53 protein-coding genes (1 of these 53 running past the window's edge) are annotated in these 56,300 nt (G+C 74.0%); 34 read left to right on the top strand and 19 right to left on the bottom strand.

Features of this window, described 5'->3' with window-relative positions; genetic code table 11:
* Positions 1-154 precede the first annotated feature (154 nt).
* The 4 genes from IE271_RS17090 (at position 155) to IE271_RS17105 (ending at position 4,929) form a co-directional block, all read left to right on the top strand.
* Positions 155-1,972 (top strand): ABC transporter transmembrane domain-containing protein, encoded by a 1,818-nt coding sequence (locus tag IE271_RS17090; RefSeq protein WP_190191183.1) that lies wholly within the window; start codon positions 155-157, stop codon positions 1,970-1,972.
* Positions 1,969-3,795 carry an ABC transporter ATP-binding protein gene (locus tag IE271_RS17095; RefSeq protein WP_190191184.1) on the top strand — a complete coding sequence of 609 codons (1,827 nt, stop codon included), beginning with the start codon at positions 1,969-1,971 and terminating at the stop codon, positions 3,793-3,795. Before IE271_RS17090 ends, IE271_RS17095 begins: the two co-directional genes overlap by 4 nt.
* Positions 3,796-4,092: 297 nt before the next feature.
* On the top strand, positions 4,093-4,563 hold the full coding sequence (locus IE271_RS17100) for a DUF5709 domain-containing protein (RefSeq protein ID WP_190191185.1): 471 nt from the start codon (positions 4,093-4,095) through the stop codon (positions 4,561-4,563).
* An 81-nt stretch (positions 4,564-4,644) separates the two neighbouring features.
* The gene (locus tag IE271_RS17105; RefSeq protein WP_190191186.1) at positions 4,645-4,929 is read left to right on the top strand and encodes a type B 50S ribosomal protein L31; all 285 of its coding nucleotides are present in this window, start codon (positions 4,645-4,647) and stop codon (positions 4,927-4,929) included.
* A gap of 104 nt (positions 4,930-5,033) precedes the next feature.
* Here the strand turns inward: IE271_RS17105 and IE271_RS17110 are convergent, their stop codons facing one another.
* Positions 5,034-5,828: a metal-dependent hydrolase gene (locus tag IE271_RS17110; protein ID WP_190191187.1), complete on the bottom strand. Its 795-nt coding sequence runs from the start codon at positions 5,826-5,828 to the stop codon at positions 5,034-5,036.
* A 145-nt stretch (positions 5,829-5,973) separates the two neighbouring features.
* Between IE271_RS17110 and IE271_RS17115 the strand changes: the two genes are divergently transcribed.
* On the top strand, positions 5,974-8,487 hold the full coding sequence (locus tag IE271_RS17115) for a DEAD/DEAH box helicase (protein WP_190191188.1): 2,514 nt from the start codon (positions 5,974-5,976) through the stop codon (positions 8,485-8,487).
* Between the two features lie 19 nt (positions 8,488-8,506).
* Complete coding sequence (locus IE271_RS17120) at positions 8,507-9,379, top strand: acyl-CoA thioesterase (RefSeq protein ID WP_190191189.1); 873 nt, start codon at positions 8,507-8,509, stop codon at positions 9,377-9,379.
* Between the two features lie 85 nt (positions 9,380-9,464).
* Here the strand turns inward: IE271_RS17120 and IE271_RS17125 are convergent, their stop codons facing one another.
* On the bottom strand, positions 9,465-10,562 hold the full coding sequence (locus IE271_RS17125) for a DUF6397 family protein (RefSeq protein WP_190191190.1): 1,098 nt from the start codon (positions 10,560-10,562) through the stop codon (positions 9,465-9,467).
* 170 nt (positions 10,563-10,732) lie between these two features.
* Positions 10,733-11,146 carry a roadblock/LC7 domain-containing protein gene (locus IE271_RS17130; protein ID WP_190191191.1) on the bottom strand — a complete coding sequence of 138 codons (414 nt, stop codon included), beginning with the start codon at positions 11,144-11,146 and terminating at the stop codon, positions 10,733-10,735.
* Positions 11,147-11,242: 96 nt separating this feature from the next.
* Between IE271_RS17130 and IE271_RS17135 the strand changes: the two genes are divergently transcribed.
* The 4 genes from IE271_RS17135 (at position 11,243) to IE271_RS17150 (ending at position 14,844) form a co-directional block, all read left to right on the top strand.
* Positions 11,243-11,671: a PPOX class F420-dependent oxidoreductase gene (locus tag IE271_RS17135; protein WP_190191192.1), complete on the top strand. Its 429-nt coding sequence runs from the start codon at positions 11,243-11,245 to the stop codon at positions 11,669-11,671.
* A gap of 876 nt (positions 11,672-12,547) precedes the next feature.
* Complete coding sequence (locus tag IE271_RS17140; RefSeq protein ID WP_190191193.1) at positions 12,548-13,147, top strand: class I SAM-dependent methyltransferase; 600 nt, start codon at positions 12,548-12,550, stop codon at positions 13,145-13,147.
* Between the two features lie 418 nt (positions 13,148-13,565).
* The gene (locus IE271_RS17145) at positions 13,566-13,856 is read left to right on the top strand and encodes a hypothetical protein (protein ID WP_373308777.1); all 291 of its coding nucleotides are present in this window, start codon (positions 13,566-13,568) and stop codon (positions 13,854-13,856) included.
* A 145-nt stretch (positions 13,857-14,001) separates the two neighbouring features.
* Entirely contained in the window at positions 14,002-14,844 is an 843-nt protein-coding gene (locus tag IE271_RS17150; protein ID WP_190191195.1) for a hypothetical protein, read from the top strand.
* A gap of 340 nt (positions 14,845-15,184) precedes the next feature.
* On the opposite strand, the gene IE271_RS17155 is transcribed toward IE271_RS17150, so the two are convergent.
* The 3 genes from IE271_RS17155 to xylA all read right to left on the bottom strand — a co-directional run bounded on the left by IE271_RS17155 (position 15,185) and on the right by xylA (position 17,720).
* Positions 15,185-15,367: a tail-anchor membrane protein gene (locus tag IE271_RS17155; protein ID WP_190191196.1), complete on the bottom strand. Its 183-nt coding sequence runs from the start codon at positions 15,365-15,367 to the stop codon at positions 15,185-15,187.
* Between the two features lie 207 nt (positions 15,368-15,574).
* Positions 15,575-16,162, bottom strand: coding sequence for a hypothetical protein (locus IE271_RS17160; RefSeq protein WP_190191197.1), 588 nt, complete (start codon positions 16,160-16,162; stop codon positions 15,575-15,577).
* A 391-nt stretch (positions 16,163-16,553) separates the two neighbouring features.
* A complete protein-coding gene (gene xylA / locus IE271_RS17165) occupies positions 16,554-17,720 on the bottom strand; it encodes a xylose isomerase (protein ID WP_190191198.1) in 1,167 nt (388 codons plus the stop codon).
* Between the two features lie 167 nt (positions 17,721-17,887).
* Here xylA and xylB point away from each other — a divergent pair, with 167 nt between their 5' ends.
* The 7 genes from xylB (at position 17,888) to IE271_RS17200 (ending at position 27,355) form a co-directional block, all read left to right on the top strand.
* Entirely contained in the window at positions 17,888-19,327 is a 1,440-nt protein-coding gene (gene xylB / locus IE271_RS17170; RefSeq protein WP_190191199.1) for a xylulokinase, read from the top strand.
* Positions 19,328-19,413: 86 nt separating this feature from the next.
* Positions 19,414-20,655 carry an ROK family transcriptional regulator gene (locus tag IE271_RS17175; protein ID WP_190191200.1) on the top strand — a complete coding sequence of 414 codons (1,242 nt, stop codon included), beginning with the start codon at positions 19,414-19,416 and terminating at the stop codon, positions 20,653-20,655.
* A 716-nt stretch (positions 20,656-21,371) separates the two neighbouring features.
* Positions 21,372-21,971 carry an N-acetylmuramoyl-L-alanine amidase gene (locus IE271_RS17180; protein ID WP_190191201.1) on the top strand — a complete coding sequence of 200 codons (600 nt, stop codon included), beginning with the start codon at positions 21,372-21,374 and terminating at the stop codon, positions 21,969-21,971.
* Between the two features lie 286 nt (positions 21,972-22,257).
* Positions 22,258-23,535 (top strand): GAF domain-containing protein, encoded by a 1,278-nt coding sequence (locus IE271_RS17185; protein WP_190191202.1) that lies wholly within the window; start codon positions 22,258-22,260, stop codon positions 23,533-23,535.
* 336 nt (positions 23,536-23,871) lie between these two features.
* Entirely contained in the window at positions 23,872-25,395 is a 1,524-nt protein-coding gene (gene exaC / locus IE271_RS17190) for an acetaldehyde dehydrogenase ExaC (RefSeq protein ID WP_190191203.1), read from the top strand.
* A 46-nt stretch (positions 25,396-25,441) separates the two neighbouring features.
* Positions 25,442-25,879: a DUF779 domain-containing protein gene (locus IE271_RS17195; RefSeq protein WP_373308778.1), complete on the top strand. Its 438-nt coding sequence runs from the start codon at positions 25,442-25,444 to the stop codon at positions 25,877-25,879.
* A gap of 303 nt (positions 25,880-26,182) precedes the next feature.
* Positions 26,183-27,355 (top strand): phosphodiester glycosidase family protein, encoded by a 1,173-nt coding sequence (locus tag IE271_RS17200; protein WP_190191274.1) that lies wholly within the window; start codon positions 26,183-26,185, stop codon positions 27,353-27,355.
* Between the two features lie 21 nt (positions 27,356-27,376).
* Here IE271_RS17200 and IE271_RS17205 read toward each other — a convergent pair whose 3' ends face one another.
* The 6 genes from IE271_RS17205 to IE271_RS17230 all read right to left on the bottom strand — a co-directional run bounded on the left by IE271_RS17205 (position 27,377) and on the right by IE271_RS17230 (position 33,266).
* Positions 27,377-27,571, bottom strand: a complete 195-nt coding sequence (locus tag IE271_RS17205) for a hypothetical protein (RefSeq protein ID WP_190191204.1) — start codon at positions 27,569-27,571, stop codon at positions 27,377-27,379.
* Positions 27,572-27,837: 266 nt separating this feature from the next.
* Positions 27,838-28,698 carry a phosphatidylinositol-specific phospholipase C/glycerophosphodiester phosphodiesterase family protein gene (locus tag IE271_RS17210; RefSeq protein WP_190191205.1) on the bottom strand — a complete coding sequence of 287 codons (861 nt, stop codon included), beginning with the start codon at positions 28,696-28,698 and terminating at the stop codon, positions 27,838-27,840.
* Positions 28,699-29,037: 339 nt separating this feature from the next.
* Positions 29,038-30,207 (bottom strand): acyl-CoA dehydrogenase family protein, encoded by a 1,170-nt coding sequence (locus IE271_RS17215; protein WP_190191206.1) that lies wholly within the window; start codon positions 30,205-30,207, stop codon positions 29,038-29,040.
* Positions 30,204-31,385 (bottom strand): acyl-CoA dehydrogenase family protein, encoded by a 1,182-nt coding sequence (locus IE271_RS17220; protein ID WP_190191207.1) that lies wholly within the window; start codon positions 31,383-31,385, stop codon positions 30,204-30,206. The genes IE271_RS17215 and IE271_RS17220 overlap by 4 nt, the downstream gene beginning before the upstream one ends.
* Positions 31,382-32,386, bottom strand: coding sequence for an NADPH:quinone oxidoreductase family protein (locus IE271_RS17225; RefSeq protein ID WP_190191208.1), 1,005 nt, complete (start codon positions 32,384-32,386; stop codon positions 31,382-31,384). Before IE271_RS17225 ends, IE271_RS17220 begins: the two co-directional genes overlap by 4 nt.
* Before the next feature lie 301 nt (positions 32,387-32,687).
* The gene (locus tag IE271_RS17230; protein WP_190191275.1) at positions 32,688-33,266 is read right to left on the bottom strand and encodes a helix-turn-helix domain-containing protein; all 579 of its coding nucleotides are present in this window, start codon (positions 33,264-33,266) and stop codon (positions 32,688-32,690) included.
* Between the two features lie 184 nt (positions 33,267-33,450).
* On the opposite strand from IE271_RS17230, the gene IE271_RS17235 reads away from it, so the two are divergent.
* The 5 genes from IE271_RS17235 (at position 33,451) to IE271_RS17255 (ending at position 38,281) form a co-directional block, all read left to right on the top strand.
* Positions 33,451-34,407 carry an NAD(P)/FAD-dependent oxidoreductase gene (locus tag IE271_RS17235; RefSeq protein WP_229919384.1) on the top strand — a complete coding sequence of 319 codons (957 nt, stop codon included), beginning with the start codon at positions 33,451-33,453 and terminating at the stop codon, positions 34,405-34,407.
* 130 nt (positions 34,408-34,537) lie between these two features.
* Positions 34,538-36,085 (top strand): ATP-dependent DNA ligase, encoded by a 1,548-nt coding sequence (locus IE271_RS17240; protein ID WP_190191210.1) that lies wholly within the window; start codon positions 34,538-34,540, stop codon positions 36,083-36,085.
* Positions 36,082-36,546, top strand: coding sequence for an NUDIX hydrolase (locus tag IE271_RS17245; protein WP_190191211.1), 465 nt, complete (start codon positions 36,082-36,084; stop codon positions 36,544-36,546). The genes IE271_RS17240 and IE271_RS17245 overlap by 4 nt, the downstream gene beginning before the upstream one ends.
* A 75-nt stretch (positions 36,547-36,621) precedes the next feature.
* Complete coding sequence (locus IE271_RS17250; RefSeq protein WP_190191212.1) at positions 36,622-38,016, top strand: NADP-dependent succinic semialdehyde dehydrogenase; 1,395 nt, start codon at positions 36,622-36,624, stop codon at positions 38,014-38,016.
* 25 nt (positions 38,017-38,041) lie between these two features.
* Positions 38,042-38,281, top strand: coding sequence for a DUF6213 family protein (locus IE271_RS17255; protein WP_190191213.1), 240 nt, complete (start codon positions 38,042-38,044; stop codon positions 38,279-38,281).
* A gap of 352 nt (positions 38,282-38,633) precedes the next feature.
* On the opposite strand, the gene IE271_RS17260 is transcribed toward IE271_RS17255, so the two are convergent.
* Positions 38,634-39,326 (bottom strand): transcriptional regulator, encoded by a 693-nt coding sequence (locus IE271_RS17260; protein ID WP_190191214.1) that lies wholly within the window; start codon positions 39,324-39,326, stop codon positions 38,634-38,636.
* 202 nt (positions 39,327-39,528) lie between these two features.
* Here IE271_RS17260 and IE271_RS17265 point away from each other — a divergent pair, with 202 nt between their 5' ends.
* From IE271_RS17265 to IE271_RS17275, 3 genes are read left to right on the top strand one after another with little or no spacing between them, the layout of a single operon-like run.
* Positions 39,529-40,596, top strand: a complete 1,068-nt coding sequence (locus tag IE271_RS17265) for a type III polyketide synthase (protein WP_190191215.1) — start codon at positions 39,529-39,531, stop codon at positions 40,594-40,596.
* Positions 40,597-40,601: 5 nt separating this feature from the next.
* The gene (locus IE271_RS17270) at positions 40,602-41,816 is read left to right on the top strand and encodes a cytochrome P450 (protein WP_229919389.1); all 1,215 of its coding nucleotides are present in this window, start codon (positions 40,602-40,604) and stop codon (positions 41,814-41,816) included.
* Positions 41,817-41,823: 7 nt separating this feature from the next.
* A complete protein-coding gene (locus IE271_RS17275) occupies positions 41,824-42,369 on the top strand; it encodes a cupin domain-containing protein (protein ID WP_190191216.1) in 546 nt (181 codons plus the stop codon).
* Between the two features lie 24 nt (positions 42,370-42,393).
* Here the strand turns inward: IE271_RS17275 and IE271_RS17280 are convergent, their stop codons facing one another.
* Positions 42,394-43,620 (bottom strand): acyl-CoA dehydrogenase family protein, encoded by a 1,227-nt coding sequence (locus IE271_RS17280; protein WP_190191217.1) that lies wholly within the window; start codon positions 43,618-43,620, stop codon positions 42,394-42,396.
* Positions 43,621-43,788: 168 nt separating this feature from the next.
* Here IE271_RS17280 and IE271_RS17285 point away from each other — a divergent pair, with 168 nt between their 5' ends.
* Positions 43,789-44,433 carry a TetR/AcrR family transcriptional regulator gene (locus IE271_RS17285; protein ID WP_190191218.1) on the top strand — a complete coding sequence of 215 codons (645 nt, stop codon included), beginning with the start codon at positions 43,789-43,791 and terminating at the stop codon, positions 44,431-44,433.
* Between the two features lie 53 nt (positions 44,434-44,486).
* Here the strand turns inward: IE271_RS17285 and def are convergent, their stop codons facing one another.
* A complete protein-coding gene (def, locus tag IE271_RS17290) occupies positions 44,487-45,041 on the bottom strand; it encodes a peptide deformylase (protein WP_190191219.1) in 555 nt (184 codons plus the stop codon).
* A gap of 144 nt (positions 45,042-45,185) precedes the next feature.
* On the opposite strand from def, the gene IE271_RS17295 reads away from it, so the two are divergent.
* From IE271_RS17295 to IE271_RS17315, 5 genes are all read left to right on the top strand, one after another.
* Positions 45,186-46,424, top strand: a complete 1,239-nt coding sequence (locus IE271_RS17295) for a MurT ligase domain-containing protein (RefSeq protein ID WP_190191220.1) — start codon at positions 45,186-45,188, stop codon at positions 46,422-46,424.
* 18 nt (positions 46,425-46,442) lie between these two features.
* A complete protein-coding gene (locus IE271_RS17300) occupies positions 46,443-47,171 on the top strand; it encodes a type 1 glutamine amidotransferase (RefSeq protein ID WP_190191221.1) in 729 nt (242 codons plus the stop codon).
* 224 nt (positions 47,172-47,395) lie between these two features.
* Positions 47,396-48,421, top strand: a complete 1,026-nt coding sequence (locus IE271_RS17305; protein WP_190191222.1) for a 6-phosphofructokinase — start codon at positions 47,396-47,398, stop codon at positions 48,419-48,421.
* Positions 48,422-48,550: 129 nt separating this feature from the next.
* Positions 48,551-49,501, top strand: a complete 951-nt coding sequence (locus tag IE271_RS17310) for a cytochrome c oxidase assembly protein (protein WP_190191223.1) — start codon at positions 48,551-48,553, stop codon at positions 49,499-49,501.
* A gap of 147 nt (positions 49,502-49,648) precedes the next feature.
* A complete protein-coding gene (locus IE271_RS17315; RefSeq protein WP_190191224.1) occupies positions 49,649-49,807 on the top strand; it encodes a hypothetical protein in 159 nt (52 codons plus the stop codon).
* Positions 49,808-49,854: 47 nt separating this feature from the next.
* On the opposite strand, the gene IE271_RS17320 is transcribed toward IE271_RS17315, so the two are convergent.
* From IE271_RS17320 to IE271_RS17335, 4 genes are read right to left on the bottom strand one after another with little or no spacing between them, the layout of a single operon-like run.
* Positions 49,855-51,066 (bottom strand): sensor histidine kinase, encoded by a 1,212-nt coding sequence (locus tag IE271_RS17320; RefSeq protein ID WP_190191225.1) that lies wholly within the window; start codon positions 51,064-51,066, stop codon positions 49,855-49,857.
* A complete protein-coding gene (locus IE271_RS17325; RefSeq protein WP_190191226.1) occupies positions 51,063-52,790 on the bottom strand; it encodes a sodium/solute symporter in 1,728 nt (575 codons plus the stop codon). The genes IE271_RS17320 and IE271_RS17325 overlap by 4 nt, the downstream gene beginning before the upstream one ends.
* Before the next feature lie 5 nt (positions 52,791-52,795).
* The gene (locus IE271_RS17330) at positions 52,796-53,152 is read right to left on the bottom strand and encodes a hypothetical protein (RefSeq protein ID WP_190191227.1); all 357 of its coding nucleotides are present in this window, start codon (positions 53,150-53,152) and stop codon (positions 52,796-52,798) included.
* Positions 53,153-53,163: 11 nt separating this feature from the next.
* A complete protein-coding gene (locus IE271_RS17335) occupies positions 53,164-53,922 on the bottom strand; it encodes a LytR/AlgR family response regulator transcription factor (RefSeq protein ID WP_190191228.1) in 759 nt (252 codons plus the stop codon).
* A 77-nt stretch (positions 53,923-53,999) separates the two neighbouring features.
* On the opposite strand from IE271_RS17335, the gene IE271_RS17340 reads away from it, so the two are divergent.
* The 3 genes from IE271_RS17340 to rocD form a co-directional block, all read left to right on the top strand.
* Positions 54,000-54,494 carry an Lrp/AsnC family transcriptional regulator gene (locus IE271_RS17340; RefSeq protein WP_190191229.1) on the top strand — a complete coding sequence of 165 codons (495 nt, stop codon included), beginning with the start codon at positions 54,000-54,002 and terminating at the stop codon, positions 54,492-54,494.
* Positions 54,495-54,658: 164 nt separating this feature from the next.
* Positions 54,659-55,471 carry a dimethylargininase gene (ddaH, locus tag IE271_RS17345; protein ID WP_190191230.1) on the top strand — a complete coding sequence of 271 codons (813 nt, stop codon included), beginning with the start codon at positions 54,659-54,661 and terminating at the stop codon, positions 55,469-55,471.
* Positions 55,468-56,300, top strand: partial view of an ornithine--oxo-acid transaminase gene (gene rocD, locus IE271_RS17350; RefSeq protein WP_190191231.1) — the 5' portion only. The gene runs 403 nt beyond the window's last position; 833 of the gene's 1,236 nt are visible here — the first part of the coding sequence; it begins with the start codon at positions 55,468-55,470; the stop codon falls past the right edge of the window. The genes ddaH and rocD overlap by 4 nt, the downstream gene beginning before the upstream one ends.

The following is a 56,300-nucleotide window of genomic DNA, read 5'->3' on the forward strand; positions in this document are numbered from 1 at the left end:
GGATCGGGACGGTCCGGGCCGAATCTTTGCTCTTCGACGGAAAACCGTTTGCCTGCCGCCCGGCCGCGACGCGAACCTTTCACGGCTTGCTGCCCCTTCCCTCCCCGTTCAGCCCGCTGCCCCACCACCTCCGTTCACGAGCCGCTGGGACGTCATGCAGATACAAGACCTTCCGTACCCCGACCCGGGCACACCGGACGCGCGCTCGGGTCCCCGGTTCCTGCTGTGGCTCTTCCGCAACCAGCTCGGTGGACAGCTCAAGTCCCTCGCCTGGGGCCTGCTGCACTTCCTCGCCGTCTCCGGACTGCCCTTCTGCGTCGGCTTCGCCGTCCAGGCCGTCGTCGACCGCTCGGGCGCCCGGCTGGCGGCGGCGGGCGGCCTCATCGCGCTGTGCGGGGTCTGCCTGGCGCTCGGCGACACCATGCTGCACCGCACCGCGGTCACCAACTGGATCACCGCGGCCGCGCGCGTCCAGCAGCTGCTGGCCCGCAGGACCGCCCACCTCGGCTCCGCGCTCACCCGCCGGGTCGCGGCCGGTGAGGTCGTCGCGGTCTCCACCGGCGACGTGGAGAAGATCGGCTGGTTCGTCGAGGCCTGGTCGCGGTTCGCGGCCGCCGCGCTGACCGTCGTGATCGTCTGCGTCGGCCTGCTCGTGTACGAGCCCGCGCTGGGCGTCGTCGTCGCCGTCGGCGTGCCGGTGCTGGCGCTCGCGGTCCTGCCGCTGCTGCCCCGCGCGACCCGCCGGGCCGACGTGCAGCGCGAGAAGGCGGGCCGGGCGACCGAGCTGGCCTCGGACACCGTGGCGGGACTGCGCGTGCTGCGCGGCATCGGCGGCGAGGAGCTGTTCCTCGACCGCTACCGCCGCGCCTCCCAGGAGGTCCGCCGCGCGGCCGTGCACAACGCCCGTATGTGGTCGCTGATCGCGGCGCTGCAGGTGCTGCTGCCCGGACTGCTGCTGATCGGTGTCGTCTGGCGGGGCGTCCAGCTGGCCCGCGAGGGCCGGATCACGGTCGGCGAACTGGTCTCCGTGTACAGCACGGTCATGATCCTCACCTATCCTCTGCGGCACTTCGAGGAGATCGCCATGGCGTACTCCTTCTCGCGCCCGTCCGCGAAGCGCGCGGCCCGGGTGCTGTCGCTGGAGCGCGCCACGGACAGCGCGGGCTCGCTGGAGGCCGCCCTGCCCAAGGGCGATCTGTACGACCCCGCGACCGGGCTGCTGGCACCCGCCGGACGGCTCACCGCGGTGGTGTGCGGCGACCCGGACGCGGCCGGTGTGCTGGCCGAACGCCTCGGCGGGCACCCCTGCGGCGACGGCGGGGAGCGGCCGTCGGTGCTCCTGGGCGGCGTCCCGCTGGACGAGCTGCCGCTGGAGTCCGCCCGTACCGCAGTCCTGGTGCAGGACAAGGACCCGGTGCTGCTGTCCGGCAGCCTGCGCGACCTGCTCGACGTCCCCGCCTCCGGGAACGTGCCGGCCGGCGAGGCGCTCGCGGCCGCGCAGTGCGGCGACGTCCTGGAGGCCCTGGCCCAGGGTTCCCTGGACGCCGGGGCCCCGATGGACGCCCGTGTCACCGAACGCGGGCGGTCCCTGTCCGGTGGCCAGCGCCAGCGGCTCGCGCTCGCCCGGTCCCTGGTCACCGACCCCGAGGTGCTGGTCCTGGACGAGCCGACCTCCGCGGTCGACGCGCACACCGAGGCGCGGATCGCCGACGGCGTCCGGTCGCTGCGGGCGGGACGCACGACGGTGGTGTTCACCTCCTCGCCGCTGCTGCTGGACCGCGCCGACCGGGTCGTGCTCGTCCACGACGGCGAGGTCGCCGCGGTGGGCCTGCACCGCGATCTGGTGCGCGGCGAACCCCGGTACCGGGCCGTCGTCACCCGCGAGACCGACGAGGAGGCCGCCGGGGACCTGCTGCGCGGCGGCCTCCTGAAGCACGTCGACGCACTCGAAGAGATCGAGGAGACCGCATGATCGGCGTGGCGCCACCGGCGCACGACCCGGCGGCCCCGACCACGGCCAGTACGCTGCCCGTCGGCGCCGCCTCGACGGTCCGCGCCTACGCGGCTGAGCTGCTCCGCCGGCACCGCCGGGCCTTCCTGCTGCTCATCGCGGTCAACACCGTCGCCGTGGTCGCCTCCCTGGTGGGGCCCTGGCTGCTGGGCTCGCTCGTCGAGCGGCTCTCCGTCGGCGTCACGACGGTCCGTGAGCTGCGCCTGGAACGCACTGCGGCGCTGTTCGTCCTCGCCCTGGCCGTCCAGGCCCTCTTCATCCGCCAGGTGCGGCTGCGCGGCGCCACGCTCGGCGAGCGGATGCTGGCCGACCTGCGCGAGGACTTCCTCGTGCGGTCGGTGGGGCTGCCGCCGGGCGTGCTGGAGCGGGCCGGCACCGGCGATCTGCTGTCGCGCATCACCACGGACATCGACCGGCTCGCCAACGCCATGCGGGAGGCGGTGCCACAGCTCGCCATCGGCGTGGTGTGGATGGTGCTGCTGCTCGGCGGACTCGCCGTGACGGCTCCGCCGCTGGCCCTCGCGGTGCTGGTGGCCCTGCCCCTCCTCGTGGCCGGCTGCCGCTGGTACTTCAGGCGCGCCCCGTCCGCCTACCGGTCCGAGGCCGCCGGGTACGCCGCCGTGGCCGCCGCCCTCGCCGAGACCGTCGACGCCGGGCACACCGTGGAGGCGCACCGGCTGGGCCGGCGCCGGATCGAGCTGTCGGACCGGCGCGTGAAGGAGTGGACCTCCTGGGAGCGGTACACCCTGTGGCTGCGGTCGGTGCTCTTCCCCGTCATCAACCTCACGAACGTCGTGGTCCTCGGTTCGGTCCTGATGATCGGCGGGTTCTTCGTCCTGCGGGGCCGGCTCGACGTCGGGCAGCTGACGACGGGCGCGCTCATCGCGCAGATGCTCGTCGACCCGGTGGGGCTCATCCTGCGCTGGTACGACGAGCTGCAGGTCGCCCAGGTGTCGCTGGCCCGCCTGGTGGGCGTCCGCGAGGTCGAGCCGGACGCCGGTGACGAGGCGGTGGTGCCCGACGGCCGCGACATGCACGCGGACACGGTGCGCTTCGGCTACCGCCCGGGCGTCGACGTGCTGCGCGAGGTCTCGCTGCGGGTGCCGCCGGGCACCCGGCTCGCCCTGGTCGGCCCGTCCGGCGCCGGCAAGTCCACGCTGGGCCGGCTCCTCGCGGGGATCTACGCGCCCCGGGAGGGGCGGATCACCCTGGGCGGCGCCGAGCTGTCCCGGATGCCGGCCGAGCGGGTCCGCTCCCACGTGGCGCTGGTCAACCAGGAGCACCACGTCTTCGTGGGCTCCCTGCGCGACAACCTGCTCCTCGCCCTCCCCCGCTCCCGGTCCGGTCCGGACGAGGAGGCCTCCGCCGACGCCGTCGACGCCCGGCTGTGGGCAGCGCTCGGCGCGGTCGACGCCGACGGCTGGGCGCGGGCGCTGGACGACGGGCTGGACACAGAGGTGGGTTCGGGCGGGCTCGCCCTCACCCCCGCGCAGGCCCAGCAGATCGCCCTGGCCCGGCTCGTCCTGGCCGACCCGCACACGCTGGTCCTGGACGAGGCGACCTCGCTCCTCGACCCGCGCGCGGCCCGCCACCTGGAGCGCTCCCTGGCCCGCGTGCTGGACGGGCGCACCGTGGTCGCCATCGCCCACCGGCTGCACACCGCCCACGACGCGGACGTCATCGCCGTCGTCGAGAACGGCCGCATCAGCGAGCTCGGCAGCCACGACGACCTGGTCGCCGCCGACGGCGCGTACGCCGCGCTGTGGCGGTCCTGGCACGGCTGAGCCGACGAGGGTACGGACGGGAGGCGCGCCCCGGGGAGAGGTGGCCGCCGATGAGCGGCGGCCACCGGCGCGCTCCGCCGCCGTGCCGGTGCGTGCGGCCCCCGTGCCGGTGCGCGACGGCGCCGCCGGGGCATTGCGCCGCCGAGAGAGCGGGTGGAAGGCTGAGCCGCGGCACCGGCTCCCCCGCGCGCCCGTGGACCGCGCGGACTCCCGGGCGAGGGGCCCGGAGCCGACAGGCCGGTGTGCGGGCCCCGTACGCGACCGTGCGGGACCCGCCGTCACGAACTGGAGGTACCCGTGGACAGCGGCGGCGGCTGGGGAGACGACGTCTACCAGCCCGACGGATCCGAGGTGCAGGACGACGCGGGGGTTCTCGACGCCGAGGACACCCTGGAGTACGACGGCGTGGACGACCCGCTGGACCGGGGCTACTCGCCGCCGGAGCGCCCGTGGGCGGTGGAGCATCGGGGCGTGACCGCGACGGAGCAGCGGCGCGGCGAGACCCTGGACGAGCGCCTCGCCGAGGAGGTGCCGGACGTGTCGGCGCCGGAGGGCGACGGCATCGGTGACTGGCAGGACTCCGACGGGGAACTCCTGGACGACGAGGTGGGCGCCGTCCGGTCCGGACGTCTCGTGGCGCCCGACGAAGGAACGCACGAGGACACGGAGAGCGCGCTGGTCGCCGCGGACGTCGGCATCGACGGCGCGGCGGCCTCGGCCGAGGAGGCCGCCATGCACGTCGTCGACGGGGACGGCCTGCCCGGCTGACCTTCCGCGGCCGGCCGTCCGGACCGGCCGGCCGCGCTCCGGTCGCGCGCCCGCGCGTCCCCTGCCAGGTGAGGAGCAGCCATGCAGCAGGACAAGCACCCCGACTACCACCCCGTCGTCTTCCGCGACCGCGCGGCCGGCTACGCCTTCCTGACGCGGTCCACGGCCACGAGCGGCGAGACGATCGAGTGGGACGACGGCCGGACGTACCCCGTCGTGGACGTGGAGATCTCCTCCGAGAGCCACCCCTTCTACACCGGCAGGGCCCGGACCGTGGACTCGGAGGGCCGCATCGCCCAGTTCGAACGCAGGTACGGCGGGGCGGCGGGCGGCATCGCCGGGGACGGCGGGGGCGGAGCGGGCTGAGACGACCCGGGTCCGGACGTCCGAGGTCTTGGATGCCTCCGGGGATGTGGGGGCCTCCAAGGCCGTGGGGGCCTCCGGAGGCGCTGGGATCGCGGCCGGGCGGGTCAGATGAAGTTGAGCGCGGCCAGGCAGCCCATGCCGCCGAGCACCATGAACGCCGGCATCAGGACCTTCAGCTCGACCCAGCTGCCCGCCCGGAAGCGCATGCCCTTGGGCGGGCCCACCGGGTACCAGCGCTTGCGGCCCACCGGGATGGGCCACAGGATCGGGCAGCCGGACACGGTCAGCGCGTCCCCGATGTCGTGCACCAGCGCACCGAGCACGATCGGCAGGCCGACCCACAGGTAGTCCTGGCCCGGCTCGGTGAACAGCCAGTTCGATCCGTTGCCCGGTTCGTCCAGGACGCCCACGACGATCCAGGCCGTCGCCGCGGCCAGCAGCCACACGAGGACGTCGCTGCTGGAACCGCGCGTCGCCCGCCACAACAGCCCCTCGATGGCCAGCACCATGTGCACGAAGAGGACCGCCAGCACTCCCCAGCGGTCCGTGCCGACCGCCAGGGCCGAGCAGCCCGCGCCGAGCAGCACCGCCCACACCCAGGTGTGGGTCAGGGTGCGGTGTCCGCCCGAGCGGCGCGGGTCGCCCTGTTTCTTCGTCGCCTTGTAGACGGCGTACGAGAGCTTGTCCACGACCTCGCACACCCCCCGGGAGACGGGGCCGAAGGCCCGGGAGATGGTGGCGGCCTTGTGGTCGAGGTCCGGGGCGAGGGCGGCTCCCGCGCAGATCAGCGCCCCGGTCACGAGGACCGGCCAGGGCATGGGATGGTCCCAGGCGGCTGCCGCGGCTCCGACGCCCAGCCAGGCCGCGGCCCCCGACAGTGAGTGTGCTGGTCCCATCATGACCGTGCCCCGCCCCATTCTTCTTGTACGGGCACCCAGTTGAACCCGGGCGCCGCTGCTCCGCCGGCGCCTCAGCGTAGCGTTCGCGATCTTCGGCCCGGCAGTCGATTCCCTCCTCGCGCCGGATCACAGGCAAGATGGGGGCGTGAGCCTCATCGATCAGTTGCCGCAGACCGCCGACCCCGACGCCCTCTACGAAGCCTTCGAGTCGTGGGCCGGGGAACGCGGCCTCACGCTCTACCCGCACCAGGAGGAGGCACTGATCGAGGTGGTCTCCGGTGCGAACGTGATCGTGTCGACGCCCACGGGATCGGGCAAGAGCATGATCGCGGCGGCCGCGCACTTCGCCGCGCTCGCCCGCGACGAGGTCACCTTCTACACCGCGCCGATCAAGGCGCTGGTGTCGGAGAAGTTCTTCGAGCTGTGCAAGGTCTTCGGCACCGAGAACGTCGGCATGCTGACGGGCGACGCGTCCGTGAACGCGGACGCGCCCGTCATCTGCTGCACCGCCGAGGTCCTGGCCTCCATCGCGCTGCGCGACGGCAAGGACGCCGACGTCGGCCAGGTCGTCATGGACGAGTTCCACTTCTACGCGGAGCCCGACCGCGGCTGGGCCTGGCAGATCCCGCTCCTGGAACTGCCGCAGGCGCAGTTCGTCCTGATGTCCGCCACCCTCGGCGACGTCTCGATGTTCGAGAAGGACCTGACCCGCCGCACCGGCCGCCCCACGGCGGTGGTCCGCTCGGCGACCCGGCCCGTACCGCTGTCGTACGAGTACGTGTATACGCCACTGACGGAGACGCTCACCGAGCTGCTCGCCACCAAGCAGGCGCCGGTCTACATCGTGCACTTCACCCAGGCGCAGGCGGTGGAGCGGGCGCAGGCGCTCATGAGCATCAACATGTGCACGCGCGAGGAGAAGGACCGGATCGCCGAGCTGATCGGCAACTTCCGCTTCACCACCAAGTTCGGCCGCAACCTCTCGCGCTACGTGCGCCACGGCATCGGCGTGCACCACGCCGGCATGCTGCCCAAGTACCGGCGGCTGGTCGAGAAGCTCGCCCAGGCGGGCCTGCTGAAGGTCATCTGCGGCACGGACACCCTCGGCGTCGGAGTGAACGTGCCGATCCGCACCGTGCTGTTCACCGCCCTGACGAAGTACGACGGCAACCGGGTGCGGACCCTGCGGGCGCGCGAGTTCCACCAGATCGCCGGGCGTGCCGGGCGCGCGGGCTTCGACACCGCGGGCTTCGTCGTGGCGCAGGCGCCGGAGCACGTCATCGAGAACGAGAAGGCGCTGGCCAAGGCCGGCGACGACCCGAAGAAGCGCCGCAAGGTGGTCCGCAAGAAGGCGCCCGAGGGGTTCGTGGGCTGGACGGAGAACACCTTCGAGAAGCTGATCGCCTCCGAGCCCGAGCCGCTGACCTCCCGCTTCCGGGTCACGCACGCGATGCTGCTGTCCGTGATCGCCCGGCCGGGCAACGCCTTCGAGGCGATGCGGCACCTGCTGGAGGACAACCACGAGCCGCGCAAGCAGCAGCTGCGGCACATCCGCCGCGCGATCGCGATCTACCGCTCGCTGCTCGACGGCGGCATCGTGGAGAAGCTCGACGAGCCCGACGCCGAGGGCCGCATCGTGCGCCTCACGGTCGACCTCCAGCAGGACTTCGCCCTGAACCAGCCGCTGTCGACCTTCGCCCTGGCCGCCTTCGAGCTGCTGGATCCGGAATCCCCCTCGTACGCGCTGGACATGGTGTCCGTCGTGGAGTCCACGCTGGACGATCCTCGGCAGATCCTCGCCGCCCAGCAGAACAAGGCACGGGGCGAGGCCGTGGCCGCGATGAAGGCGGACGGCGTCGAGTACGAGGAGCGCATGGAGCGGCTGCAGGACGTCAGCTACCCCAAGCCCCTGGAGGAGCTGCTCTTCCACGCGTACAACACCTACCGCAAGAGCCACCCGTGGGTCGGCGACCACCCGCTGTCGCCGAAGTCCGTGATCCGCGACATGTACGAGCGGGCGCTGTCCTTCACCGAGTTCGTCTCCTTCTACGAGCTGGCCCGCACCGAGGGCATCGTGCTGCGCTACCTCGCCGGGGCCTACAAGGCGCTCGACCACACCGTCCCCGACGACCTGAAGTCCGAGGACCTGCAGGACCTGATCGCCTGGCTGGGGGAGATGGTGCGCCAGGTCGACTCCAGCCTCCTCGACGAGTGGGAGCAGCTCGCCAACCCCGAGGAGATGACGGCCGAGGAGGCCCAGGAGAAGGCCGACCAGGTCAAGCCCGTCACCGCGAACGCGCGCGCCTTCCGCGTCCTCGTCCGCAACGCCATGTTCCGCCGTGTCGAGCTCGCCGCGCTCGACCAGGTGGAGGAGTTGGGCGAGATGGACGCCGACGCCGGCTGGGACGCCGAGGCGTGGGGCGCCGTCATGGACGCGTACTGGGACGAGTACGACGACCTGGGCACCGGCCCCGACGCCCGCGGCCCGAAGCTGCTGATGATCGAGGAGGAGCCGGAGAACGGTCTGTGGCGCGTCCGCCAGACCTTCGCCGACCCCAACGGTGATCACGACTGGGGCATCAGCGCGGAGGTCGACCTGGCGGCCTCCGACGCCGAGGGCCGCGCCGTCGTGAAGGTCACCTCCGTCGGCCAGCTCTGAGCACAGAAGGACACACCCCATGACGAACCCGGCCGAGAGACTCGTCGACCTGCTCGACCTGGAGCAGATCGAGGTCAACATCTTCCGTGGCCGCAGCCCCGAGGAGTCCCTGCAGCGGGTCTTCGGCGGGCAGGTGGCGGGGCAGGCCCTCGTCGCCGCGGGCCGTACCACGGACGGCGAGCGCCCCGTGCACTCGCTGCACGCGTACTTCCTGCGGCCCGGGCGCCCGGGCGTGCCGATCGTGTACCAGGTGGAGCGGGTCCGCGACGGGCGTTCCTTCACCACGCGCCGCGTCACCGCCGTGCAGCAGGGCCGCACGATCTTCAACCTGACCGCCTCCTTCCACAGACCTGAAGCAGGGAGCTTCGAACACCAGCTGCCGCCGGCCCGCGAGGTGCCCGGTCCCGAGTCCCTGCCGACGGTGTCCCAGGAGATCAAGGAGCACCTGGGAGCGCTGCCCGAGACCCTGGAGCGGATGGCCCGGCGGCAGCCCTTCGACATCCGCTACGTGGACCGGCTGCGCTGGACCGTCGAGGAGGCCCGCGAGGCCGAGCCGCGCAGCGCGGTGTGGATGCGGGCCGTCGGACCGCTGGGCGACGATCCGCTCGTGCACACCTGCGCCCTCACCTACGCGAGCGACATGACCCTGCTGGACGCCGTCCGGCTACCGGTGGAACCGCTGTGGGGTCCCCGCGGATTCGACATGGCGTCCCTGGACCACGCCATGTGGTTCCACCGTCCGTTCCGCGCGGACGAGTGGTTCCTGTACGACCAGGAGTCGCCGATCGCGACGGGCGGCCGGGGTCTGGCCCGGGGACGCATCTACGACCGTGAGGGACGTCTTCTGGTCTCGGTCGTCCAGGAAGGCCTGTTCCGCAAGCTCGACGCCTGAGGTCCGGCGGCTCGGAGGCCGGGCCGGGGGATCAGGAGCCCGGTCGGAGGCCAGGGCCAGGGGGTCGGGGTCCCGGAACGGGGGATCAGCGGTCTCTGCGCCGCAGCCATCCCAGCAGGCGGCGGGGCGGTTCGGCCTCCGGTGCCGGCGGCCGGCAGGACGGCGCGGGCCGTTCACGGACCCGCGGAGCGCATCCGTCCGTCTGTCGCGTGCCGGTGGTCGCCGGCTCCGTGACCGCCACGGTCCTCCGCCGGTGCGCCCCGGCGCGTTCGCGGGCGCTCGGCCCGGTGGGGCCGACGGGGCCGGCGGGGCCGGTGGACTTCGGCCGTGCGGCGGTTCCGGGGCAGTGTCCCGCAGGAGCGGGCGCCGTGGGGTGCGGTGCCGGCCTGCTCGCGCGGGCTTCGGCGACCGCGCTCGTCAGTTCTGCGCGCAACCACTGGATCTCGTCCGGGTCCTGGGCCGTCGTGATGCGCGCGGCGAGATCGGCCGACGGCGACCCCGGCGTGCCGCGGGACGGCTTCCACCGCTGTCCGACGCGGTCGAGGTGGTCGCGTTCGTACGGGTCGGTGACGATCTCCGCCACGTGCACGGGATCGAGCAGCGCGGCCACGGCCGCGGCACGGGCCCAGTGGCCGTCGGCCTCGCGCAGCAGGAGACCCAGCCGGCGTCCGCGCCAGTTGCGTGCCCGCGCGTCCACGCCCGCGTCGAGCCGCTCGCGCAACCGCTCGGGCATACGGCCCGTCAGCAGGACCGCGTTGTGCTCCTCGGCGACGAACTGCCGCAGCTCCTCCGCCAGATAGAGCCAGACCACCGTGCGGTAGCGGTTGAAGTAGTGGCGCACGGGGACGACGAGGCCCAGCCGGGCGAGGCGGGTGAACCGGGCCGCGGTGATGCCCATGAGGGCGGCGCCCTCCGCGGTGCCGACGGCCCTGACGCGCTCACGGAGCACGTCAGGGAAGCCGTCCTCGCCGCTCACCCGGTCGATCTCCGCCCGGTCGACGCGGCGCCCTCCTCCCCCGCCCTCGTCGGGAACGGTCCTGATGTGGCCGAGCCGGACCGCGAGGTCGAACTCGCCGCGCTTCAGTCCCAGTTCCCGCGCGGCGCGGGCGGACGCGAGCGGCGGCCGGACCGCGGCCGGCGCGGTGGCGGGCGGAGCGGAAGGTGTGGTCGTGCTGTCGGACATGGCGGTTCTCCCCCGTGCTGCGAGCGGTTCTCGCGTACGCGACCCACTGCGTGCACCGCGTGCATCACGTACATCGCCGTGCGGATCGCCTCGTGGAAAAACCGTAGCCGTCCGGCCGCCTCTCGTGGGGAGCCTGTGGAAAACTTCGTTCGTGATGGCGTTTGAGCTGGTCAGAGCTCCGTAGCCGATGTGTTCTCGGACGGGCGGGCGTCGACGCCGAGGTGCTCGCCGACCCGGTTGACCATGCGGGTCATCTCGTAGGCGACCTGGCCGATGTCGGCCTCCGCCGCGCTGAGCACGCACAGGCTGCTGCCCACGCCGGCGGCCATGACGAAGAGCATCGCCCCGTCGAACTCGATCATCGTCTGCCGCACTTCACCCGCGCCGAAGTGCCGGCCCGACCCCTTGGCCAGGCTGTGCAGCCCCGACGACACGGCCGCGAGGTACTCCGCGTCCTCGGCCCGTAACCCCGTGCTGGCCGCGGTCACCAACCCGTCGTTGGACAGCACCAGCGCGTGCCGTATGGGTGCGACCCGTCCGGTCAGGTCGTCCAGCAGCCAGCCGAGTCCCCGTTCCTGCGCCATGTTCCCGTCTCCCCGAATCGATTCCGTCTCCCCGGCCGGAGGATCCGACGTGCCAGCCTTCCCCACGCTCCCCCCGTGGGCAAGGAGGATGGACGCATGGCACACAAGATGACGGACGCGGAATGGCGGGAGTTCGTCTCCCACGGCACGCGCACCGGCAAGCTGTCCACCGTCCGGGCAGACGGGAGCCCCCATGTGGCACCCGTCTGGTTCCTGCTGGACGGGGACGAACTCGTCTTCAACACCGGCCGGGACACCGTGAAGGGACGCAATCTGGTGCGAGACGCGCGAGTCGCCCTGTGCGTGGACGACGACCGGCCACCGTACTCCTTCGTGGTCCTGCAGGGACGGGCCCGGCTGTCGGAGGACCTCGACGAGGTACGGCTCTGGGCCACCCGGATCGGAGCGCGCTACATGGGCGAGGAGCGGGCGGAGGAGTTCGGCGCGCGCAACGGTGTGCCCGGCGAGCTTCTCGTCCGGGTGTCGGTCGAGAAGGTCCTCGCGCAGGCCGCCGTCGCGGACTGACGGGTCCGCCGCCAGGGCGGGCAACGTGGATCGACGGGTCCGTCACCGGGCCGGGGAACGTGGGCCGATGACTCCGTCACCGGTCCGGAAAACGTGGATCGACCGGTCCGTCGCCGGGTCAGGAACCGCGGACAGACGGGTCCGTCACCCGCTGACGGCCCGCGGGCCCGTCGACGGGCCCGCTCCCGGCCACGGAGCCGGGCCCCCGGGCGGTGCGCGACCGCCCGGCGGCCCGGCGCGGCGGCTCGGCGCCTCCGGGGAGACGGCGCGCGGGGGCCGACGGCGAGGGGGAAGACGCAGTGCATCGCCGTGGTCCCGGGCAGGGACGCTCCGAGGGGCCGGCCGTACGCTCACCGCGAGCCTGCCGGTGCCGGCGGGCATGCCGGTATCGATACCGATGCTGCCGCCGAGGCCGATTCCGGGGCGCGCCGTCCGCTTCGGGCGGAGCCGGGCGGGCCGTCGCGTACGACGACGGTCCGGCGGTCCCGTCCGGGGCGGCGCGGTCCGGGTGTCCCATGGCTCCAGGAGGCTAGACCCGGCGGAGGCGCGGGAGAGGCGCCTTGCCGAAACTGCCGCAATCTGGCGCACGGCTGCGCCGGAACGACCGCCCCGCGCACGGCCGTGCGCACCGTTCGGCCGGGTGCATCCCTCGACCGTGCGCGCACCCCGGCCGGGGTGCGCCCTCGGCCGAAGTGCGTCGAAGCCACACCCGGGCGCGCCCTGCGCGGTCTCGGCGCACGGCCGGCTCCCTCTCTCACCGTCGCCGCGCGGCCGGCTCTCTTCCACCTCGCCGCGCGGCCGGTCGCCTCCCCCGCCCCGCCATGCGGCCGACCGCCTCCCCCGCCTCGTCGTGCGCGAGTGCGGGATCATGCGCACATGAGCCACGACCACACTCGGGTGCAGGAGTTCTTCACGGCGCGCGCGGCCGGTTGGGACAGCCGCTTCCCGGACGACGGCCCGGCGTACGCGGCCGCGGTCGCCGACCTCGGACTGCGGCCGGGCGACCGCGTCCTCGACGCGGGTTGCGGGACGGGGCGTGCCCTGCCGGCGCTGAGGGACGCCGTGGGGCCCTCGGGGACGGTCCTGGGCGCGGATCTGACCCCGGCCATGCTGGAGGCCGCCGTGCGCGCGGGCCGGGGCCGGGTCGGCCGGCTGCTGCTGGCCGACGTGGTCCGGCTGCCGTTGCGCACGGGGTCGCTGGACGCGGTCTTCGCGGCGGGGCTGATCGCCCACCTGCCCGATCCGGCGGACAACCTCCGGGAACTGTTCCGCGTGGTGCGTCCCGCGGGGACGCTGGCGCTCTTCCACCCGATCGGCCGGGCCGCCCTCGCCGCGTGCCAGGGGCGCCGCGTCACACCGGACGATCTGCGCGCGGAGGGGAACCTCGGCCCGCTGCTGTCCCGGGCGGGCTGGCGGATGACGTCGTACGTCGACGAGGACGACCGCTTCCTCGCCCTGGCCGTACGCTCCTCCTGAGGCGCCTTGCCGGTCGGACCGGAACACTTCGACCGTCCGGCCGAGGTGCCTTGGCCGCCGGGACGAGGCGCTTTGGCTGTGGCGGCGAGGTGCTTTGACCATTGGGCCGAGGTGCTTCGGCCGGCGGGGCGCGTCGAGCGCCGCCGCCCGGACCGCACCGTCGTCTCGCCTTCCCCGGGGGACTCGCCGGTCCCTTCGCGAGACCTGCCGGTCCCGCGTCCACCGTGCGGCGGCCGTCCCGCGTCCGCCGCACGGTGGACGCGCCGAAACGGCCGGGTCCAGAAGCGGCGCGAAATCGTCGTAGACGCCGCTCCGGAGCGCCCCCTTATGGCACGGCTGCTGTAACTCTACGGTGGAGAAAGGCAGTTGAAAGCCCCGTCATGACACCGGACAGGGGAAGGTGGCTCGGATGTCCAGTATGTCGGCCAGACTGCGTGCGTTGTTTTCGCGTCCGGAACGCTCCGCACGCCAGGACGCCGCCCACGGGCGGCGCGGGCACAACCTGTTCGAAGCGGCCGCGGCCTATGTGTCGGCGTGCGCCGAGGACGATCAGGACAGCATCGACGAGGCGGCGGACTGGGTGTCGCCGGAGGCCTTGTCGTTCGGGGTCAACGAGCTGGCGTGCAGAGCCGTGATCGCCCTCGCGCGGGAACGCGACGAATCGCCGCGGGTGGTGGCGCGGGACCTCCTCGGGCTGCCCGCCGCCTGACACCGGCCGGGCCCGCCCCCTCCCCGTCCGTCGTTTCGTCCCGTCCGGCCCGGAAACTGCCCCTCCTCATTGCCTCTCCAAGCCGTGACAACGTCCTGGAGAGCGCATTAGGGTGCGCCGACAGACGCGGCGAGGGGAGGCCGGGATGGCCGGGACGGACGAGGAAGCCGTCACCACCGGGGACGACGACGCACTGTACGTGCTGACGGCGGTACTGCTGACGCCCGCCCAGTTCCCCAGCGTGCTGGGCGACGACTACCCGGAGGCCTGCGCGGCGCTCGGGCTGGATCCGGTCGCCGACGGCTACGGCCTGGTGCTCGGGCAGGACGGGGACGGGGCGCGCTGGACGGTCGTCGTCGACGACGTCTCGCTGGTCGCCGTCGCCATCGCCTCCTGGGACTGCGGCATGGAGTACGACCTGTCGCCCGACGAGCGCTCGATGGTGGCCGCCCTGCCGGGCTGGCCGCTCGCCGTCGCCGTGGCGGCCCCCGGGGTGCCCTCACCGCACGACCCGGCGCCCGAGGACGCCGGACAGGCGCCGCTCAGCCCGCCGGACACGACCACCTGGGGACCGGCGCAGCGGCGACTCGGCGCCGACGAGATCGCCCTGCGGTGGGCCTCCTGGCGGGAGCAGATCGACGACGGGGAGTTCGTCGCTCCGGGCGGCGCCGCGTCGGCCGGGGCGACCGCCGACGGCGGGGACCGCGAGGACGACGCGCCGCCCACGGGCGTCCGGCGGGTGCTCGCCGAGGTGCGCTCGTACGTCGACACGCCACCGCCCCTCGGCCGGGTCCGCTCCTCCTTCGCCCCCGGTGAGGCACGCACCCTGCGGGCCGACGGGCCTGGCTGGTCGATGGTCGCCAGGACCGACGACATCGCCTTCGTGCTGCTCGACGAGAAGCCGGGCGAGGTGCTGCCCGTCGGCCGGGGACCGGAACTCCCCGGCCTGCTCGACGCGCTCGACAAGATGGCGGTGCGCCCCAGCTGACCCGGGGCCGGGGCGCGCCCGCACCACCGGGCGAAGCCGTACCGCCCGGCAGAGCCCACCGCAGGACGGAGCCGCACCGTCCTGCGGACGAGCCGCCCCGGACGGTACGGCACCGGACGGGCCACTGCGAGCAGTGCGGCGACCGGACAAGCCGTTCGGACGGTACGGCCCGGACCCGGACGTGCGACCGACGAGCCGGCTTCTGCCGTGCCGCATGCGCTCCGCCGTACGCCCGGGCTGTGCCGAAGACTCCGTGCCGTACGCCCGGACTGTCCGGCGTCCCGGTCAGCTCCCGTGCCGCAGAGGGGAAGCGACCGGGCGGACGCGCCTCGGACACGCCTCAGCGGCCGAGTTCCTTGCGGGTGACGCGGCGCAGCCTGTGCCGCTGCGAGGGGTCCAGCATGAGGTAGGCGGCCGCGGGGACGCCCAGCACGATCAGGAGCGCGGCCCACCAGGGGAGCCATATCAGCAGGATGAACCCGGCCGCCGCACCTCCTGCGGCGATCTTCGCCTTCTTCGACATGTGCGTCGCCTCCTTCGCGGTCGTCGCCGCTCTCTTCTGTGGGAACGGGCGTGCGCTTCGCCCGGTTCCGCACCGCGGCCCTGATACGTCCCCGAGACGCCCCCTACGGGACGCTGAGAGCGGGCGGCCCTCCGGCGGGAAGCCGAAAAGTACGCGCCTTCGCGACGCAGGGAGCCGTCACGCGCGCGGGCGCCCGACGTCCGTCCCTCACTCCAGCGGTCGCGTGAGTGTGCGTCCGCCGTCCCCGATGTCGGCAGCCAGGCTGCACGCGACGGCGTCGATGCCCGCCTCGAAGCCTGCGGAGTCCGGATACTGCACCAGGGTGCCGCGCACGGTGCCCGCCGGCTGCCGGGCCGCCTTGCGCTCCAGGAGGCCCTCGCACAGCGCGGACGCCGCCTTCGCGATGGCGGCGTCGGTCGAGCGGGCGCCTTCGAGCTCGGTCACCTCCACGACTTCCGCGTCGTGGGGCGCACTGCACGGGCGCCTGGTGGCCCGGCCGGGTTCGTCCTCGCTCGTGTCGAAGCAGTCGCCGGCCCTCAGCAGGTAGTACGGCACATCGTCCCCGGCGGGCGACGGAGGCGGTGACTGCGTGGCGTAGGGGTCCGCGGGCGGGCCGGACGGCGCGGTGGGCACCTGGTCCGGAGGCGTCGGCGACGGTGCGGGCGCACGGTCCGCGGTCCGGGCGCTCCCGGCGGACGGCCTCTGCTCCACCGGGCCGTTCCCGGAGGTGGCCACGAGGACGACGGCGGCGATCGCGCCGACGGCCACGACGGCGGCGAGTACCAGGAGGAGCACGTTCCGTCCTCTTCCGGACCCACGCGGAGGACCGTCTTCCGGTCCGCCCGGAGAACCCGGCGATCGTCCCTGAGGAGGTTTTCCTCCGTCGCCTTCACAGGACGGACCGGATCCCCTGGGAGGCGGCCCGTATCCGCCTGCGGGCGGAGGGCCGAAAGCGCCCGGGAGCGGGCCGAAGGCGCCCGGCGACGGGCCGGGCCCGCCGCCCGAGGGCGGCGGACCGGTCGACGGCCGGGGAGGCCGAGGCGGTGGCGGTGGCGGTGTGGCCATACCACCAAGGGTCGCCTCGAAGCGACCGGCCGGCGCCCCCGTACGCGGCTCGGAACGGACCCGTGCCATGGATCGCACGGTTCCGGAACTCCCCGCGCGCAGGGGGCCGCCGGCCAGGGGACTAGCCGCGCGCGCCCAGCAGGTGGTCCATGGCCAGCTGGTCCAGCCGCTCGAAGGCCATGCCGCGCTCCGCGGCCGCGTCGACGTCGAACTCCTCGAAGGCCGTGCGGTCGGCGAGGAGCGCCTGCAGACCGTCCTCGGCGGTGGGCTGTGCGAGCTGGTCCAGGCGCGAGGCGCGCAGCGCCTCCTGGACCTCCGGGTCGGCGCGGAAGGCGGCCGCGCGCTCGCGCAGGATCAGGTAGTTGCGCATGCAGCCGGCGGCCGACGCCCACACACCGTCGAGGTCCTCGGTGCGCGGCGGCTTGAAGTCGAAGTGGCGCGGACCGGCGTACCCGGCGCTCTCCAGCAGGTCCACCAGCCAGAAGGCGGCGCGCAGGTCACCGGCGCCGAAGCGCAGGTCCTGGTCGTACTTGATGCCGTTCTGGCCGTTGAGGTCGATGTGGAACAGCTTGCCCGCCCACAGGGCCTGGGCGATGCCGTGCGGGAAGTTCAGGCCGGCCATCTGCTCGTGGCCCACCTCGGGGTTGACGCCGTACAGCTCCGGGCGCTCCAGGCGCTCGATGAACGCCAGCGCGTGACCGACGGTCGGCAGCAGGATGTCGCCGCGCGGCTCGTTCGGCTTGGGCTCGATGGCGAACTTCAGGTCGTAGCCCTGGGAGGTCACGTACTCGCCCAGGAGGTCGAACGCCTCCTTCATCCGCTCCAGCGCCTCGCGCACGTCCTTGGCACCGCCCGACTCCGCGCCCTCGCGGCCGCCCCAGGCCACATAGGTCTCGGCCCCCAGCTCGGCGGCCAGGTCGATGTTGCGGATCGTCTTGCGCAGGGCGTAACGGCGCACGTCACGGTCGTTGGCGGTGAAGCCGCCGTCCTTGAACACCGGGTGCGTGAACAGGTTCGTCGTCGCCATCGGCACCTTCATCCCGGTGGCGTCCAGCGCCTGCCGGAAACGCTTGATGTGCCCCTCGCGCTCGGCGTCGGTGGACCCGAACGGGATCAGGTCGTCGTCGTGGAAGGTGACTCCGTAGGCGCCCAGTTCCGACAGGCGCTGCACCGACTCGACCGGGTCCAGGGCGCGCCGGGTGGCGTCGCCGAACGGGTCCCGCCCCTGCCATCCGACGGTCCACAGACCGAAGGAGAACTTGTCCTCGGGGGTGGGCTGGTAGTTCATGCCGCGGCTCCTTGCTTGCTCCGACTATTTCGTCATGGCGGTTTACAAATTAGTATGCGGACGCGCCTCTGGGAAGAGACCCCCAGTGCGAAACCCCGGACCGAACCGGTCCGGGCATCCGGAACAGCAGGCCGCATCCCGCAGAGCCGCGGAAGAGGGAGAGCCCGATGTCAGCAGCCGAGGGTCCGCTCGTCGTCGGGGTGGACACGTCCACCCAGTCCACGAAGGCGCTGGTCGTCGACGTGGCGACCGGACAGGTGGTGGCGAGCGGCCAGGCGCCGCACACCGTCTCCTCCGGAGCCGGCCGTGAGAGCGACCCACGGCAGTGGTGGGACGCGCTGTGCGAGGCTCTGCGCCAGTGCGGGAGCGCGGCGCACGAGGCCGCCGCGGTGTCCGTGGGCGGCCAGCAGCACGGACTCGTCACGCTGGACGCGCACGGCGAGCCGGTGCGCCCGGCGCTGCTCTGGAACGACGTGCGCTCCGCTCCGCAGGCCCGCCGGCTGATCGAGGAGCTGGGCGGCCCGAAGGGCTGGGCCGAGCGCACCGGAAGCGTGCCCGCACCGTCGTTCACGGTCACCAAGTGGGCGTGGCTGGCCGAGCACGAGCCCGAGGCGCTCCGCGCGACCGCGGCCGTCCGGCTGCCGCACGACTACCTGACCGAGCGCCTCACCGGAGAGGGCACCACCGACCGCGGGGACGCCTCCGGTACCGGATGGTGGGCCTCCGCCACGGAGGCGTACGACGAGGAGACCCTCGCCCACGTGGGCCTCGACCCGGCGCTGCTCCCCCGGATGGTGCGCCCCGGGGAGGTCGCCGGAACCGTACGGGCCAGTGACGAGCTGCCCTTCTCCCCGGGCACGCTGGTCGCGGCGGGCACCGGCGACAACGCCGCCGCGGCGCTCGGGCTCGGGCTGCTCCCCGGCACCCCGGTCCTCAGCCTGGGCACCTCAGGCACGGTGTACGCCGTCTCGACGCGCCGCCCGGCCGACCCGACCGGCACGGTGGCCGGTTTCGCCGACGCGCGCGGCGACTGGCTGCCCCTGGCCTGCACCCTGAACTGCACGCTCGCCGTCGACCGGGTGGCCGCCCTCCTGGGCGTCGACCGTGAGGCCGTCGAGCCGGGCACGAGCGTGACCCTGCTGCCCTTCCTGGACGGCGAGCGCACCCCCGACCTGCCGCACGCGTCCGGCGTCCTGCACGGCCTGCGGCACGACACGACCCGCGGGCAGCTGCTCCAGGCCGCGTACGACGGAGCCGTCCACGCCCTGCTGGGCGCGCTGGACCTGGTGCTGGACGAGGACGCCGACCGCACCGCGCCGCTGCTGCTCATCGGCGGGGGTGCGCGCGGGACGGCCTGGCAGGAGACGGTGCGCCGGCTGTCGGGGCGGCCCGTGCAGGTGCCCGAGGCCAGGGAGCTGGTCGCGCTCGGTGCCGCGGCGCAGGCCGCGGGCCTGCTGACCGGCGAGGACCCGGCCGCGGTGGCCCGGCGCTGGGAGACGGCGCGCGGGCCGGTGCTGGACGCCGTGGAGCGGGACGAGGCGGCGCTCGCCAGGATCAGCGGGGTACTCTCCGACGCGGGCCCGCTGCTGGAGCGCGGCACGGACTGACGCACCGCCCCGAGGACGCGAGGCGCCGCCACGCACGGAACCAGGCCGGTCCCGGAGGGGCCGGCCGGACGAGGACTGACGGAGGCATGACCCCACCGCCGCACGAGGACCGGCCGCCGCTGGCGGGCTCGCTGGAGTGGGGCGACCCCCGCCGCGCGGGCCGCCGCCTGCCCGACACCCAGCAGGGGATGCGCCGCCGCAACCTGTCCCGGGTGATGCACGCGGTCCGCGAGGAGGGCCCGCTGTCACGGGCCGCGGTAGCCTCGCGCATCGGTCTCACGCGCGCGGCCGTGTCGACGCTGGTGGACGAACTGATCCGGTCGGGACTGCTGGAGGAGCTGGGTCCGGAGCGGCCGAGCCGGGTGGGCCGGCCCGGGTCGGCGCTCGCCGTCAGCGGGAGCGGGCCGTGCGGGATCGGCGCGGAGGTCGGGGTCGACCACCTCGCGGTGTGCGCCGTCGACCTGCGCGGCGAGGTGCGGGCGCGGGCGGTGCGGCACGGCACCAACCGCGGCCGCGCGTCCGGACCGGTACTGCGGGAACTCACCGCGCTGATACGGCAGGTCGCCGCCGAGTCGGAGCGGGAGGGGCTGTCGCCCGCCGGTCTGGCGGTCGCCGTGCCGGGTCTGGTCGCGCGCGACGCCCGGACCGTGGTGCGCGCCCCGAACCTCGGCTGGCACGACACGGACCTCGGCCCGCTGCTCCCCGACGACCTGCCGCTGACCGTGGACAACGAGGCCAACTTCGGCGGTCTGGCGGAGCTGTGGCTCAACGAGGCGGCGCCGCGCGACTTCGTGCACGTCTCGGCGGAGATCGGCATCGGCGGGGCCGTCGTCGTGGACGGGCGGCTGCTGCGGGGGACGCGCGGCTTCGCGGGCGAGCTGGGACACGTTCCGGTCCGGCCCGAGGGCCCGGCCTGCGTCTGCGGCGGACGGGGCTGCCTGGAGCAGTACGCGGGCGAGGAGGCCGTGCTGCGCGCGGCCGGCCTGGAACCGGTCGGGAACCGCGTCGGGCTGCTGGCCGAGCGGGCCGCGCAGGGCGACAAGGACGTGCGGCGCGCGCTGCGCGGAGCGGGCACGGCCCTCGGCGTCGCGCTGACCGGCGCGGTCAACCTGCTCGACCCGCAGGCGGTGGTGCTGGGCGGGGCGCTCTCCGACCTCGCGCCGTGGCTGCTGCCCGCGCTGGAGCGCGAGCTGGCACGGCGCTCGGCGGGACCCGTCTGCGCGGTGTCGGTCTCCCGGCTCGGGCCGCAGGGGCCGCTGCTGGGCGCGGCGCACTCGGTGGTGCGGGCGGTCCTGGACGATCCTGCGACGGTGGGCGGCGCAGCGTAGTCCCGCATAGTCCCGGCGCATAGGAACCCCGACCTTTCACGGCACCAATCCCCCGAAAGCGTGGCGCGGTTGTCCACAGTTGCGGGTGTGTCCACCAGCGCGGCCGGCGCCCTTTCAGCCCACGCGGCGAACACCTACCGTGAAACCACGCGAGGCACCGCCGGCAGGTGAGCGGCGGTGGCGCCCTCGGGACGGCACGCGGCGCTCCGGTGCCCATGCGCCGCTGCTTCCCCGTCCCGAGCGTCCGAGCGCGCGGCCGGAACGGCACGTGGCCGCACCGCTCCGCACCCGCCTCGCCACGACCTTCCCGGTACGCCCCTGTCCCACGACACCCGACGTCCGCCCGCCCCCACGACATCCGGCAGACCCGGAACATCCCTTCACGACATCCGGCAGACCCGGAACACCCGCTCCCGACATCCTCCGGACAGCCAGGACAACCCGGGCCGTCCGGACTGCACGGACCGTCCGGACCACCCGGACGCAGGTCGGCACGGTCGCGGAGCGGCGACGGCCGCCGTCCGGCGGGGCCGCATGTGCCCTTCCGGTCGCCCACCCGTCACAGCCACGCGCATCCGCCGTCGCACCCACACATCAGCACGGCCGCGCACCCGGGCAACCGCAACACCCGGGGCGGTCGTCACCGAACCGTACGGACGGCGCCCCGCTGACCGGAGGCGCCGTGGACCACTGTTCCCCAGCGAGAGGCAGGTCCCATGGACCGCGGCAGATCACTCCCCAGCCGGCGACGGGTGCTGCAGGGCGCCGCGCTCGCCGCCGTCCCCTACGCGTTGCTGCCCCATCCCCGGGCCGGCGCGCAGCCCCGGTCGGAGGACTACCCTCCGGCCGAGTGGACAGCGGCGAGCAGTTCCAACCGCACGTCGGCCAACCGTCCCACCAGCCATCCCATCAATCTAGTGATCATCCACGTGACTCAGGAGACGTACGCCAAGACCCTCGAGATCTTCCGGAACCCGGCGAAGAAGGTGTCCGCCCACTACGTGGTGCGGTCCGCCGACGGCCACGTCGCGCAGATGGTGCGGGACCGCGACATCGCGTGGCACGCGGGCAACTGGAACCACAACGCCCGCAGCATCGGCATCGAGCACGAAGGGTGGGTCGACCAGCCCGCGTACTTCACGGACGACATGTACGAGCAGTCAGCGAGACTCACCGCGGCGATCTGCGCCCGGTACCGCATACCCGTCGACCGGTCGCACATCATCGGCCACCACGAGGTGCCGGGCACCGACCACACCGACCCGGGCCGGCACTGGGACTGGAGACGCTACATGAAACTGATCAAAACCGTCTGACGGCGTGCCCCGGGCCCGTCTCCCACGGCGGACCCGGGCCCCTGTCCGACAGCACGCCGAGTCCGTCCGACAGCACGCCGAGTGTGTCCGACAGCACGCCGAGTGTGTCCGACGGTGTGCCTGGGCCCGTCCCACGGCGGGCGCGGGCCAGCCCGACGGCGGGCCCCGGCGCCGTACGGCCCGCTCCCGCTGTGACGGGGCCACGAGGACCACGGTCACGACGCTTGTCCACGCGCGCACGCTGCGTGACGATGTCCGCAGCTGCATCGCGCACCGGGAGGCCGAGTTGACCGATTCGTGGGTGGCCCTGGAACCGGGCACCGACCCCGTCGAGCGGGTGCGGGTACTGCGCCGGGCGCACGAGGCGTTCACCTCGGCGGGCACCGTGTCCCGGCCGGTGCGGTCCGTGGTGGCCGACTCGTGGCGGCGGTCGGCGCGGGCCGGTGTCGGTCCCGACGGCACCGCGCCCGTGGAACTCGCGGACGGCGACCTCGGCTCCTACCGCGCGGAGCATCCGCTGGCGCGGGTGATGCCGCTGTTCCGTGAACTCGTGGGCACCTTCGCGGCGGACGGCGAGCATCTGATGGCGGTGTGCGACGCGCACGGCAGACTGCTGTGGGTCGAAGGGCACGCGGGAGCGCGGCGGCGCGCGGACCGCATGAACTTCGTACCGGGTGCGCGCTGGGCGGAGTCGGCCGTCGGGACGAACGCGCCCGGTACGGCGGTCGCGCTCGACCGGCCGGTTCAGGTCTTCGCCGCGGAGCACTTCGCGCGGCGGGTCCAGCCCTGGACGTGCGCGGCGGCTCCGGTGCACGACCCGCGCACCGGGCGGCTGCTGGGCGCGGTCGACATCACCGGCGGCGACGGGCTGGCGCATCCGCACAGTCTGGCGTTCGTCCAGGCGGTGGCGCGGGCCGCCGAGTCGCAGCTGGCCCTGCTGGCGCCGGCCGCGGCTCCGTCCGGGGCGCTCGGACTGACCGTCCTCGGACGGGACGAGGCGCTGCTGCTGGTGGACGGCCGCCGGGTGCGGCTGAGCCGCCGGCACAGCGAGATCCTGGTGCTGCTGTCCCGGCACCCTGAGGGGCTGACCGGCGACGAGCTGCTGTGCGCGCTGTACGAGGACGAGTCGGTGACGCCGGTGACGCTGCGGGCCGAACTGGCGCGGCTGCGCCGTCTGCTCGGTCCCGGTGTGCTCGGTTCGCGGCCGTACCGGCTGACCGTACCGGTGGAGTCCGACCTGGCGGCCGTGGAGCGCAGGCTGGAGACCGGCGCCGTCACGGCGGCGGCGACCGCCTACGCCGGTCCCGTGCTCCCCGCCTCGCAGGCCCCGGCGGTGGCCAGACTGCGCCGGCGGCTCGCCGACGGGCTGCGGACGGCGCTGATCGCGCGCCGCGACCCGGACCTGCTGGCGGACTGGGCACGCGCGCCATGGGGCGAGGACGATCTCGACGTGTGGCGGGCGCTCGCGGCGCTGCGGCCGACGGCCGCCGTCCGGAGCCGGCTGGCGGAGCTGGAGGCCGAGTTCGCGGCACCGCCCGGCCGCCTGCCGGCACCACCCCGCTGAGCAACGCCCGCCGCTCCCCGAGCCGGGCCGGGCCGGGCCGCATCACCATCGGACACCGCCCTGGCCCGGTGCCACGTACCGCCCCGGACCGGTGTCGCGCACCACCCAAGACCGGTGTCGCGTACCGCCCCGGGCCGGTGTCGCGCACCACCGCGGGCCGGCGCGCGACACCGGTCGGTGGTTCCAGCTCGCTGCGGGGGTGGGTTTCCGGGACCGTCGTCCTGGGTCAGTGGCCCGCGTCACACTCTCGCAACGTGGTTGCAACGTACGCGTTCCTAGCCTCGCGTCGAGAGCTGCCCAACGGCGGGCGGCACGGCCCCGGGAGGACGAGCAAGCATGACCCGTTACGCAGCGCCGGGCACCGAGGGCGCGATCGTCTCCTACCAGTCGCGCTACGACCACTTCATCGGCGGCGAGTACGTGCCGCCGGCCCGCGGCCAGTACTTCGAGAACCCGAGCCCGGTGAACGGACAGCCGTTCACCGAGGTCGCGCGGGGCACGGCCGAGGACGTGGAGCGCGCGCTCGACGCGGCGCACGCGGCCGCGCCCGCCTGGGGCCGCACCTCAGCGTCCGCCCGCTCCGACGTCCTGCTGAGGATCGCCGACCGCATGGAGGCGAACCTCGAAAAGCTGGCGGTGGCCGAGAGCTGGGAGAACGGCAAGCCGGTCCGCGAGACCCTGGCCGCCGACATCCCCCTCGCGATCGACCACTTCCGCTACTTCGCGGGGGCGATCCGTTCGCAGGAGGGCTCGCTCAGCGAACTCGACGACGACACGGTCGCGTACCACTTCCACGAGCCGCTGGGCGTGGTCGCGCAGATCATCCCGTGGAACTTCCCGATCCTGATGGCGACGTGGAAGCTCGCCCCGGCCCTCGCGGCGGGCAACGCGGTCGTCATCAAGCCCGCCGAGCAGACCCCGGCGTCCATCCACTACTGGATGAGCCTGGTCTCCGACCTGCTGCCGCCGGGCGTCGTCAACATCGTCAACGGCTTCGGCGTCGAGGCGGGCAAGCCGCTCGCGTCCAGCCCGCGGGTGGCGAAGGTGGCGTTCACCGGCGAGACCACCACGGGCCGGCTGATCATGCAGTACGCCTCGGAGAACATCAAGCCGGTCACGCTGGAGCTGGGCGGCAAGTCGCCGAACATCTTCTTCGACGACGTGTGGGCGAAGGACGACGACTTCCGCGACAAGGCCCTCGAGGGCTTCACGATGTTCGCCCTCAACCAGGGCGAAGTGTGCACCTGCCCGTCGCGGGCGCTGGTCCAGCAGGGACACTACGACGAGTTCATGGCGGCGGCGGTCGCCCGCACCGAGCAGATCAAGCCGGGCAACCCGCTCGACACCGAGACGATGATCGGTGCCCAGGCCTCCAACGACCAGCTGGAGAAGATCCTCTCCTACCTGGACATCGGCCGGCAGGAGGGTGCCAAGGTCCTGACGGGCGGCGAGCGCATCCGGTACGACGGCGAACTGGCCGGCGGCTACTACGTGCAGCCGACGATCTTCCAGGGCGACAACCGGATGCGGATCTTCCAGGAGGAGATCTTCGGTCCCGTCGTCTCGGTGACGTCGTTCGCGGACTTCGACGACGCCATGAAGATCGCCAACGACACGCTGTACGGCCTCGGGGCGGGCGTGTGGACGCGGGACATCTCCACCGCGTACCGGGCGGGCCGCACCATCCAGGCGGGCCGCGTCTGGACGAACTGCTACCACCAGTACCCGGCGCACGCCGCCTTCGGCGGCTACAAGCAGTCCGGCATCGGCCGCGAGACGCACAAGATGATGCTGGACCACTACCAGCAGACCAAGAACCTGTTGGTCAGCTACTCCCCGAAGAAGCTCGGCCTCTTCTAGGCCGGACGACACGGACGGCATGGACGACATGAACGGTATCGGCGACATGGACGGTATCGACGACACCACCGACGGCCTCCGTCACGGCGACGGGACCGGCCACGACGACGGGACCGGGGCGCGCGGCGACGACGTCGTGCCCCGGGTGGCGGTGACGCCCGCGGCCGCCGGCCTGCTGCGGCGGCTGCGGGCCGACCACGGACCGCTGATGTTCCACCAGTCCGGCGGCTGCTGCGACGGCAGCGCGCCCATGTGCTACCCGGCGGGCGAGTTCCGCACCGGCGGTTCGGACGTGCTGCTGGCGGAGCTGGACGTCGAGGGCGTCGCCGAGACGGTGCCGTTCTGGATGTCGAGGAGCCAGTACGCGGCGTGGAGCCACACCCGGCTGATCGTCGACGTCGTCGAGGGACGGGGCAGCGGCTTCTCGCTGGAGGCACCCGAAGGGGTGCGTTTCCTGATCCGTTCACGGCTCGTCGGTACGTAGTCGTTCCCACGGTCCCCCGGGTCTGGTGCACTTCGCCCGTGCGTTGGGAGAGTCGACCGGACCCCAGGGGGCACTGTGACGCGTCGCGACGAACGGTTCGGAGCAGCGGCATCGGCAGCACCGACAACACCGGCAGTACCTGCAGTACCGGTACTGCCGGCAACTCCGGTACCACCGGCATCACCGACAGCGCCGGCAGCACTGGCCGTGCCCACGGCACCGGCGGTGGCCACCAGGACCGCGGTCACCTCCAGAACCGCCGTGACCGCCAGAGCGGTACTGACGCTCTGCGCGGCCTGGAGCGTGCTGGCCGGTGCGGCCCTGGTGGAGGCGGCGCCGGCCGGTGCCGCGCGGGCGCCCGGCGTGATCGCGCCGGGCGTGGGGTACACGGAGTTCGACGTCCCGACGGCCCGGGGCACGGCCCACGCGCACGTACTCGGCGTCGACCTCCGCGACCGCCGCGTACGGGTCGGCCTGCTGTATCCGGGCGCCGTCGCCGCCCGGGCCCCGCTCTCGGCGCTGGCCGACGCCCAGGGCGCCGTCGCCGGGGTCAACGGGGACACCTTCAACATCACCGAGACCCAGCACCCCGGTGTCGAGGCGACCGGCGCGGCCGTCGGACCGGCGGTCGCGCACGGCCGCCCGCTGAAGTCCGCGGTCCCGGAGGGGCAGCGCTTCGGTCCCGCCCTGCCGCCCGGCACCACCACGAAGGACGTGCTCGGTGTGGGCGTCGACGGCCGGGCCCGTCTGGACTCCCTCGCCCTCGACGGTTCGGTCCGCACGTCCGCGGGCTCGCTGCCGCTCGGCGGGCTCAACCAGTACGCGCTGCCCGTCGGCTCGGTCGGCGCGTTCACCGCGGACTGGGGCGCCGCCTCCCGGGTGCGCGCCACCTGCGGCACCGACACCGACCGGGCCGCGCCGTGCTCCACGGACACGTACGAGGTGACGGTGGTGCGCGGCCGCGTGGTGTCGGCGGCCGGCGTCCCCGGCAGCGGGGCGATCGCCCCGGGCACCACGGTCCTGGTCGGCCGGGAGGCCGGTGCCCGGTGGCTGCGCAAGCTGTCCCCGGGCGACCGGGTCGGGGTGCGGCACCGTCTGGTGGCGTCCCGCTCGCGCGTCCCGTACCGGTTCGCCGTCGGCGGCTACCCCGTCCTCGCCGGCGGTCTGCCGCTGCCCGGTCTCGACGACCGGGCCTCGGCGGTGCGCACCGCGGCGGGCATCGCGGACCACGGACGGCGCCTGCTGCTGTTCGCGCTGGACGGATCGCCGGAGTTCCGCGGCGGGCTGACGATCGCCGAGGTCGCCCGCGCGCTGCTCGCGCTGGGCGCCGAGGACGCGTTCAGCCTCGACGGGGGCGGCTCCACCACGCTGGCCGTCAGGGACCCGGACACGCACACCGTGCGTGTGCGCAACCATCCCAGCGTCGACCCGGAACGGCCGGTGCCGAACGGGATCGGCGTCTTCTCCCGGACCTGACGGCCTGTCACCGCCGGTCCCTCACGGGCGCAGGCCGCTGACGATGTCGGCCGTGGCGGTGAGTCCGTCGTGGATCGTCGGAGCCACGCTCGTGCTCGCGAGGTAGAAGCCCAGCAGCACGCAGACCACGGCGTGGGACGTCTTCAGCGCACCGCTGCGCAGGAAGACCGTCGCCAGGATCACGAGCAGCAGCAGCACAGAGATGGAAATGGCCACCGTCAACCTCCTCCGCCACGTCCGCACCGCGGCTTCGGCCGCAAGTGTGGCGCAGCGGAGGGTGGGACGGGGCCGCCGACGCGTACTCCAAACGTGTGCTGACTGCCCGTCAGACACCCGCGCAGAGTCGTACGATCACAGTGTTCCGGACCGCCCGGCCGCACCGCCGGACCGCCCGGCCGCACCGCCGGACCGCCAGGGCGCGCGGTCCGGGGCTCGTCCGTCCGGCGCCGCTCGGGGCGTCCGCTCAGCGGCGCTCGTGGGTGTCAGCGTCGCTCGTGGGCGTCCAGGAAGGCTTCGAGGCCGGCCAGGTCGTCCGTGTTGAGGTGGTCCACGCCGGCGGCGAGGAGTTCGCGCCAGACCGCTTCGCGCTCCGGCCCCGCCACGTCGGGGGTGGCCCAGAAGCGGACCCGCTGCCCGCGGGAGTGCGCCTGCTCCACGATGCCGCGCAGCTTGGCGCGTTCGGCGTCGGGGAACGGGCCGGTGCCCGACCAGCCGAAGTTGAGGGTCCAGTTGTCGCTGATCAGCGGGATGAGGGAGGCCGGGGCGGCACCGCCGAGGTCGGAGAGGCGGCCGTCGTAGAAGGCGCGCCGCACGCGCTGCGCCTCCAGGGGGACCCGGGCCGCGCGGTCGCCGGAGACCACCGCCGTGACGGCGCCGGGCAGGACGCGGCCGTGCGTGTACGTCGTGAACAGCCGCCGGTACTTCGCCAGCTGCCGGTCGAGGGCGAGGTACGTGGACGCGCCCTCGGTCTTGATGTCGATCAGCAACTGGAGCGGCTCGCGGTGGCCTCGGTACACCGAGCCGCCGTTGGCGTGTACACGGGCGGCGAGCGGGGCGAGGTAGAGGGATTCGAGGGTGCGGGCCGGGTCCAGGTCCTCGGGGTCGTGGGCGACGAGGAGCCGGCCGTCCACGAGGTAGATGTCGGCCTCGACGCTGCCGAAGCGGTGGCCGAGCGCGTCGAGGAGGGGGCGGGGGTGCTCGTAGTCGTTGTGGGCGTGGGCGCGCCACAGGGGGCGCGGGCCCCGCCGCCGTCCGTCCGCGTGGGCGTACGCGGGCAGGGCGACGGAGCCCGCCACGGCGGCGGCGAGGGTGGTGAGGGCTCTGCGTCGGGTGGTGAGGGCCATGCGCTGCCTCCCTGGGAGTGCCGTACGGAACGCAGCGAGTATGCGGTGCCGAAACCCCTGAGGGCCCCGGTCGTGCGGGGAGTTGGCCGGACCGCCGTTCCTCGTTCACCTCGGCGGGCCGGCCGTCGCGGGAAGGGCACATGCGTACGCCGGGAGTTCACCGTGACCGGGGTGCGGAGGGGGAAGGTGTTTCCGGACACTGGCAGGGGCCCGCCTCCCCGGAGGGATGCGGGCCCCTGCGCGCGTGCCGGGAGCGGACCTGTCGTCCGCGGCCCGAGACGGATTCCCTCCGCCGACGAACCCGATCCCGTCCGCGGACCGAGACGGACGGGCGGTCCGTCACGGTGCCGGCAGGGCGACCAGTTCCGCCAGGGCCTCGCGGTGGCGGCCCGCCGTGCCGTACGCCAGCGAGTCCGCCTTGGCCCGCTTGAGGTACAGGTGGACCGGGTGCTCCCAGGTCATGCCGATGCCGCCGTGCAGCTGGAGCGCCTCCTCGGCGGCGCGGACGGCGACGGGCGCCGCGTACGCCTGGGCGACGGCGACCGCCACGTCGGCGCCGTCCCCGACGGGGGTACCGCCCTGCTCGGGCGGAGCCGAGAGCGTGGAGGAGGCCAGCGCGTCGGCGGCGTTGCGGGCGGCGGCGCGCAGGTGGACGGTCTCCAGCCAGAGCTGGGCGAGCCGGTGCTTGAGCGCCTGGAAGCCGCCGACGGGCCGGTTGAACTGCTTGCGCTCCTTCAAGTGACGCACCGTCTCGGTCAGGCACCAGTCGGCGAGGCCGAGCTGTTCGGAGGCCAGCAGTCCGGCGCCCGCGCGCAGTCCGCGCCGGACGGCGCCCGCCGCGTCGGGCGTGAGCCTGCGCGCCCGCGCGCCCTCGAACGTGACGGTGGCGACCGGGCGCGTCAGGTCCAGCGACACCTGCGGGGTGATCACGGCGTCGGCCGCGTCCACCGCGTACAGCGCGCCGTCCCCGGCCGGGACCAGCAGCACGTCGGCGGCGGCCGCGTCGGCGACGCCCGTCAGTTCGCCGGTCAGGGCGCCGTCCTCGTGGCGTACGGTCCGCGGGGCGGCGCCCGGCGCGGTGGCGAGCGGCACCGCGAGCACGCCGACCGCGCGGCCCGACGCCAGCTGTGCCAGCAGCCCGGCGGCCTCCTCGCCCTCGCACGCCAGCAGGGTCTCGGTGGCGACGACGGCACTGCTCAGGTACGGCACCGGGGCCACCGCGCGGCCCAGTTCCTCCAGGACGACGGCGGCCTCCCGGTGGGTGGCGCCCTGGCCGCCGGCGGACTCGGGGACGAGAAGGCCCGCGAGCCCCATGCCGTCCGCGAGGGTCTTCCACAGCTCGCGGTCGTGCGGCCGGTCCGACTCGGTGCGGGCGAGCACGTCCGCCGCGGCGCACCGGTCGGCGAGGAGGCCCCGGACGGCGGAGCGCAGCGCCTCTTCCTCCTCCGTGTAGAGCAGGTCGGGCTCCGCGCCGAGCGGGCCGGACCGCGCGGTCGTGGTGGTGCTCATCGGGCGAGGTCCTTCCACGCGACGTCCTTGTCGGTGCGCGGCTCGGGCGGCAGGCCCAGGACGCGCTCGGCGACGATGTTCAGCAGGACCTCGCTGGTCCCGCCCTCGATGCTGTTGCCCTTGGAGCGCAGGTAGCGGTACCCGGCCTCGCGGCCGGTGAAGTCGACCAGCTCGGGCCGGCGCATGGTCCAGTCGTCGTACAGCAGCCCCTCCTCGCCGAGGAGTTCCACCTCCAGGCCGCTGATCTCCTGGTTGAGCCGGGCGAAGGAGAGCTTCATGCCGGAGCCCTCGGGGCCGGGCTGGCCCGCGGCGAGCTGCTGGCGCAGCCGCTCGCCGGTGAGCCGGGCGACCTCCGCCTCGACCCACAGCGTCAGCAGCCGCTGGTGCAGATCGTGGGTGCGCAGGTCGGGCCGCTCGCGCCAGGTCCTCGCGACGGGGCCGATCATGCCGCCCTCGCGGGGCAGGCGCATGCCGCCGATGGAGACGCGCTCGTTCATGAGCGTGGTCTGCGCGACCCGCCAGCCGTCGCCGACCTCGCCGAGCCGGTGGGCGTCGGGGATGCGCACGTCGGTGAGGAAGACCTCGTTGAACTCGGCCTCGCCGGTGATCTGCCGCAGTGGCCGCACCTCGACGCCCGGGTCGGTCATGTCGCACAGGAAGTACGTGATGCCGCGGTGCTTGGGCAGGTCGGGGTCGGTGCGGGCGATGAGGATGGCCCAGCGGGCGAGGTGGGCGCTGGAGGTCCACACCTTCTGGCCGTTGACGACCCAGTGGTCGCCGTCACGGACGGCGCGGGTGCCTAGGGCGGCCAGGTCGGAGCCGGCGCCCGGCTCGCTGAACAGCTGGCACCACACCTCCTCGCCGGTCCACAGCGGCTTGAGGAAGCGCTTCTTCTGCTCCTCGGTGCCGAAGCCGAGGAGGGTCGGCGCGGCCATGCCGAGGCCGATGCCGATGCGCCGGGGGTCGTTGTCGGGCGCACCCGCGGCCTCCAGCTCCGCGTCGACGACGGCCTGGAGCGAGCGGGGCGCGCCGAGTCCGCCGAGCCCTTCGGGGAAGTGCACCCAGGCGAGCCCGGCGTCGAAGCGCGCGGAGAGGAAGTCCGCGCGCGGGGTCTCCGCCGGCGGATGGGCGGCCAGGAACTCCTGGGTGCGTCGGCGCAGTCCGGCGGCGTCCGTCATGCCGCTCCTCCTTCGGCGGGGCCGGCGGCGCCGGCCGGACCGTCGGTGCCGGGGACCACGACGACGCGGCCGGTGGTGGTCCCGTCGGCGACCCGCTGCACGGCGGCGGCCGCACCGTCCAGCGGCACGCGCTCGCTGACCAGCGGCTTGATCGCGCCGCGTGCCGCCAGCTCGGTGAGCCGCTCGTGGCAGTGCGGGATCAGCTTCGGGTCCTTGGTGGCGTACAGGCCCCAGTGCAGGCCGAGGACCGAGTAGTTCTTCACCAGGGCGTGGTTGAGGGCGGGGGCGGGGACGGTGCCGCTCGCGAAGCCGACGACGACGATCCGGCCCTCGAAGGCGATCACCTTCGTGGACTGCGTGTAGGCGTCGCCGCCGACGGGGTCGTAGACCACGTCCACGCCCCGGCCGCCGGTCGCCTCCTTCACCGCGGCGACCACGTCCTCGGCGCGCCGGTCGACGACGGCGTCGCAGCCCAGGTCGCGGGCGACGGCGGCCTTGTCGGCGCCGCCGACGACACCGATGACGGTGGCGCCCGCGGCCTTGCCGAGCTGGACGGCGGCGCTGCCGACGCCGCCCGCGGCCGCGTGCACGAGCAGCGTCTCGCCGGCCTCCAGACGGGCCCGCCGGTGCAGGCCGAACCAGCCCGTCTGGTACCCGATGTGCAGCGCGGCGGCCTCGGCGTCGTCGAGGGCGTCGGGCGCGGGGAGCAGCGCGGCGGCGTCGGCGAGGGCGTACTCGGCGAAGCCCCCGTGCGGCAGCGCGGCGGTGGCGATGACGCGCCGTCCGTCCGCGGTCTCGCCGCAGACCTCCACGCCGGGCGTGAACGGCAGCGGCGGCCTGACCTGGTACTGCCCGCGGCACAGCAGGGCGTCCGGGAAGTTGACGTTCGCGGCCCGTACGGTGAGCAGGACCTGTCCCTCGGCGGGCACCGGCCGGTCCACGTCCCGCAGCCGCATCACCTCGCCCGGCTCGCCGTTCTCGTGCACTTGCCATGCCTGCATGCGGGGCCTCCATGGACTGCATCTGTCGGTTCAAGGCTCCGCCGCATACTAAGCGGTCGCTTGCCCGCCTGGGAACAGCCGCGGGGACAGTCGACGGCGAAACGTCCGACCCGGCCGCCCCGCCCCGGCCGCCCGGGCCGGACACGCCGTTCCGCCCGGGCTCGAAGGCGCCGCTCCGCCCGGATCTTCCCATCAGCCCGTCCGGCGCTTCCCCGGCCCTGTCCGGCGCCCCCCGGCTCCGTCCGGCGCTGCGCCGCCCCCGTCCGACGCCCCTCCCCCCGCCCTGCGCTCCCGCCGCCCGTCAGTCCTCCCGCTTCCTCCGCGCCGGCCGCGCGCGTACGTGCATCCGCTCCCCCTGCGGCCCGAAGAGGCTGAGGAACTCCACCGGCCCCTCCCCCGTCGACCCGAACCAGTGCGGTACGCGGGTGTCGAACTCGGCGGCCTCCCCCGGCTCCAGCACGACGTCGTGCTCGCCCAGCACCAGCCGCAGCCGCCCGGAGAGCACGTACAGCCACTCGTACCCCTCGTGCGTCCGCGGCTCGGGGGTCATCTCGCGCTTCGGTTCGAGCACCTTGTACGCCTGCAGGCCGCCCGGCTGCCGGGTGAGGGGCCAGTGCGTGCGGCCGTACCGGACGACCGGCTCGGCGCGCACCCGCGGGTCGCCGACGGACGGGGCGCCGACGAGCTCGTCCAGCGGCACCCGATGGGCGCGGGCGATGGGCAGCAGCAGCTCCAGACTGGGCCGGCGCAGCCCGGACTCCAGCCGGGACAGGGTGCTCACGGAGATCCCCGTGGCGGCGGACAGCCCGGCGAGCGTCGCACCGCGCTCCTTGCGCATGTTCCGCAGCCGGGGGCCGACCTCGGCCAGCACCTCGTCCATGGCCGTGTCCTCGCTCACCGGCCCGTCCCCGCTCCCCGGCCGCGGGCGTCCCCGCCCCTCCACGGTCCCCTCGGTCTCCATGCCCTCAAGTCTCCGCCCCGGCGGCGTCCGCGTCCCGCCGTATTGCGGTTCCGGCAAACATGTTTGTCGAAACCGCGGCGCCCGGCGCACGGTGGCCGCGGAGGTGGTCACCGTGACCGAGGAATCGCAGAAGTACGAGGCCGTCGTGGTCGGCGGCGGCGCGGCCGGGCTCTCCGCCGCGCTGGTCCTGGGCCGGGCCCGGCGCCGCACGCTCGTCGTCGACGCGGGCGGGCCGCGCAACGCGCCCGCCGCGCACATGCAGGGCTACCTGTCGCGCGACGGCATGGCACCCGCCGAGTTCCTGGCCGAGGGCCGACGGGAGATCGCGCGGTACGGGGTCGAGCTCGTCCGGGACCGGGCGGCGGACGTGTCGGCCGCCGGCGGCGGGGAGTTCGACGTGGTCCTGGCGGGCGGCCGGACCGTCCGGGCCCGGCGGCTGATCGTGGCGACGGGCCTGGCCGACGAACTGCCGCCGGTGCCCGGCGTCGCCGAGCGCTGGGGCCGCGACGTGCTGCACTGCCCGTACTGCCACGGCTGGGAGGTGCGGGACGGGGCGTTCGGCGTCCTGGCCACGAGCCCGGCCGCCGTGCACCAGGCGCTGCTGGTCACCCAGTGGTCGAAGGACGTGCGGCTGTTCCTGCACACCGTCGCCGAGGAGGAGCTGCCGGACGAGGACCTGCGCCGGCTCGCGGCGGCCGGGGTGGACGTGGTGCCGGGCGAGGTCGCCGGGCTCGTCGTGGAGGACGACCGGCTGACCGGCGTACGGCTGGCGGACGGGACCGTGCACGAGAGGTCCGCCGTCTTCGTCCCGCCGCGCTTCGTACCGCGGACGGGGCTGCTGGAGCGGCTGGGGGCGGAACTGCGCGAGACCCCGTTCGGGTCGTACCCCGTGCTCGACGGGACCGGCCGCACCAGCGTGCCCGGCGTGTGGTGCGCGGGCAACGCGGCCTCCCCCACCGAGCAGGTCGTGAACGCCGCGAGCGCCGGGCACCGGGCGGCCGCCGCGCTCAACGGCGAGCTGGTGTTCGCGGACATCGAGGCGGCCCTGGACCGGGGGTGAGGGGGATCCGTCCTGAGACGGCCGGGGAACGGGGTGGCGGGGGTCCGTCGTGAGGCGGTCCGGGGCGGGCGCCACGCGGGCGACGGCCGGGTACCGGACGGACACGCCTTCCCCATTGCACCATGAAGGCATGTTGTTCGCCCGACTGGCCCAGGTGTCCCAGGAGGTCGCCGCCACCTCGGCGCGGACCCGGAAGACCGCTCTGCTCGCCGAGCTGTTCCGGGACGCGGAGGCGGCGGACGTCCCCGTCGTGATCCCGTATCTGGCGGGACGGCTCCCGCAGGGGCGGATCGGCGTCGGCTGGAAGGTGCTGAGCCGGCCCGTCGACCCCGCGGAGGAGCCCACCCTCACCGTGCGGGACGTGGACGCGCGCCTGACCGGGCTGGCCGCCGTGTCGGGGCCCGGCTCGCAGGCCGAGCGCGTCCGCCTGGTCGGGGAGCTGATGGGCGCCGCCACCGAGGCCGAGCAGCGCTTCCTGCTGGGCCTGATCAGCGGCGAGGTGCGCCAGGGCGCCCTGGACGCGCTCGCCGTCGAGGGGCTCGCCCAGGCCACCGGGGCGCCGGTGGCGGACGTACGGCGGGCGGTGATGCTCGCCGGTTCGCTGCAGACGGTGGCGAGCGCGCTGCTCGCGGACGGGCCCGCGGCGCTCGACGCGTTCCGGCTGACCGTCGGCAGGCCGGTCCTGCCGATGCTCGCCCACACCGCCTCGTCCGTGACGGAGGGCATCGGCAGGCTGGGCCCCTGCGCCGTCGAGGAGAAGCTGGACGGCATCCGCGTCCAGGTCCACCGCGACGGCGACACCGTGCGCGTCTACACCCGTACCCTCGACGACATCACCGGCCGGCTGCCCGAGGTGGTGGCGGCGGCGCGGGACCTGCCGCGGGAGCGCTTCGTCCTGGACGGCGAGGTCATCGCGCTCGACGCGGACGGGCGCCCGCGCGCCTTCCAGGAGACCGCGGGCCGGGTGAGCTCCCGGGTGGACGTCGCCGCGGCCGCCGCGGCCGTGCCCGTCTCCCCCGTCTTCTTCGACGCGCTCCTCGTGGACGGGCGCGACCTGCTGGACCTGCCGCTCACCGAGCGCCACGCCGAGCTGGTCCGGCTCGTGCCGGAGCCGATGCGGGTGCGGCGCACGGTCGTGGCCGACCCGGCGGACCCGGCGGCGGCCCCGGCCGGCGAGACGTTCCTGGCCGACACCCTGGAGCGCGGCCACGAGGGCGTCGTCCTCAAGGCGCTCGACGCCCCCTACAGCGCGGGCCGGCGCGGCGCGTCCTGGCTCAAGGTCAAGCCCGTGCACACGCTCGACCTGGTGGTGCTGGCCGCCGAGTGGGGCAGCGGCCGGCGCACCGGCAAGCTGTCCAACCTGCACCTGGCCGCGCGCACCCCCGACGGGTCCTTCGCCATGCTGGGCAAGACCTTCAAGGGCATGACGGACGCGATGCTGGCCTGGCAGACCGAGTACCTGCTCGGCATCGCCACACGGGAGGAGGGCCCGGTGGTGACCGTGAGACCCGAACTGGTCGTCGAGATCGCCTACGACGGGCTGCAGCGCTCCACCCGCTACCCGGCGGGCGTCGCGCTGCGCTTCGCCCGGCTCCTGCGCTACCGCGAGGACAAGACGCCCGCCGAGGCCGACACCGTGGAGACGGTGCTCGCCGCGCACCCGGGACTCGCCCCGTGACGCCCCGGCGCAGCGCCGGGCTGCTGCTGTTCCGCCGCACGGAGCGCGGCCTCGAGGTCCTGCTCGGGCACATGGGCGGGCCGTACTGGACCGGGCGCGGGGCCGGGGCGTGGACCGTGCCGAAGGGCGAGTACGGCGACGAGGAGCCGGCCCGGGACGCGGCGCGCCGCGAGTTCCGCGAGGAGCTGGGACTCGACCCCCCGGACGGCGAGGAGATCCCGCTGGGCGAGGTGCGGCAGGCGGGCGGCAAGCTCGTGACGGTGTGGGCGGTCGAGGCGGACCTCGATCCGGCGGCGGCGGTGCCGGGGACGTTCCGCATGGAGTGGCCGCGCGGGTCGGGGCGCCACCAGGAGTTCCCCGAGCTGGACCGGGTGGAGTGGATGGACCTGGACCGGGCCCGTGAGGTGATCGTCTCGGCGCAGACCGCGTTTCTGGACCGGCTGGCCGAGCACTCGGGCTGAGACGGGCCCTTCGCGTTGCGGTCCCCCGGACCGCGCGGGAGGGTCGGAGAACAGCCCCGCTTCAGGAGGTCGACCATGCCCATCGCGACGGTGAACCCGGCGACCGGCGAGACGCTCGAAACCTTCGACGCCCTGGGCGCCGAGGAGGTCGAACGCCGGATCGCAGCCGCCGACGCCGCCTTCCGCACCCACCGGACCACCTCGTTCGCGGACCGCGCCCGGCTCATGCACCGGGCCGCGGACCTGCTGGAGGAGGACCAGGAGGACATCGCGCGGACGCTGACCACCGAGATGGGCAAGCCGGTGAAGCAGGCCCGCGCGGAGGTCGCCAAGTGCGCCAAGGCGATGCGCTGGTACGCCGACCGCGCGGAGCGGCTGCTCGCCGACGAGGAGCCCGACGCCGGCGACGTGAAGGACTCCGGCGCCTCCCGCGCCGTGGTCCGCTACCGGCCGCTGGGCCCGGTGCTGGCGGTCATGCCGTGGAACTTCCCGCTGTGGCAGGTGATCCGGTTCGCCGCGCCCGCGCTGATGGCGGGCAACGTGGGCCTGCTCAAGCACTCCTCGAACGTGCCGCGCACGGCCCTGTACCTGGAGGACCTGTTCCGCCGGGCGGGCTTCCCCGAGGGCTGTTTCCAGACGCTTCTGGTCGGCTCCTCCGAGATCGAGAAGATCCTGCGCGACCCGCGGATCAAGGCCGCCACGCTCACCGGCAGCGAGCCGGCGGGCCGCTCGGTCGCCTCCGTCGCCGGGGACGACGTCAAGAAGACGGTGCTGGAGCTGGGCGGCAGCGACCCCTTCGTCGTGATGCCGTCGGCGGACCTGGACCGGGCGGTGCAGACGGCGGTGACGGCCCGGGTGCAGAACGCCGGCCAGTCGTGCATCGCCGCCAAGCGGTTCATCGTCCACACGGACGTCTACGACGCCTTCGCCGAACGCTTCACCGCCGGGATGAAGGCGCTGAAGGTGGGCGACCCGATGGACGAGGACACCGAGGTCGGCCCGCTGTCCAGCGCCAGTGGCCGCGAGGGCATGGAGGAGCTGGTCGCCGACGCGGTCGAGAAGGGCGCCACCGTGCTGTGCGGCGGGAAGCGGCCCGAGGGCCTGCCCGACGGCGGCTGGTACTACGAGCCGACCGTGCTCGCCGGCATCACCCCCGAGATGCGCGTCCACCACGAGGAGACGTTCGGCCCCGTCGCCACGCTCTACCGCGCCGAAAACCTGGACGACGCGGTGCGGATCGCCAACGACACGCCCTTCGGCCTCAGCTCCAACGTCTGGACGCGCGACGAGGCCGAGGTGGACCGCTTCGTACGGGACCTGGAGGCGGGCGGCGTCTACGTGAACGGGATGACGGCCTCCCACCCGGCGTTCCCGTTCGGCGGGGTCAAGCGCTCCGGTTACGGGCGCGAACTGTCGGGTCACGGAATCCGCGAGTTCTGCAACATCACCACGGTATGGCACGGAGCGTGAGCGTTCCGCAGTTACGCTTCGTCCTGTGAACCGCGAAGTGACCCTGCCCCTGATCGTCGACCACCGCGGAACGTTCCAGGTCGCGGCCGCCGACGTCAGCAAACTGCTGCGCACGGTCGGCGGCCGGTGGCTGCGCCTGGTGGAGGCCGGCCAGGACGGGCTCGACGAGGACACCGTGGCGACGCTGACGATCGAACTCGCCAAGCTGGCGGACCGCATCGACGTGGCGTGCATCGCGCACAGCAGCGGAACCGCACCGGACTGACGTCACGCCGGGCGCCCCGCCCCGACGCCCTGCCGGAGCGGTGCCCGACAGGGCGTCGGGGAAACGCCGCGCCCCGCTCCGCACCGGATACCCGGGCGACACGACCGACCGGTGCAGCGCCGGGACGACGACACGGCCGTCCGGCGCCGCGCCCGGGACGGCGACACGACCGGCCGGCGTTCCACCCGGTCGGCCGAGCAGAGCGACCGGACGACGCCGCGCCGGACCGGGCGGGACCGTGCGGCCGGCCCGTACCGCGCCCGCCGGGCACCGAACCCTGGACGACGCCGCGGGCCGGACGGTTCGGCGTCGTAAAGCCAAGCGGCGCCGTCGCCCGCCGGGCGGGGCGGCCCTAGCGGCCGGCGGTCCGCTCGCCCCGCTCCCGGTCGGTCTCCCACAGCGTGTGCCAGAACATCGACTCGTAGCTCCGCAGCAGCCGCCCGTACCGGTGGACCAGGTCCTCGTGCACCCGGCCCGCCTCCAGGCCGGCCCGCACGGCGGCCTGCGCCCTGTGCTCCAGGTCCGGCGCGGGCCCGGCGAAGAGGTCGAAGAAGGCGCACGCCTCGTCGTCGAAGCCGTAGTGCTGCCGCAAGGCGCGGGCGACGGTCTCGCAGTACCCGCCCCAGGCCGCGAAGTTCGCGGTCAGCGCCAGGACCACGTCCACGGGATCCGCGTTCAGGGCGAGCCAGGCCACGTACGCGGGGTACGCCCGGCAGCCCGCGAGCGGCTCGTGGGCGTCCGCCGCCCCGGGCCGGTCCGCGCCGCAGGCGGTGAGCAGCGGGCCGAGCCGCCGTCCGGCCTCCTCCTCGCCCTCGGCGAGCGCGCGGAAGTACGCGGCGCACTCCGGCCCGGCGTCCGGCCGCCCGGCCAGGTGCAGGAACGCGCGCCGGTCGGCGGCGACCACCTCCCGCTCCTCCAGGGCCAGCGCCGCGAGCGTCTCCCGGCGGGCCGCGCCCCGGGCGATCAGCGGCACGAGCCGGTTGGCCGCGGGGTCCGGCGCCAGCCGCCCCGTGGTGGTCCTCAGCAGTTCGACAGCCGTGGTCATCGCCGTGCTCCTTCGGCTCCGCGGGCCCCGCTCCCGGCCCTTCCAGGCTCTCACGCCGGCGTGCCCCGGGGGCCGCCGGGCGGGCCGTCGATTTGGAGTAGTTCGGCGCGATATCTCCGCATCACAGAGCGATCGCCGGTGGTAGCGTCACCCCTCCCCCGAGGGCACCAGGCCTTCGGCGGACAGAGGAAGGCACAGGCCCATGGCGACTTTGTGCAGGCCCTCGGTTTCCGTTCCGGAACACGTGATCACCATGGAGGAGACGCTTGAGCTGGCACGCACCCGCCACTCCGACCACCCCCAACTGCCGCTGGCCCTGAGGCTGATCGAGAACACCGGCGTACGCACCCGGCACATCGTGCAGCCCATCGAGGAGACCCTGAAGCACCCGGGGTTCGAGGAGCGCAACAAGGTCTACGTGGCCGAGGCCAAGGCCCGTGTCCCCGCCGTCGTACGGGCGGCGCTCGACGACGCGGAGCTCCTCCCGACCGACATCGACGTGATCGTCTACGTCTCCTGCACGGGTTTCATGATGCCCTCGCTCACGGCCTGGCTGATCAACACCATGGGGTTCGACAGCACCACCCGGCAGATACCCATAGCCCAGCTGGGCTGCGCCGCCGGGGGCGCGGCCGTCAACCGGGCGCACGACTTCTGCTCGGCCTATCCGACGGCCAACGCCCTGATCGTGGCCTGCGAGTTCTGCTCGCTGTGCTACCAGCCGACCGACCTCGGCGTCGGCTCGCTGCTGTCCAACGGCCTGTTCGGCGACGGCGTCGCCGCCGCGGTGGTCCGCGGCCGGGGCGGCACGGGCATGACGCTGGAGCGCAACGGCTCCTACCTGATCCCGAAGACCGACGGGTGGATCGCGTACGACGTACGGGCCACGGGCTTCCACTTCATGCTGGACAAGCGGGTGCCCACCACGATGGAGCCGCTCGCCCCGGTCCTGCGCAAGCTGGCGAGTTCGCACGGCTGGGACGCCTCCGACCTGGACTTCTACATCATCCACGCGGGCGGTCCGCGCATCCTGGACGACCTCAGCAAGTTCTTGCAGATCGACCCGTACGCCTTCCGTTTCAGCCGGGCCACGCTCACCGAGTACGGCAACATCGCCAGCGCCGTCGTCCTGGACGCGCTGCGGCGGCTGTTCGACGAGGGCGGTGCCGCGCACCGGGCGCGCGGGATGCTGGCAGGTTTCGGCCCCGGCATCACGGCCGAGATGGCGTTGGGCCGCTGGCAGCACGCGGCCGTGCAGGAGGCGGTGTGAACACAGTGGAACAGCAGGTCCCCGACGGGGCGGTGCCGCCCGTGCGGCACTGGCCGGCCCTCGACCTGGACGGGGTCGACTTCGACCCCGTCCTGGCCGAGCTGATGCGCGAGGGCCCGGTGACCCGCATCCGGCTCCCGAACGGCGAGGGCTGGGCGTGGCTGGTGACGCGCCACGACGACGTGAAGTTCGTGACGAACGACGCGCGCTTCAGCCGCGAGGCCGTCCTGGGACGGCAGGTCACCCGGCTCGCGCCGCACTTCGTCCCGGCCGCCGGGGCGGTCGGCTTCGCCGATCCGCCCGACCACACCCGGCTGCGCCGCTCGGTGGCCGCCGCCTTCACCGCGCGCGGCGTGGAGCGGCTGCGCGACAGCGCCCGCGAGACGCTGCACGGCATGGTGGACGACATGCTGCGCGCCGGACCGCCGGCCGATCTGACCGGCGCGGTGCTCGGCCCCTTCCCCATCGCCGTCATCTGCGAGCTGATGGGCGTCCCGGCCGCCGACCGGGAGCGCATGCACACCTGGACGCAGCTGATCCTGTCCTCCGCGCACGGCGCGGCGGTCAGCGAGCGGGCCCGGGACGAGATGGCCGCGTACTTCGGGAAGCTGGTCGGCGACCGGCACGGCAGCACCGCCGAGGACGTGGCGTCGCTGCTCGGCGCCGCCGTGGGCCGGCAGGAGCTGACCGCCGAGGAGGCCGTCGGACTCGCGGTGCTGATCCAGATCGGCGGCGAGGCCGTCACCAACAACTCCGGCCAGATGTTCTACGTCCTGCTCACCCGCCCCGACCTGCTCCGGCGGCTGCGGGAGGAGCCGGAGGCGCGTCCCGGGGCGATCGACGAGCTGCTGCGCTGGATCCCGCACCGCAGCGCCGTGGGCCTGTCCCGCATCGCGCTGGAGGACGTGGAGATCAGGGGCGTGCGGATCGGTGCGGGCGACGCGGTGTACGTGTCGTACCTGGCCGCCAACCGCGACCCGGACGTGTTCCCCGACCCCGGGCGGATCGACATCGACCGCAGTCCGAACCCGCATCTGGCCTTCGGGCACGGACCGCACTACTGCGTGGGCGGGTTGCTGGCGCGCCTGGAGTCGGAACTGCTGGTGGACGCCCTGCTGGACCGGGTGCCCGACCTGCGGCTCGCGGTGGCTCCGGAGCGGGTCCCCTTCCGCAAGGGCGCCCTCATCCGCGGGCCCGAGGCCCTGCCCGTCGCCTGGTGAGCGCCTCATGACCGCACTGGAGGGGCTGTTCGTGCCGCCGGGCCACGGGCGGACGGTGCGCACCCCGGCCCAGCACGTGACGTTCAAGGTGACGGGTACGCACTCGCGCACGGCGTCCAGCTTCGAGGTGGTCGTGCCGCCCGGCTTCGACGTGGGCGCCCACGTGCACACGCGCAGCGAGGAGCTGTTCTACGTGCTGGAGGGCGAGCTGGACGTCCTCGCCTTCGAGCCGCGCGTGCGCACCCGGAACGGCTGGCGGCACTGGGAGTCCGCCTCGGGGGGCCGTGTGGTGCGGGCGGTCCCGGGCACGGTCGTCGTGGTGCCGCCGGGCTGCCCGCACGCGTTCGCCAATCCCACCGGCGAACCGGCGAAAATGTTCTTCCAGGCATCTCCGCCGCCCGACCACGAGCGGTACTTCGAGGAGCTGCTGGAGATCCTCGGCGGCGGCGGGCCGCCCGACCACGCGGCGATCGAGGAACTGCGCGCCCGCTACGACATCGAGCAGCTGACGCCGCTCAGGCACAGCGGGGCGCCCCCTCCCGACCCTGGTTAGCGGGGCGCCCCCTCAGGTCGGTCCCTAGCGGATCGGCATGCCGGCGAGGGTGCGGGCGATGACCAGGCGCTGGATCTCGCTCGTACCCTCGAAGATCGTGTAGATCGCGGCGTCGCGGTGCATGCGCTCCACCGGGTACTCGCGGGTGAAGCCGTTGCCGCCCAGGATCTGGACCGCCTGGGCGGTGACCTTCTTCGCCGTCTCGCTGGCGAACAGCTTGGACATCGAGCCCTCGGCGGCGGTGAACGGCTTGCCGTTCACCGCCATCCAGGAGGCGCGCCACACCAGCAGGCGGGCGGCGTCGATCGAGGTGCGCATGTCGGCGAGCTGGAAGGCGACGCCCTGGTTGTCGATGATCGGCCGACCGAACTGCACGCGGGTCCTGGCGTACTCCAGCGCCTCCTCGTACGCGGCGCGGGCGGTGCCGACCGCCATGGCGCCGACGGCCGGGCGGGACGCCTCGAAGGTGGCCATCGCGGCGTTCTTCACGCGCTCGCCGCCCGACCTGGCGCGCTCGCGGGCTCGGGCCAGGCGCTCGTCCAGCTTCTCCTTGCCGCCGAGCAGGCAGCTGCCGGGGACGCGGACGTCGTCGAGGACGACCTCGGCGGTGTGCGAGGCGCGGATGCCGTGCTTCTTGAACTTCTGGCCCTGGGACAGGCCCGGCGTGTTCGGCGGCACGATGAAGGAGGCGTGGCCCTTGGAGCCCAGCTCGGGGTCGACGACCGCGACGACGACGTGGACGTTGGCGATGCCGCCGTTGGTCGCCCAGGTCTTGGTGCCGTTCAGGACCCACTCGTCCTTGGCCTCGTCGTAGACGGCGCGGGTGCGCATGGAGGCGACGTCGGAGCCGGCGTCGGGCTCGGAGGAGCAGAAGGCGGCGACCTTCACGTCGTTCGCGTCGCCGTACATCTGCGGGATCCAGGTGCCGATCTGCTCGTCGGTGCCGTTGGCGAGGACGCCCACGGCGGCCAGGCCGGTGCCCACGATCGACAGGGCGATGCCCGCGTCGCCCCAGAACAGCTCCTCCATCGCCATCGGGATGCCGAGGCCGGTGGGGTCGAAGTACTGCTGCGCGTAGAAGTCCAGGGAGTAGATGCCGACCTTCGCGGCCTCCTGGATGACCGGCCAGGGGGTCTCCTCGCGCTCGTCCCACTCGGCGGCCGCGGGGCGGATCACGTCCGCGGCGAACCCGTGGAGCCAGTCGCGGACCTCCTTCTGCTCGTCGTTGAGCTCCATGGTGAACTCGGCCATGACCCCTCCAGCGCTGCACTCACATGTTACTTACGGTAACAGAGTCTGTTACTCGTCGGTAGAAGATGTCAACTCCCCTCCCGCGCGCGTCAGCCCGTTCGCTGCAGGTCCGCCCGGGGGTGTTACGTTGCGCAGGCGTCACCGAAACAGCACGGGTGGGGAGAACTCATGGACACCACGCAGCGGACCGATCAGGAGAGGTCCGCCGACCGTCGCCGGCGCGAACTGCTGGAGGCCGCCGACCGGGTGGTGCTCCGCGACGGCCCCGGCGCCTCGATGAACGCCATCGCGGCCGAGGCCGGGATCACCAAGCCCATCCTGTACCGGCACTTCGGCGACAAGGGGGGACTGTACGCGGCCCTCGCCAAGCGGCACACCGACGCCCTGCTCGAGGCGCTGCGGGCCGCCCTGGACGCCCCGGCCGAGCGCCGGGAGCGGGTGGAGAACACCCTGGACACCTACCTCGCCGCGATCGAGGCACGCCCCCAGGTGTACCGCTTTCTGATGCATCCGTCGGAGGCCGGTACGCCGAACGACCAGGGCTTCGACGTCGGGCTGCACTCCGTCCCCCTGCTGCGCCGCATGGGCGAGGAGCTGGCCGAGGTCATCGAGGAGCGCGTCGACCTCGGACCCGCGGGACAGCAGCTCGCCCGGGTGTGGGGGCACGGCATCGTCGGCATGATGCACGCCGCGGGCGACTGGTGGCTGGGCGAACGCCCGTGCTCGCGCGCGGAGTTGGTGCGCGGCCTGGCCGACCTGCTGTGGGGCCGCCTGGCGGCGGCCGGCGACAAGGTGGGCGGGCCCGGATTCTGACCCGCGCCCCGCGACCCGCGACCCGCGGCCCCGCGGGTCGCTCCGGCGGGCGGTCAGGAGGCCCGCGACCCGTCGTTCCAGGGCGCCCTGGCCGCCGCCCGCAGCACCCTGCGGCGGCGCCAGCCCCTGACCCGGTCCGTGTAGACCCGGCCGTCGAGGTGGTCGCACTCGTGCTGCAGGCAGCGGGCGAAGAAGCCGGTGCCGTGCACCCGCACCGGGCCGCCGTCCAGCGTGACGCCCTCGACCACCGCGGAGTCGTACCGCTCCGTGCCCGCCTCCAGGCCCGGCAGGGACAGGCAGCCCTCCGGGCCGCGCAGCACCACGCCGTCCGCCTCGACGAGGCGCGGGTTCACGATGTGGCCGAGGTGGCGGACGTCCTCGTCGTCGGGGCAGTCGTACACGAAGACCCGCAGCCCCTCCCCCACCTGGTTCGCGGCCAGGCCCACCCCCCGGGCCGCGTACATGGTGGCGAACATGTCCTCGACGAGGCGGGCGAGTTCGGGGCCGAAGTCGGTGACGTCCTCGCACGGAGTGTGCAGAACGGGGTCGCCGAGCAGGGTGAGCGGCCGGACGCGCCCCGCGGCGCCCGGGATCGAGCCGTGTCGCATGGCCGCAAGCGTACGGTTCCCGAGGCCGTGGGGGCGCCGGGGAGGTGGCGCGGGTTCGGGACGGTGCACGGATCTCGATAGGCTGAGGACCACACGTTGCCGGGGAGCAGGGGCGGCGCCGTACGCAAGGAGGATCGGGAACTGATGGCAGGCAACTCGGACCCGCTGTCGCCGCGGGCCAAGCTGGCCGTGACGGCGGGCAGGGCCGTCGCGGCGGCATCGCGCGCCGCGGGGCGGGGCAGCGGATCGGTGATCGGCGGCCGGGTGGCGCTCAAGCTCGACCCCGACCTGCTGGCCAGGCTGGCCCAGCACCTGGACGTGATCCTGGTCTCGGCCACCAACGGCAAGACCACGACCACGCGGCTGATCGCCGAGGCGCTGCGCGCCGCGGGACCGGTCGTGTCCAACGCGCTCGGCGCCAACATGCCCGCGGGCATCACCTCGGCGCTGGCCGGCGGCTCCGACGCCAAGTACGCGGTGATCGAGGTCGACGAGAAGTACCTGGCGGGCGTCGCCCGGGACACCGACCCGAAGTGCATCGCGCTGCTGAACCTCTCGCGCGACCAGCTCGACCGGGCCGCCGAGACCCGGATGATGGCCGAGCACTGGCGCGAGGGCCTGGCGGGCTCGAAGGCCGTCGTGGTCGCCAACGCCGACGACCCGCTGGTGGTGTGGGCCGCGTCCTCCTCGCCCAACGTGGTGTGGGTGGCCGCCGGGCAGATGTGGAAGGACGACGCCTGGTCCTGCCCGTCCTGCGGCGGTGTGATGCAGCGCCCGGGCGACGACTGGTTCTGCGGCGAGTGCGGCTTCCGCAGGCCCACGCCGAGCTGGGCGCTCTCCGGCGACCACGTGCTGGACCCGCACGGGTCGGCCTGGCCGATCCACCTCCAGCTGCCCGGCCGCGCCAACAAGGCCAACGCCGCCTCGTCGGCCGCCGTCGCCGCCGTCTTCGGCGTGCCCCCTCAGGTCGCCCTGGAACGCATGTACCAGGTGCAGGCGGTGGCGGGCCGCTACGACGTCGTGCAGTTCCAGCAGCGCGACCTGCGGCTGCTGCTGGCCAAGAACCCCGCGGGCTGGCTGGAGACGTTCTCGCTGATCGACCCGCCGCCGACCCCGGTGATCCTGTCGGTGAACGCGCGCAGCGCGGACGGCACCGACACCTCCTGGCTCTGGGACGTCGACTACACGCGCCTGACCGGCCACCCGATCTTCGTCCTCGGCGACCGCAAGCTGGACCTGGCCGTGCGCCTGGAGGTCGCGAACCAGTCCTTCCAGGTCTGCGACACCCTCGACCAGGCGGTGCAGCTCGCCCCGCCGGGCCGGATCGAGGTCATCGCGAACTACACCGCGTTCCAGGACCTGCGCCGCCGGGTCGGCAACTGATCGACAAGGACGATGAGCATGAGTGACAACCAACTGCGTCTGGTGTGGATCTACCCGGACCTGCTGAGCACCTACGGCGACCAGGGCAACGCCCTCGTCGTGGAGCGCCGGGCGCGCCAGCGCGGCCTGGACGTGGCCCGGCTCGACGTGCGCAGCGACCAGCCGATCCCCACCTCCGGCGACATCTACCTGATCGGCGGCGGCGAGGACCGGCCGCAGCGGCTCGCGGCCGAGCGGCTGCGCCGCGACGGCGGCCTGCACCGGGCGGTGGGCAACGGCGCGATCGTCTTCTCGGTCTGCGCCGGCTACCAGATCCTCGGCCACGAGTTCATCAACGACCTCGGGCAGCGCGAGCCGGGCCTCGGCCTGCTCGACGTGGTCTCCACGCGCGGCGAGGGCGCCCGCTGCGTCGGCGACGTGCTGGCCGACATCGACCCCCGGCTGGGCCTGCCGCCGCTGACGGGCTTCGAGAACCACCAGGGCGTCACGCACCTCGGCCCCACCGCCCGCCCCTTCGCCCAGGTCAAGCTCGGCAACGGCAACGGCACGGGCGACGGCACCGAGGGCGCGTACAACGACACCGTCTTCGGCACCTACATGCACGGCCCCGTGCTCGCGCGCAACCCGCAGATCGCGGACCTGCTGCTGAAGCTGGCCCTCGACGTGAACGCGCTGCCGCCGACCGACGACCGCTGGTACGAGGCCCTGCGCAACGAGCGGATCTCCGCCGCCCAGGAACCCGCCTGAGCGGCCGTGCCGCCACCCGCCCCAGTGGCACCCGCCGCCCCGCCCGGAGTCGTGCGCACCGGTGCGGGGCGGGCCCGTATGGAGGGGTTCGTGCTCACTTGTGCGGGTGTGTCCAGCAGGCGGACGCGCGGTGTGGAGCGGCCCCCCGGCGCCGGTAGGGTGTCGGCGTCCGACCGGACGAGGGCGTCCGGTCCCGGCCCTCGTTGAGAAGGTTGTTGCGCCTCATGCGTATTGGTGTCCTCACCTCCGGAGGCGACTGCCCCGGACTGAACGCCGTCATCCGGTCCGTCGTGCACCGCGCCGTCGCCGACCACGGCGACGAGGTCATCGGCTTCCGGGACGGCTGGAAGGGCCTCCTGGAATGCGACTACCTCAAGCTCGACCTCGACGCGGTCAGCGGCATCCTCGCCCGCGGCGGCACCATGCTCGGCTCCTCCCGCGTCCAGCCCGCGCATCTGCGTGACGGGGTGGAGCGGGCCCGCGGCCACGTCGAGGAGCTCGGCCTGGACGCGATCATCCCGATCGGCGGCGAGGGCACGCTCAAGGCGGCCCGGCTGCTCTCCGACAGCGGCCTGCCGATCGTCGGGGTGCCGAAGACCATCGACAACGACATCGCGGTCACGGACGTGACCTTCGGCTTCGACACCGCCGTCGGGGTCGCCACCGAGGCCCTGGACCGGCTCAAGACCACCGCCGAGTCGCACCAGCGGGTGCTGATCGTGGAGGTCATGGGCCGGCACACGGGCTGGATCGCGCTGCACTCCGGCATGGCCGCCGGCGCCCACGCGATCGTCGTGCCGGAACGTCCCTTCGACATCGAGGAGCTGGCCGCCAAGGTCGGTGAGCGCTTCTCGGCGGGCAAGAAGTTCGCCATCGTCGTGGCGGCCGAGGGCGCCAAGCCCCGGCCGGGCACCATGGACTTCGACGAGGGCGGCAAGGACGTCTACGGCCACGAGCGCTTCGCGGGCATCGCCCGGCAGCTCGCCCTGGAACTGGAGCAGCGCCTGGGCAAGGAGGCCCGCCCGGTGATCCTCGGGCACGTCCAGCGCGGCGGCACCCCGACCGCGTACGACCGGGTCCTGGCCACCCGCTTCGGCTGGCACGCGGTGGAGGCCGTGCACCGCGGCGAGTTCGGGCGCATGACGGCGCTGCGCGGCACCGACATCGTGATGGTGCCGCTGGCCGAGGCCGTGGAGACGCTCAAGACCGTGCCGCGGGAGCGGTACGCCGAGTCGGAGTGCGTCCTGTAGTGCCGTGACCCACCGGGCCGGAGCCCGCCCCCGGTCGCGGTCGCGACCGGGGGCGGTTCTACTCTGGTGCGGACGGACAGCACACACCCTCCCCCTTGGGGAGGTACCCCCACGAATCAGGAGCCGGCGATGGATCACAGCGGGCACGGCACGATGACGGATCTGCCGCCGTTCACGCTGGGGCGGGGACTGGAGTGGTCGGCGGACCCGTTCTTCCTGGTCGCCTGCCTGCTCGGGCTCGGCCTGTACGGATGGGGCGTCGTCCGCCTCGTGCGGCGCGGCGACAAGTGGCCGGTGGGCCGCACCGTGGCCTACGTCGTGGGCGTGCTGACGATCATGCTGGTGATGTGCACGGGGCTCAACGACTACGGCATGGTCATGTTCAGCGTGCACATGGTGCAGCACATGGTGATCAGCATGCTGTCGCCGATCCTGGTCCTGCTGGGCGCGCCGATCACCCTGGCGCTGCGCGCGCTGCCGGTGGCGGGCCGGGGCCGCAAGGGGCCGCGCGAGCTGCTCCTCGCCCTGCTGCACAGCCGCTACATGCGGGTGATCACCCACCCGGTCTTCACCATCCCGCTGTTCATCGCGAGCCTGTACGCGCTGTACTTCACGCCGCTCTTCGACTTCCTGATGGGCTCGAAGACCGGCCACATCGCGATGATGGTGCACTTCCTCGCCGTCGGCCTGGTCTTCTTCTGGCCGATCATGGGCGTGGACCCGGGCCCGCACCGCCCCGGCCACCTGATGCGGATGCTGGAGCTGTTCGCGGGCATGCCGTTCCACGCGTTCTTCGGCATCGCGCTGATGATGGCGTCCGCGCCGATGGTCGAGGCGTACGAGAACCCGCCCGCCTCCCTCGGCATCGACGCGCTCTCCGACCAGAGCGCGGCGGGCGGCATCGCCTGGGCGTTCAGCGAGGTCCCGTCCGTGCTGGTGCTGCTCGCGCTGCTCTTCCAGTGGTACCGCTCCGAGCAGCGGCAGGCCCGCCGCAAGGACCGGGCCGCGGACCGCGACGGCGACCGCGAGCTCGCCGAGTACAACGCCTATCTGGCCTCCCTGAACGCCCGCGGGAACTGACGCCGCGCGCGTCCCCGCCCTCCGTGCGGGGGGCTCCTGTGTGATCCGTACCGCCCGACCGGCTCTGGCGGACGGACCGGCGGCGGGCGAGAATGGCCCGAGTCCAGGGGCCGCGCGCGGCGGACCCGCCGGGAGGAGGGTGTCGCGATGCCCGGTTCCACGAAGGCGATGGGGGTGCTGACCGTCGGGGGGCTCGTCGTGGTGACGGCCTACACGGTGGCGCTCGGCGGCAACGGCTGGCTCTGGTTCGGCTGGATCGTGCTCGGCCTGATCACGCTGGCGATGGTGGTCTCCCGCAACGGCTGAGCCGCCGCCGCGCGACGCCGCCGCACCGGGCCGGCCGGGCCGCGTCCTCACCGGGGCAGCCGGCCCGCCGAGTGCACGCCCGGCTGGTACTTGGGCAGCCGTACGGTGATCTTCATGCCGGCGCCCACGGCCGTCTCGATGACCAGGCCGTGGTCGTCGCCGTAGACCTGGCGCAGCCGGTCGTCGACGTTGGACAGGCCGATGCCGCCGGACGGCTCGCCCTCCCCGGCGAGGATGCGGCGCAGCCGCTCGGGGTCCATGCCCGCGCCGTCGTCCTCGATGACGACCAGCGCCTCGGCCCCCGCGTCCCGGGCGGTGATGCCGATGCGGCACGTGGCGACCGTGCCGTCGCCGCCCTCCAGACCGTGCTTGACGGCGTTCTCCACCAGCGGCTGCAGACACAGGAACGGCAGCGCGACCGGGAGCACCTCGGGGGCGATCTGCAGGGTGACCGACAGGCGGTCGCCGAAGCGGGCCCGGACCAGGGCGAGGTAGTGGTCGATGGCGTGCAGCTCGTCGGCGAGCGTGGTGAAGTCGCCGTGCTTGCGGAACGAGTAGCGGGTGAAGTCGGCGAAGCCCAGCAGCAGCTCGCGGGCGCGCTCGGGGTCGGTGCGCACGAAGGAGGCGATCACCGCCAGCGAGTTGAAGATGAAGTGCGGGGAGATCTGGGCGCGCAGGGCCCTGATCTCGGCCTCGATCAGCCGGGTGCGGGACATGTCGAGGTCGGCCAGCTCCAGCTGGACCGAGACCCAGCGCGCGACCTCCCCGGCGGCCCTGACCAGCACGGCGGACTCGCGGGGCGCGCAGGCGACGAGCGCGCCGTGCACCCGGTCGTCGACGGTGAGCGGGGCGACGACGGCCCAGCGCAGCGGGCAGTCGGGCGCGTCGCAGTCCAGGCGGAAGGCCTCGCCCCGGCCGGTCTCCAGGGGTCCGGCCAGCCGCTCCATGATCTGCGTGCGGTGGTGCTCGCCCGCGCCGTCCCAGGCCAGGACCTCGTCCTGGTCGGTGAGGCAGAGGGCGTCCGTGCCGAGCAGGGTGCGCAGCCGGCGGGCCGACCTCCGGGCCGTCTCGCCGGTCAGCCCGGCGCGCAGCGGCGGCGCCGCCAGGGAGGCGGTGTGCAGGGTCTCGAAGGTGGCGTGCTCGACCGGGGTGCCCAGGCCGCCGAGGCCGGCGGTGCGGGCGGTGCGGCGGCCCAGCCAGAAGCCGGCGGCCAGCAGCGGCAGCGCGGCCACGCAGAGCCCGGCGAGGAATCCGCTCATGCCCGCGCCTCCGTACGGACCTCGTCCGCGGCGAGGGCCTCCGGCAGGTGGAACCGGGCGAGGATCGCCGCCGTGCCGGCCGGCACCCGGCCGGGCGTGGCCAGCGACACCAGGACCATCGTGAGGAAACCCAGCGGCACGGACCACAGCGCGGGCCAGGCCAGGAGCGCGTACAGGGGGCCCGCGTGGGGTGTGCCCGCCATGGTCACGGCGACCGCCAGGAGGGCGGAGCCGCCGCCGACGAGCATCCCGGCGGCCGCGCCCGGCGGGGTCAGCCGCCGCCACCAGATCCCGAGGACGAGCAGCGGGCAGAACGAGGAGGCGGAGACGGCGAAGGCGAGCCCCACGGCGTCCGCGACCGGCAGGCCGCCGACCAGGGAACTCGCCGCGAGCGGCACCGCCATCGCCGCCGCGGTGCCCAGCCGGAAGTGCCGCACCCCCCGCGCGGGCAGCACGTCCTGGGCGAGCACCCCGGCCACCGCCATGGTCAGCCCCGAGGCGGTGGACAGGAACGCGGCGAAGGCGCCCCCCGCCACCAGCGCGCCCAGCAGGTCGCCGCCGAGCCCGCCGATCACCCGGTCGGGCAGCAGCAGCACCGCCGCGTCGGCGTCCCCGGCGAGGGTCAGCTCGGGCGCGTACAGCCGGCCGAGCGCGCCGTAGAGGGGCGGCAGCAGGTAGAAGGCGCCGACGAGGCCGAGCACGGCGACGGTGGTGCGGCGGGCGGCGACGCCGTGCGGGCTGGTGTAGAAGCGGACGACGACGTGCGGCAGACCCATGGTGCCGAGGAAGGTGGCGAGGATCAGTCCGTAGGTGGCGTACAGCGGGCGGTCCTCGCGGCTCGCGGCGGGCGGGGCGGACAGGGCGCCGTCGCCGGCGCGGTCGGCGGCGGGGACCCGGTCGCCGGGGGCGAAGGCCAGCCGGGCGCCCTTCTCCACCCGGTGCGGGCCGGCGGCGAGCCGGACCTCCTCGCCCTCGAGGCGCCGCCCGTCGACGGTGCCGGTGACGGTGACGGTCAGCGGCTCCTCCAGGCTCAGGTCGACTCCGGCGTCCACGCGGACGGTGCGGTGGTCGCGGAAGGCGGGCGGCTCGTCGAAGGCGTGCCGCGGGGCCCCGTCGCCCCGCCAGGCGAGGACCAGGAAGAGGGCGGGCACCAGCAGCGCGGTGAGCTTGAGCCAGTACTGGAAGGCCTGCACGAAGGTGATGCTGCGCATGCCGCCCGCGGCGACGGTGGCGACCACGACGACCGCGACGATCACGCCGCCGAGCCAGCCGGGCGCCCCGGTGAGCACCGTCAGCGTCAGCCCGGCGCCCTGGAGCTGCGGCAGCAGGTACAGCCAGCCGACGCCCACCACGAAGGCGCCCGCGAGCCGCCGCACCGAGGGGGAGGCGAGCCGCGCCTCGGCGAAGTCGGGCAGCGTGTACGCGCCGGAGCGGCGCAGCGGGGCGGCCACGAAGAGGAGCAGCACCAGGTATCCGGCCGTGTAGCCGACCGGGTACCAGAGCATGTCGGGGCCCTGGACGAGGACGAGGCCCGCGATGCCGAGGAAGGAGGCGGCGGAGAGGTACTCGCCGCTGATGGCGGCCGCGTTCAGGCGCGGTCCGACGGTGCGGGAGGCCACGTAGAAGTCGGAGGTGGTGCGGGAGATGCGCAGGCCGAAGGCGCCGACGAGGACGGTCGCGACGACGACGAGGGCCACCGCGGTCACGGTGTAGGTCCGGTCCACGCCGCTCAGCGGTCCTCGACCAGGCGGACGAAGTCGCGCTCGTTGCGCTCGGCGCGGCGCACGTACCAGCGGCCCAGCAGCACCAGCGGCGGGTAGACGCAGAAGCCGAGCACGAGCCATTCGAGGCCCGCCCGGTCCCGGGTGGCGGCGAACAGCAGCGGCAGCGGGCCGACGAGCAGCGCGAGCACGGCCGCCGCCGTGAGGGCGGCGCGCAGCTGGCTGCGCATCAGCGAGCGGACGTAGGTGTGGCCGAGGGTGGTCTGCTCGTCGATCTCGGTGCGCGGCCGGTAGCCGGTGAGCCGGCGGGTGCGGCGCGGCGGGCCGGTGACGACCACCCGGCGCTCGGTCGGGTCCTGCGGCAACGTGTCCTCCCTCAGCCCGCGGTCCGGCGCATCAGCAGGTCCCGCAGCTCACGGGCGTGGCGGCGGCTGACCTGGAGTTCGACCGGGCCGACCAGGACGCTCACGGAGCCGGCCGCGAGCCGCAGCTCGGTGATGTGGCCGAGGGAGACGAGGTGGCGGCGGTGGATGCGGACGAACCCGCGCGAGCGCCAGCGCTCCTCCAGCGTGGACAGCGGGATGCGGACGAGGTGGCTGCCCTGGCCCGCGGTGTGCAGGCGGGCGTAGTCGCCGCGGGCCTCGACGTGGGTGATGTCGTCGACGGGCACGAAGCGGGTGACGCCGCCGAGCTCGACGGAGATGTGGTCGGGGTCGGGCTCGTGCACGGGGATCGGCGGGGCGGTGCCGCGCAGTGCGGCGGCCCGGCGCACGGCCTCGGCCAGCCGCTCGGTGCGCACGGGCTTGAGGACGTAGTCCACCGCCTTGAGGTCGAAGGCCCGTACGGCGAAGTCCTCGTGGGCGGTGACGAAGACGACCAGCGGCGGCCGGGCGAACCCGGTGAGCAGCCGGGCCATCTCCAGGCCGTCGAGTCCCGGCATGTGGATGTCGAGGAAGACGACGTCGATGGCGTCCGGGCCGCCGGGCCCCGAGTCCAGGGCGCGGCTGATGCGGCGCAGCGCCGCCGTGGCGTCGCCGGCGCCCTCCACGCCGGCGATCCTCGGGTCGGCGTCGAGCAGGTACAGCAGCTCCTCCAGGGAGGGTTGTTCGTCGTCGACGGCGAGGGCGCGCAGCATGAACGTGGAGTGTAGGAGGAAACCGCACGCAATCCCATGTGCGGAGCGTGGTCGTCGCCGCTGGATACAGTGCGGGCATGACGAGCAAGTCCGCGCCCTTCGACGACCTGGACCGCCGGATCATCCAGGCGCTGACGGACAACGCCCGCACCAGCTTCGCGGAGATCGGCGCGGCGATCGGCCTGTCGGCGACCGCGGTCAAGCGCCGGGTGGACCGGCTGCGCGAGACGGGCGTGATCACCGGCTTCACCGCCACGGTGAAGCCGGCCGCGCTGGGCTGGCGCACGGAGGCGTACGTCGAGGTGTACTGCGAGGGCGCGGCGCCGCCGCGGCGGCTGGCGGAGGTGGTGCGCAACCATCCGGAGATCACCGCGGCGATGACGGTGACCGGCGGCGCGGACGCCCTGCTGCACGTGCGCGCCACGGACGTGGAGCACTTCGAGGAGGTCCTGGAGCGCATCCGCACCGAGCCCTTCATCCGCAAGACGATCAGCTACATGGTCCTCTCGCACCTGCTGCCCGACAGCCCCGAGGCGGGGGCGAGCCAGGCGGCCCCCGAGCCGGAGCACTGAGGAACCATTCCCTCCGCACGAAACGCAACGATCGTGCGCACAGTGCCGGGAAAACGCACGACCCATGCGCCGACGCGCAGCTCTCGTTCCTTGTCCCGCTCCTCCCCCGCTTCCTACCGTTGAGGCATCCCAGCAGCCACCGCCGGAAACGGAGGTACCCCTCTGTGCCCACGTCCCGCGTGCCGCGCCCGCGGCGCTTCCTGGTCTGCGAACCGCGTCACTTCTCCGTCGAGTACGCCATCAACCCCTGGATGCACCCGGAGGCCCCGGTCGACGCCGGCCTGGCCCGCGGCCAGTGGGCGGAGCTGGTCCGCGCCTACCGCGCGCACGGCCACACCGTCGAGCAGGCGGAGCCGGTCGCCGGGCTGCCCGACATGGTGTTCGCCGCGAACTGCGCGCTCGTCCTCGGCGGCCGCGTCCTCGGCTCGCTGTTCCACGCCCCGCAGCGCCGCCCCGAGTCGACGGCGTACGACACCTGGTTCAAGGGCGCGGGCTTCGAGGTGCACCGCCCGGAGTCGGTGTGCGAGGGCGAGGGCGACCTCGTGCCCGTGGGCCGGCTGCTGCTGGCCGGCACCGGCTTCCGCACCACGTGGGCCGCCCACCACGAGGCGCAGGAGTACTTCGGCGTGCCGACGGTGAGCCTGCGACTGGTGGACCCGCTCTTCTACCACCTCGACACCGCCCTGTTCGCGCTCGACGAGGACAACGTCGCCTACTACCCGGGCGCCTTCTCCCCGGGCAGCCGCGAGGTGCTGCGCCGCCTCTTCCCCGACGCCGTCCTCGCCACCCGCGAGGACGCGCTGGCCTTCGGCCTGAACTCCGTCTCCGACGGTCTGAACGTCTTCATGTCGCCGCGTGCCGAGGCCCTCGCCGGGGAACTCGTCCGCCACGGATACCGCCCCGTCCCCGTCGACCTGTCGGAGCTGCACAAGGCCGGCGGGGGCATCAAGTGCTGCACCCAGGAGATCCGCCCATGACCCTCGCCCCCGCTCCCCGCGCCGCCCGTTCCTCCGCCGAGCTGATCGACGCCGAGGCCCCCGTCCTCGCGCACAACTACCACCCGCTGCCCGTGGTCGTCGCGAGCGCCGAGGGCGCCTGGGTCGAGGACGTCGAGGGCCGCCGCTACCTGGACCTGCTGGCGGGCTACTCGGCCCTCAACTTCGGCCACCGCCACCCCGTCCTGGTCGAGGCCGCGCACCGGCAGCTCGACCGCCTCACCCTCACCTCCCGCGCCTTCCACCACGACCGCCTGGCCGGCTTCGCCGAGGGCCTGGCCGCACTGACCGGCCTGGACATGGTGCTGCCGATGAACACCGGCGCCGAGGCCGTGGAGAGCGGCGTCAAGGTGGCCCGCAAGTGGGCGTACGACGTGAAGGGCGTGCCCGGGGACCGGGCGACGATCGTGGTGGCGGCCGGCAACTTCCACGGCCGGACGACGACGATCGTGAGCTTCTCGACCGACGAGACGGCCCGTGCGGGCTTCGGCCCCTTCACGCCCGGCTTCCGGGTCGTCCCCTACAACGACCTCGCCGCACTGGAGGAGGCGGTCGACGGAACGACGGCCGCGGTGCTGCTCGAACCGATCCAGGGCGAGGCCGGCGTGGTCATCCCCGACGACGGCTACCTCGCCGGCGTCCGGGAGCTGACGCGGCGCGCGGGCTGCCTGTTCGTCGCGGACGAGATCCAGTCGGGCCTGGGCCGCACGGGCCGCACGCTGGCCGTCGACCACGAGGGCGTGGTGCCGGACGTGGTGCTGCTCGGCAAGGCGCTCGGCGGCGGCATCGTCCCGGTCTCGGCGGTCGTGGC

The organism is Streptomyces minutiscleroticus (assembly GCF_014650875.1).
Lineage (GTDB): Bacteria > Actinomycetota > Actinomycetes > Streptomycetales > Streptomycetaceae > Streptomyces > Streptomyces minutiscleroticus.

Coding starts and splice junctions, on each gene's coding strand:
- IE271_RS17090 (WP_190191183.1), top strand. CDS start 155: ATGCAGATACAAGACCTTCCGTACCCCGACCCGGGCACACCGGACGCG.
- IE271_RS17095 (WP_190191184.1), top strand. CDS start 1,969: ATGATCGGCGTGGCGCCACCGGCGCACGACCCGGCGGCCCCGACCACG.
- IE271_RS17105 (WP_190191186.1), top strand. CDS start 4,645: ATGCAGCAGGACAAGCACCCCGACTACCACCCCGTCGTCTTCCGCGAC.
- IE271_RS17110 (WP_190191187.1), bottom strand. CDS start 5,828: ATGATGGGACCAGCACACTCACTGTCGGGGGCCGCGGCCTGGCTGGGC.
- IE271_RS17120 (WP_190191189.1), top strand. CDS start 8,507: ATGACGAACCCGGCCGAGAGACTCGTCGACCTGCTCGACCTGGAGCAG.
- IE271_RS17125 (WP_190191190.1), bottom strand. CDS start 10,562: ATGTCCGACAGCACGACCACACCTTCCGCTCCGCCCGCCACCGCGCCG.
- IE271_RS17130 (WP_190191191.1), bottom strand. CDS start 11,146: ATGGCGCAGGAACGGGGACTCGGCTGGCTGCTGGACGACCTGACCGGA.
- IE271_RS17135 (WP_190191192.1), top strand. CDS start 11,243: ATGGCACACAAGATGACGGACGCGGAATGGCGGGAGTTCGTCTCCCAC.
- IE271_RS17140 (WP_190191193.1), top strand. CDS start 12,548: ATGAGCCACGACCACACTCGGGTGCAGGAGTTCTTCACGGCGCGCGCG.
- IE271_RS17145 (WP_373308777.1), top strand. CDS start 13,566: ATGTCGGCCAGACTGCGTGCGTTGTTTTCGCGTCCGGAACGCTCCGCA.
- IE271_RS17150 (WP_190191195.1), top strand. CDS start 14,002: ATGGCCGGGACGGACGAGGAAGCCGTCACCACCGGGGACGACGACGCA.
- IE271_RS17155 (WP_190191196.1), bottom strand. CDS start 15,367: ATGTCGAAGAAGGCGAAGATCGCCGCAGGAGGTGCGGCGGCCGGGTTC.
- xylA (WP_190191198.1), bottom strand. CDS start 17,720: ATGAACTACCAGCCCACCCCCGAGGACAAGTTCTCCTTCGGTCTGTGG.
- xylB (WP_190191199.1), top strand. CDS start 17,888: ATGTCAGCAGCCGAGGGTCCGCTCGTCGTCGGGGTGGACACGTCCACC.
- IE271_RS17175 (WP_190191200.1), top strand. CDS start 19,414: ATGACCCCACCGCCGCACGAGGACCGGCCGCCGCTGGCGGGCTCGCTG.
- IE271_RS17180 (WP_190191201.1), top strand. CDS start 21,372: ATGGACCGCGGCAGATCACTCCCCAGCCGGCGACGGGTGCTGCAGGGC.
- exaC (WP_190191203.1), top strand. CDS start 23,872: ATGACCCGTTACGCAGCGCCGGGCACCGAGGGCGCGATCGTCTCCTAC.
- IE271_RS17195 (WP_373308778.1), top strand. CDS start 25,442: ATGGACGGTATCGACGACACCACCGACGGCCTCCGTCACGGCGACGGG.
- IE271_RS17210 (WP_190191205.1), bottom strand. CDS start 28,698: ATGGCCCTCACCACCCGACGCAGAGCCCTCACCACCCTCGCCGCCGCC.
- IE271_RS17215 (WP_190191206.1), bottom strand. CDS start 30,207: ATGAGCACCACCACGACCGCGCGGTCCGGCCCGCTCGGCGCGGAGCCC.
- IE271_RS17220 (WP_190191207.1), bottom strand. CDS start 31,385: ATGACGGACGCCGCCGGACTGCGCCGACGCACCCAGGAGTTCCTGGCC.
- IE271_RS17225 (WP_190191208.1), bottom strand. CDS start 32,386: ATGCAGGCATGGCAAGTGCACGAGAACGGCGAGCCGGGCGAGGTGATG.
- IE271_RS17230 (WP_190191275.1), bottom strand. CDS start 33,266: ATGGACGAGGTGCTGGCCGAGGTCGGCCCCCGGCTGCGGAACATGCGC.
- IE271_RS17240 (WP_190191210.1), top strand. CDS start 34,538: ATGTTGTTCGCCCGACTGGCCCAGGTGTCCCAGGAGGTCGCCGCCACC.
- IE271_RS17250 (WP_190191212.1), top strand. CDS start 36,622: ATGCCCATCGCGACGGTGAACCCGGCGACCGGCGAGACGCTCGAAACC.
- IE271_RS17260 (WP_190191214.1), bottom strand. CDS start 39,326: ATGACCACGGCTGTCGAACTGCTGAGGACCACCACGGGGCGGCTGGCG.
- IE271_RS17265 (WP_190191215.1), top strand. CDS start 39,529: ATGGCGACTTTGTGCAGGCCCTCGGTTTCCGTTCCGGAACACGTGATC.
- IE271_RS17275 (WP_190191216.1), top strand. CDS start 41,824: ATGACCGCACTGGAGGGGCTGTTCGTGCCGCCGGGCCACGGGCGGACG.
- IE271_RS17280 (WP_190191217.1), bottom strand. CDS start 43,620: ATGGCCGAGTTCACCATGGAGCTCAACGACGAGCAGAAGGAGGTCCGC.
- IE271_RS17285 (WP_190191218.1), top strand. CDS start 43,789: ATGGACACCACGCAGCGGACCGATCAGGAGAGGTCCGCCGACCGTCGC.
- def (WP_190191219.1), bottom strand. CDS start 45,041: ATGCGACACGGCTCGATCCCGGGCGCCGCGGGGCGCGTCCGGCCGCTC.
- IE271_RS17295 (WP_190191220.1), top strand. CDS start 45,186: ATGGCAGGCAACTCGGACCCGCTGTCGCCGCGGGCCAAGCTGGCCGTG.
- IE271_RS17300 (WP_190191221.1), top strand. CDS start 46,443: ATGAGTGACAACCAACTGCGTCTGGTGTGGATCTACCCGGACCTGCTG.
- IE271_RS17305 (WP_190191222.1), top strand. CDS start 47,396: ATGCGTATTGGTGTCCTCACCTCCGGAGGCGACTGCCCCGGACTGAAC.
- IE271_RS17310 (WP_190191223.1), top strand. CDS start 48,551: ATGGATCACAGCGGGCACGGCACGATGACGGATCTGCCGCCGTTCACG.
- IE271_RS17315 (WP_190191224.1), top strand. CDS start 49,649: ATGCCCGGTTCCACGAAGGCGATGGGGGTGCTGACCGTCGGGGGGCTC.
- IE271_RS17320 (WP_190191225.1), bottom strand. CDS start 51,066: ATGAGCGGATTCCTCGCCGGGCTCTGCGTGGCCGCGCTGCCGCTGCTG.
- IE271_RS17335 (WP_190191228.1), bottom strand. CDS start 53,922: ATGCTGCGCGCCCTCGCCGTCGACGACGAACAACCCTCCCTGGAGGAG.
- IE271_RS17340 (WP_190191229.1), top strand. CDS start 54,000: ATGACGAGCAAGTCCGCGCCCTTCGACGACCTGGACCGCCGGATCATC.